This is a genomic window from Ancylomarina salipaludis (genome assembly GCF_004122035.1).
Classification (GTDB): domain Bacteria; phylum Bacteroidota; class Bacteroidia; order Bacteroidales; family Marinifilaceae; genus Ancylomarina; species Ancylomarina salipaludis.
Genome location: NZ_SAXA01000001.1, coordinates 403700 through 461370, shown reverse-complemented (window position 1 = coordinate 461370; position 57671 = coordinate 403700). Strand labels below are relative to the sequence as shown.

Annotated in this window: 42 protein-coding genes (2 of these 42 running past the window's edge); 13 read left to right on the top strand and 29 right to left on the bottom strand. The window is 35.9% G+C overall.

Annotation, left to right across the window (positions count from 1 at the left end; all coding sequences use genetic code 11):
• Positions 1-2722 carry the 5' portion of a type IX secretion system sortase PorU gene (gene porU, locus EO244_RS01915; protein ID WP_129252383.1) on the bottom strand. Its footprint begins 1067 nt before the window's first position, so the window shows 2722 of its 3789 coding nt (coding positions 1-2722); it begins with the start codon at positions 2720-2722; its stop codon lies beyond the left edge, outside the window.
• Between the two features lie 596 nt (positions 2723-3318).
• On the opposite strand from porU, the gene gldJ reads away from it, so the two are divergent.
• From gldJ to sugE, 3 genes are all read left to right on the top strand, one after another.
• On the top strand, positions 3319-4830 hold the full coding sequence (gene gldJ / locus EO244_RS01910) for a gliding motility lipoprotein GldJ (RefSeq protein ID WP_129252382.1): 1512 nt from the start codon (positions 3319-3321) through the stop codon (positions 4828-4830).
• Positions 4831-4929: 99 nt separating this feature from the next.
• Positions 4930-6219, top strand: coding sequence for a UDP-N-acetylmuramoyl-tripeptide--D-alanyl-D-alanine ligase (locus EO244_RS01905; protein WP_129252380.1), 1290 nt, complete (start codon positions 4930-4932; stop codon positions 6217-6219).
• Positions 6220-6222: 3 nt separating this feature from the next.
• Positions 6223-6546: a quaternary ammonium compound efflux SMR transporter SugE gene (gene sugE / locus EO244_RS01900; RefSeq protein WP_129252378.1), complete on the top strand. Its 324-nt coding sequence runs from the start codon at positions 6223-6225 to the stop codon at positions 6544-6546.
• A gap of 12 nt (positions 6547-6558) precedes the next feature.
• On the opposite strand, the gene EO244_RS01895 is transcribed toward sugE, so the two are convergent.
• The 6 genes from EO244_RS01895 to EO244_RS01870 form a co-directional block, all read right to left on the bottom strand.
• Positions 6559-7581 carry a glycosyltransferase family 2 protein gene (locus EO244_RS01895; protein WP_129252376.1) on the bottom strand — a complete coding sequence of 341 codons (1023 nt, stop codon included), beginning with the start codon at positions 7579-7581 and terminating at the stop codon, positions 6559-6561.
• Between the two features lie 49 nt (positions 7582-7630).
• A complete protein-coding gene (locus tag EO244_RS01890; RefSeq protein ID WP_129252374.1) occupies positions 7631-8512 on the bottom strand; it encodes a lysophospholipid acyltransferase family protein in 882 nt (293 codons plus the stop codon).
• Positions 8513-8542: 30 nt separating this feature from the next.
• Entirely contained in the window at positions 8543-9340 is a 798-nt protein-coding gene (locus tag EO244_RS01885) for an inositol monophosphatase family protein (RefSeq protein WP_129252372.1), read from the bottom strand.
• Between the two features lie 25 nt (positions 9341-9365).
• Positions 9366-10694 carry a tRNA (N(6)-L-threonylcarbamoyladenosine(37)-C(2))-methylthiotransferase MtaB gene (mtaB, locus tag EO244_RS01880; RefSeq protein ID WP_129252370.1) on the bottom strand — a complete coding sequence of 443 codons (1329 nt, stop codon included), beginning with the start codon at positions 10692-10694 and terminating at the stop codon, positions 9366-9368.
• A 227-nt stretch (positions 10695-10921) separates the two neighbouring features.
• Positions 10922-11824, bottom strand: a complete 903-nt coding sequence (locus EO244_RS01875) for a Ppx/GppA phosphatase family protein (RefSeq protein WP_129252368.1) — start codon at positions 11822-11824, stop codon at positions 10922-10924.
• Positions 11825-11925: 101 nt separating this feature from the next.
• The gene (locus EO244_RS01870; RefSeq protein WP_129252366.1) at positions 11926-13257 is read right to left on the bottom strand and encodes a PhoH family protein; all 1332 of its coding nucleotides are present in this window, start codon (positions 13255-13257) and stop codon (positions 11926-11928) included.
• 214 nt (positions 13258-13471) lie between these two features.
• Here EO244_RS01870 and EO244_RS01865 point away from each other — a divergent pair, with 214 nt between their 5' ends.
• The 3 genes from EO244_RS01865 to EO244_RS01855 all read left to right on the top strand — a co-directional run bounded on the left by EO244_RS01865 (position 13472) and on the right by EO244_RS01855 (position 16517).
• Positions 13472-14758: a bifunctional folylpolyglutamate synthase/dihydrofolate synthase gene (locus tag EO244_RS01865; protein ID WP_129252365.1), complete on the top strand. Its 1287-nt coding sequence runs from the start codon at positions 13472-13474 to the stop codon at positions 14756-14758.
• A 421-nt stretch (positions 14759-15179) separates the two neighbouring features.
• Positions 15180-15839: a redox-sensing transcriptional repressor Rex gene (locus EO244_RS01860; protein WP_129252363.1), complete on the top strand. Its 660-nt coding sequence runs from the start codon at positions 15180-15182 to the stop codon at positions 15837-15839.
• A gap of 105 nt (positions 15840-15944) precedes the next feature.
• A complete protein-coding gene (locus EO244_RS01855; protein WP_129252361.1) occupies positions 15945-16517 on the top strand; it encodes a pentapeptide repeat-containing protein in 573 nt (190 codons plus the stop codon).
• A 76-nt stretch (positions 16518-16593) separates the two neighbouring features.
• Here the strand turns inward: EO244_RS01855 and EO244_RS01850 are convergent, their stop codons facing one another.
• From EO244_RS01850 to EO244_RS01825, 6 genes are all read right to left on the bottom strand, one after another.
• Positions 16594-16818: a DUF3955 domain-containing protein gene (locus EO244_RS01850; protein WP_129252359.1), complete on the bottom strand. Its 225-nt coding sequence runs from the start codon at positions 16816-16818 to the stop codon at positions 16594-16596.
• Positions 16819-16904: 86 nt separating this feature from the next.
• Entirely contained in the window at positions 16905-18245 is a 1341-nt protein-coding gene (gene creD, locus EO244_RS01845; protein ID WP_129252357.1) for a cell envelope integrity protein CreD, read from the bottom strand.
• Positions 18246-18300: 55 nt separating this feature from the next.
• Positions 18301-18591, bottom strand: a complete 291-nt coding sequence (locus tag EO244_RS01840) for a winged helix-turn-helix domain-containing protein (protein ID WP_129252355.1) — start codon at positions 18589-18591, stop codon at positions 18301-18303.
• On the bottom strand, positions 18588-19205 hold the full coding sequence (locus EO244_RS01835; protein ID WP_129252354.1) for a hypothetical protein: 618 nt from the start codon (positions 19203-19205) through the stop codon (positions 18588-18590). The genes EO244_RS01840 and EO244_RS01835 overlap by 4 nt, the downstream gene beginning before the upstream one ends.
• Positions 19206-19297: 92 nt before the next feature.
• A complete protein-coding gene (locus tag EO244_RS01830; protein WP_129252352.1) occupies positions 19298-19945 on the bottom strand; it encodes an ion channel in 648 nt (215 codons plus the stop codon).
• Positions 19946-20217: 272 nt separating this feature from the next.
• Positions 20218-20466, bottom strand: coding sequence for a DNA-binding protein (locus EO244_RS01825; protein ID WP_129252350.1), 249 nt, complete (start codon positions 20464-20466; stop codon positions 20218-20220).
• Positions 20467-20862: 396 nt separating this feature from the next.
• On the opposite strand from EO244_RS01825, the gene EO244_RS01820 reads away from it, so the two are divergent.
• The 4 genes from EO244_RS01820 to EO244_RS01805 all read left to right on the top strand — a co-directional run bounded on the left by EO244_RS01820 (position 20863) and on the right by EO244_RS01805 (position 27190).
• Entirely contained in the window at positions 20863-22638 is a 1776-nt protein-coding gene (locus tag EO244_RS01820) for a chloride channel protein (RefSeq protein ID WP_241687925.1), read from the top strand.
• A 395-nt stretch (positions 22639-23033) separates the two neighbouring features.
• On the top strand, positions 23034-24767 hold the full coding sequence (locus EO244_RS01815) for a chloride channel protein (protein WP_241687924.1): 1734 nt from the start codon (positions 23034-23036) through the stop codon (positions 24765-24767).
• A gap of 145 nt (positions 24768-24912) precedes the next feature.
• Entirely contained in the window at positions 24913-25911 is a 999-nt protein-coding gene (gene hutG / locus EO244_RS01810; protein ID WP_129252344.1) for a formimidoylglutamase, read from the top strand.
• A gap of 259 nt (positions 25912-26170) precedes the next feature.
• The gene (locus EO244_RS01805) at positions 26171-27190 is read left to right on the top strand and encodes a LacI family DNA-binding transcriptional regulator (protein WP_129252342.1); all 1020 of its coding nucleotides are present in this window, start codon (positions 26171-26173) and stop codon (positions 27188-27190) included.
• 72 nt (positions 27191-27262) lie between these two features.
• Here the strand turns inward: EO244_RS01805 and rlmN are convergent, their stop codons facing one another.
• Both rlmN and EO244_RS01795 read right to left on the bottom strand, forming a co-directional pair.
• Positions 27263-28306, bottom strand: coding sequence for a 23S rRNA (adenine(2503)-C(2))-methyltransferase RlmN (rlmN, locus tag EO244_RS01800; RefSeq protein WP_129252337.1), 1044 nt, complete (start codon positions 28304-28306; stop codon positions 27263-27265).
• 78 nt (positions 28307-28384) lie between these two features.
• Complete coding sequence (locus EO244_RS01795; protein ID WP_129252335.1) at positions 28385-29056, bottom strand: ferredoxin--NADP reductase; 672 nt, start codon at positions 29054-29056, stop codon at positions 28385-28387.
• A 262-nt stretch (positions 29057-29318) separates the two neighbouring features.
• On the opposite strand from EO244_RS01795, the gene EO244_RS01790 reads away from it, so the two are divergent.
• Positions 29319-30302, top strand: a complete 984-nt coding sequence (locus EO244_RS01790; RefSeq protein WP_129252334.1) for a DUF4097 family beta strand repeat-containing protein — start codon at positions 29319-29321, stop codon at positions 30300-30302.
• 268 nt (positions 30303-30570) lie between these two features.
• Here EO244_RS01790 and EO244_RS01785 read toward each other — a convergent pair whose 3' ends face one another.
• Positions 30571-31461: an AraC family transcriptional regulator gene (locus EO244_RS01785; protein ID WP_129252332.1), complete on the bottom strand. Its 891-nt coding sequence runs from the start codon at positions 31459-31461 to the stop codon at positions 30571-30573.
• 157 nt (positions 31462-31618) lie between these two features.
• Here EO244_RS01785 and EO244_RS01780 point away from each other — a divergent pair, with 157 nt between their 5' ends.
• Together EO244_RS01780 and EO244_RS01775 are read left to right on the top strand one after the other, a co-directional pair.
• The gene (locus EO244_RS01780) at positions 31619-32851 is read left to right on the top strand and encodes a sugar MFS transporter (protein WP_129252330.1); all 1233 of its coding nucleotides are present in this window, start codon (positions 31619-31621) and stop codon (positions 32849-32851) included.
• Positions 32844-33812 (top strand): ROK family protein, encoded by a 969-nt coding sequence (locus tag EO244_RS01775; RefSeq protein ID WP_241687923.1) that lies wholly within the window; start codon positions 32844-32846, stop codon positions 33810-33812. Before EO244_RS01780 ends, EO244_RS01775 begins: the two co-directional genes overlap by 8 nt.
• Positions 33813-33885: 73 nt before the next feature.
• Here EO244_RS01775 and EO244_RS01770 read toward each other — a convergent pair whose 3' ends face one another.
• The 13 genes from EO244_RS01770 to EO244_RS01710 form a co-directional block, all read right to left on the bottom strand.
• Entirely contained in the window at positions 33886-34950 is a 1065-nt protein-coding gene (locus EO244_RS01770) for a lysylphosphatidylglycerol synthase transmembrane domain-containing protein (RefSeq protein ID WP_129252328.1), read from the bottom strand.
• A gap of 241 nt (positions 34951-35191) precedes the next feature.
• Positions 35192-36457, bottom strand: a complete 1266-nt coding sequence (locus EO244_RS01765; protein ID WP_129252326.1) for an adenylosuccinate synthase — start codon at positions 36455-36457, stop codon at positions 35192-35194.
• Positions 36458-36757: 300 nt separating this feature from the next.
• Positions 36758-37213, bottom strand: coding sequence for a Fur family transcriptional regulator (locus EO244_RS01760; protein WP_129252324.1), 456 nt, complete (start codon positions 37211-37213; stop codon positions 36758-36760).
• Between the two features lie 100 nt (positions 37214-37313).
• Positions 37314-39545 (bottom strand): RelA/SpoT family protein, encoded by a 2232-nt coding sequence (locus EO244_RS01755; RefSeq protein WP_129252322.1) that lies wholly within the window; start codon positions 39543-39545, stop codon positions 37314-37316.
• Between the two features lie 293 nt (positions 39546-39838).
• On the bottom strand, positions 39839-41131 hold the full coding sequence (locus EO244_RS01750) for a M16 family metallopeptidase (protein ID WP_129252320.1): 1293 nt from the start codon (positions 41129-41131) through the stop codon (positions 39839-39841).
• Complete coding sequence (locus EO244_RS01745; protein WP_129252318.1) at positions 41131-42372, bottom strand: M16 family metallopeptidase; 1242 nt, start codon at positions 42370-42372, stop codon at positions 41131-41133. The genes EO244_RS01750 and EO244_RS01745 overlap by 1 nt, the downstream gene beginning before the upstream one ends.
• 76 nt (positions 42373-42448) lie before the next feature.
• Positions 42449-43408 carry an NAD(P)H-dependent flavin oxidoreductase gene (locus EO244_RS01740; protein WP_206734442.1) on the bottom strand — a complete coding sequence of 320 codons (960 nt, stop codon included), beginning with the start codon at positions 43406-43408 and terminating at the stop codon, positions 42449-42451.
• A gap of 107 nt (positions 43409-43515) precedes the next feature.
• Positions 43516-44142 (bottom strand): YceI family protein, encoded by a 627-nt coding sequence (locus tag EO244_RS01735; protein WP_129252316.1) that lies wholly within the window; start codon positions 44140-44142, stop codon positions 43516-43518.
• Positions 44143-44298: 156 nt separating this feature from the next.
• Entirely contained in the window at positions 44299-44781 is a 483-nt protein-coding gene (locus tag EO244_RS01730) for a hypothetical protein (RefSeq protein ID WP_129252313.1), read from the bottom strand.
• A 96-nt stretch (positions 44782-44877) separates the two neighbouring features.
• On the bottom strand, positions 44878-45954 hold the full coding sequence (locus EO244_RS01725; RefSeq protein ID WP_129252311.1) for an endonuclease/exonuclease/phosphatase family protein: 1077 nt from the start codon (positions 45952-45954) through the stop codon (positions 44878-44880).
• Positions 45955-45975: 21 nt separating this feature from the next.
• Positions 45976-47343 carry a hypothetical protein gene (locus EO244_RS01720; protein WP_129252309.1) on the bottom strand — a complete coding sequence of 456 codons (1368 nt, stop codon included), beginning with the start codon at positions 47341-47343 and terminating at the stop codon, positions 45976-45978.
• A gap of 33 nt (positions 47344-47376) precedes the next feature.
• On the bottom strand, positions 47377-48426 hold the full coding sequence (locus EO244_RS01715) for a PorP/SprF family type IX secretion system membrane protein (RefSeq protein WP_129252307.1): 1050 nt from the start codon (positions 48424-48426) through the stop codon (positions 47377-47379).
• A gap of 39 nt (positions 48427-48465) precedes the next feature.
• Positions 48466-57671, bottom strand: partial view of a T9SS type B sorting domain-containing protein gene (locus EO244_RS01710; protein WP_129252304.1) — the 3' portion only. It continues 268 nt past the right edge of the window; the window shows 9206 of its 9474 coding nt (coding positions 269-9474); its start codon lies off the right edge, out of view; the stop codon is at positions 48466-48468.

Sequence of the window (57671 nt, the reverse complement as noted above, 5' to 3'; positions counted from 1 at the left end):
TGTTTTCTGTTGGATAGTTCAGTTTTAAGGCTGGATCTCCCAATAGGGTGAAGTTGCGTTTATTATTACTTGATCCGCTCGCATTTTTTGTAAGCCTCATGATATCGCCTAAGCGTAAGCTTTCATTTTGATTATTTGTTGAAAAAACGTAGTTGTAGAAATTCTGATTTAAATAGAAGTTGGGTGTTGAAAACACCAACCGAGTTGTTGTAAATAAGCCAATTCCGCCACCATTGTCTCTGAGAAGAATACTTTCACCAGCAGATCGTTTTTGATATTGATCAAATCGACTGAATTCACAGGTTGCAGTCATAAACAAAGGAAGGTATTTTTCGTTTTTCCAAGACTCAATGTCTTCAGTCATCATTATTTTTTCATGAGCTAAGCCATTTTCATTACCATGCCCGGTATAGTTAACAATTAAACAGCCTTTGTTGATATTATCTTCAATTTTTCTGTTGACCGCGGGGTAGCGATCGCCGGCAGGAGTTGTTTCCTGTTTGAAGGCATCTAAAAATATGCGATGGATCCTGTATTTAGGATTATTGTTTTCAAGCTGCATTGCCAATTTATTGGCATCACGCATATGGACATTATTATCTTCATCGTCACCAATAAAACAAACAGAAGTTTGCCAACTGCCTAAGTTTTCATTTTTGTTGTAGTTTAATATTTTAGATGTGACAATTCGGGCCTCTTCTGAAGAGTTTACAGGTAGACGACCAATGCCAATATCAACCAAACCTGTGGCACCTCCCTCATTATCGTCGAGTAAGCCAAAAAAATCATCGGTTACAAATGATTGTGTTGGCGATAAGGAATAGCTCGACTGGTAGGTTGGTATTTTGTTTGTGTTGCTGCTGCTTACTAATTTATTGTCGTAAGAACCGTCACCAAAAAGCAGAAGGTATTTGGGCATTTCATCTTCGCTTGTAGCTCTGTCATAAAACATTTTGACGAAATTTCGTATTGCAGCCGCATCAACTGTTCCTGATGAGAATTCATTATAGATACTTTCGGTACTGACTAGTGATACCTTTAGTTGATCCTGATTTTTGTGAAGTTCTGCCAGTTGGTTTGCATAGCTTAAAAAATCGGGATGACTGACAATTATAAGATCGCAGGCAGAGAGTCCGTGCAAGTTTTGATTTTGTACAACTCCAACATATTTAGGGCTGGGAAATTTTGAGTTGAGATCGAAAGCAATCAATTCCCTTAATTCATTCTGAGGTACATTAATAATAGCTGTACTTCCATTAAGCTCCCTTGCTATTTGTTTGACTTGTGATGCTTGTGTTACATCCCAAACCACAGTGTTCGGGTTGGCATTTTTAAGCTTAAAACTTGCAATATTGCTCGGGCCGATTGATCTTGTGTCGCGAAAAGCCAATTGTTCACCTTCAAAAATGAGTTGACACCTTGCATTCAATCTCATATAATCCAGCCAGCCGATTGAGGAGGCTGATCCTTTTTCGTATTTAATTTTGATGTTGAATTGATCTCCTTCTGCTTTAAAGTTATCAAAGCGTTCTCTGACTTGTGAAGCATAGGTTGCCGTATAGCTACCCGTGTTTACTGATGGGATATTAATTTCCCCGATTTGAGTTTCATTGGAGCTTAATATGAATTTTGTGTTTGAAGATGAACGTCCGGCAACATGTGTATTGATGCTGATGGTCTTATTCGTGTTTAGGTTCTGAAAATAGAATGGGATTGTATATGAGGTCGTGATATCGAAAATTTGTCCAAACCATAGTTGACCCGAACGGAGTAGGTTTTTATTGTCAAGATCGACAACTCTGTAAGCATCAAAATCGGTGACAGTAAGATTTGGATTTAGCTCATTATCGATTTTTGGAATCAGTGGAGATGCTGTCTTATCCGAAGTCAGGAAATAATGAGATGTGTTGCTGTAAAGATGATTTTGATGAATGAATTCTTTGGTTTCATTGTCATAGTTCCAAGAGCGAGGACCTTTGGCATAAAATAGAATGTAATCTCCTGAATTGAATACGCCATCGCTTCCTTTTGACATATAGATAGGATTTAGAATTAAGTCATCACTTTTTTCCGCATTGTTCATTTCAGGAAGCATACCTCCCCCTGAACCATATACTCTGACAGAAGCCGGATTCTCGATCCCCATATCAAGTAGCTGTTGATAGCTGATCTTATGGATGGCAGTTGTATCAACACTTATTTTAATCCATTTACCACTTGATAATATGGACGTGTTGGCGTAAAAGGCCTTACTTCCATTTTTAGTTCTTGTTTGGGAAGTTTGAGATGTTAGTTTAATCCTGAATTGCTTTAATTTTTCAAGTTGCCCGTTTGAGGGATTTCTTCTTATGGGAAGAAATTTGATTTGTAAATATTTTTGTTTCCGAATTCCGGCTTCATTTAATTGAAAATCAAAATCGGATGGTATTTGAGTTGGATTAATGAGTTTGATTTCCTCTTGAGATAAATTCTCAAAAACGGTTTCTTCAAGTATTACGGAATAATTTGTTTGATTCTGACCGATTTTGAAATTCTCAGAAAAAAAAGGAAGAAAGTTGACGCTTGCCTCTGTAGTTGCATTGTCGAAACTGAGTGTTTGGATTGATTCACCTTCCGAGGTGAATATTTCTGATATCGACCAATGTAGTTCAATTTTTTTTGTATCCTGAGGGAAACAATAAGTTGACGTAAATAATAGTATAAAAATAAGAAGCTTCCGCATTTTTGAATTTCAGATTGGATTTTGAAAGATTATGCCATTAAACAGACAGTAAATATATTTATAATTTAGATGAAGAAATAATAATATCATTTTTGAAACGGGATATCTTGAGAAAGCTTGTGTGAGATGTTTTGAATTGAGATAATTATAGATCATAAATTGGGATAAGTATTTAGGTAAAATGTGAGCTGATGTAGAAAATATCTAAAAAAGTAAAATTTGATACAATAAGTTCTATTTACTTTTAGTTATATTTGTTGGGTGAAGAGTGCCTTTTTTTTGATTAAACTATGGTTTTCTTTAACGATTGATAAAATTGAGTCAGTTTTAAACTTTCTTTTTTTCAATTGTTATTGATTTAAAAAATCGGTAAATTGGAACCACGCATGGATACATTGTTCAATAGATCTGTGTGTTGCAAACATTAATTTCATCAGATGAATAAAGTTTAGATGTCAAGTTTAAATCATCTTGCATTATTCAAATTGTTTGATGGTAGATATTTTAATTTAGAGTTGATCTTATAAATATTCAAGATTGTACTTAATCCCGTGATTATTAGGGGAAGTTTATAAGTAAATAGAAAATTTAATCATATGAAATCGAATTTATTACTTTCTGCGTTTGCAATTACTTTATTGCTGTTTTCATCTTGTTCTAAGGTGAAAAGTATAATTGGTAAGGAAGAGCGTTCGTCTGCTACTGGTTGGGCCTATAATGATCCTGAAAACGGTGGTTTTGAATACAAAAAAGGTTATTTGCAGAAAACAGGACCTGGTTTGATATTTATTGAAGGGGGAACTTTTGTAATGGGACGCAGTCAGGATGATGTTATGTACGAATGGAATAATATGCCACGTCGTGTCACAATACCTTCTTTCTATATCGATAAAACTGAAGTTAGAAATGTTGATTATAGAGAATATTTGCACTGGACCAAACGTGTGTTTGTGGATTACCCTGAAGTGTACAAAAAGGCCTTACCAGATACATTGGTATGGCGATCAGAGTTAGCTTACAACGAACCTTATGTGAATAATTATTTACGACATAAAGCGTATTCTGAATATCCTGTTGTGGGTGTTTCCTGGGAACAAGCTTCTGATTTTTGTGAGTGGCGTACTGATCGTGTCAACGAAAGAATTTTAATTGAGAAGGGGATTTTAAAAGAAAATCCGGATCAACGAAATGAGAATAACTTTAATACTCAAGCTTATTTGATGGGACAATACGAAGGTGTTGTTGGTACCAATTTAAAGGATTTAAATCCTGATAATGAAGAACGTCGTGTACGTTGGTCAGATGGTATTCTTTTACCAAAGTATCGTTTGCCATCCGAGGCAGAATGGGAATATGCTGCTTTAGCAACGATTGGAAATTCTACTGAAGAGCGTATTGGAGATAAGAGGATGTACCCATGGGATGGACATTGGGTTAGGAATGCGGATAAAAAGCACCGAGGTGAAATGATGGCCAATTTCTCAAGAGGGAATGGTGATTATATGGGATCAGCCGGTGCACTTAATGATGCAGGAGATGTGACCGTTCCGGTAGATTCATATTGGCCAAATGATTTTGGTTTGTATTGTATGGCTGGTAATGTGAATGAATGGGTTGCAGATATTTACCGTCCACTTTCATCTTATGATGTTGCTGAGTTTAATCCTTATAGAGGAAATGTCTTCAAAACGCCTTTATTGGATGAAGAAGGTAATATTGCTGAAAAAGATAGTTTAGGTCGTATTCGTTACCGTAATCAAAAAGATGAGGAATTGGTTAACCGCGTAAATTATAGAACAGCTGATAATAGAAATCATAGAGATGGTGATTTAGCATCCAGTGTTGTACCGGATACGGAATGGACAAATGGCGAACTTCGTACCAAAGGTTCATCTTTAATGTACGTGAATGCACAGGGAGCTAATAAAAACACTTATAATACACTAATCAATGATGAGTCTCGTGTATATAAGGGTGGTTCATGGAAAGATAGAGTGTATTGGTTGTCACCCGGAGCGCGTCGTTTCTTAGATCAGAAGAGTTCAAGAGATGATATTGGTTTCCGTTGTGCAATGACACATGTTGGATCTCCGGTAGAAGGTAAATAGATTTGATGTTATGATATAAGATTTACCCCATCGTGATTAACGATGGGGTTTTTTCTTGTATTTTTTTTAATTTCGCTAATTCAATTTCAAGCTCATTATATGAATATTTCAGAGATCTATACCCTGTTTCAAAAGTTTTCACATGTTGTTACTGACAGTAGAAATGTTGTTGCTGATTCCTTGTTTTTTGCCTTAAAGGGAGAGAATTTTAATGGGAATAAATTTGCCTTAAGCACACTTGAAAAGGGCTGTCGTTATGCGATAGTTGATGAGCAGGCATATGTAATTGATGATCGTTTCATTTTGGTCGATGATGTTCTGACTTGTTTGCAAAATCTGGCCAGAGAGCACCGCAGGAAGCTCGGAATTCCGATTTTAGCAATTACCGGAACCAACGGGAAAACAACAACCAAGGAATTGCTAAATGAAGTCTTGAAACAAAAGTTTAAGACTTCAGCCACACAGGGAAATTTCAATAATCATATTGGCGTGCCATTGACTTTGTTGGCTATGAACTCTGAAACTGAATTTGGGATTGTTGAAATGGGAGCCAATCATCCCGGAGAAATAAAAATGTTGTGTGAAATTGCTGAGCCCAACTATGGTCTAATCACAAATGTTGGTAAAGCGCATCTGGAAGGATTTGGTTCTTTTGAGGGGGTGAAAAAGACCAAAAAAGAATTGTACGATTATTTGGCACAAAATGGGGGAGAAGTATTTGTAAATTGTGATAATGAGCACCTGATGGGGATGCTGAATGAACAAAAAGCAATTCTGTATGGCAATTCTGAAGAGGCTTTTTCCAAGGCTCGTTTTCTTCAGGCAGAACCCAAACTCATTATAGAACTTCGGTCACCAATAGGTAAATTGTATATTAAAACACAGCTTATTGGCGCGTATAATTTTGAAAATGTCCTTGCAGCAGTTACATTGGGTCGATATTTTAAAATCGATGAGATAAATATTAAAGAGGCATTGGAATCTTATACTCCAAGTAATAATCGGTCTCAGCTATTAAAAACAGAGAACAATGTTTTATTCCTGGATGCGTATAATGCCAACCCAACGAGTATGCGTGCTGCTATCGAGAATTTTGCATCGATGAAAATGAAGAATAAATTTCTCATTTTGGGCGATATGCTGGAGTTGGGAGACGAGTCGGAAAAAGAACATCTCAATGTTTTAGCTTTATTGAAAGAGAAGGAATTATCGGATACGCTATTGGTGGGAAATATTTTTGCAAGTCTGGCTTCTGATTACAAATACAAAGCTTTTAAAGGTGTAGAAGACTTGTTGGAATATCTGGAAAAATCGGATTTAAAGAATAAGTATATTTTAATAAAAGGCTCAAGAGGGATTAAGCTTGAGAAAACGATAGAGAAATTGTAGAGTATGAATTTAGCTTGGGTTTATTTGTTGATTGCCGGATTTTTTGAAGCGGCTTGGGCCATAGGATTAAAATATACACAAGGATTTACTCGTTTGTGGCCGAGTGTATTTACCGTTATTGCAATGGGAATCAGCCTTTATTTCCTTGGCATGGCACTTAAGAATTTGCCTGTGGGGACAGCTTATGCTGTTTGGACAGGTATCGGAGCTTTTGCCACAGCAATATTGGGTATTATATTGTTTGGCGAGAGTGTACACTTTGCTCGTATCTTCTTTTTATTTCTACTATTGGTCGCAATAATCGGATTGAAATTTACGGCAAAATAAGGAGGCCTCGTGCTAGAACCTTAAATCGGAAAATTTCTTTTTATTCTGAATAAAATAGTCAGCAATGATGCTGCCTGTATAGATTTCGTGGTGAAATTCTTTTGTAACCAGAGGATTTAGTTTACGCCTTTTTTCACGCATCTTACTTAGGTTTTTGTAAAAAGAGTAGTGAGCCTTTAACAAAGCCATCAGGTTGTCGAATTCAAGACTAAGTAGAAATTTTACACCTGCTACACCATCTAAAATCATTCTTAGCAATAGAGTTGTGATGAGTTTTTCAGAAGGTAAATTTTTATAGAGCATAAAAAGATTGTTTCTGAAATTCAAATGTAATTTGCGTGAACTGTGATTGGGTAGTGTGGCTCCGCCAACATGATAAACCACACTCTCAGGATGGCAGACAATGCGGAAACCTCGGTTCTTTATTCTCCAGCAAAGGTCAATTTCTTCCATATGTGCAAAGAAATCAGCATCGAGTCCCCCTAGTTTTTTATACACTTCAGATCGGATGAAAAGTGCGGCACCGCTGGCCCACATCACATCGGTGAGTTGATCGTATTGTCCTGAATCAGTTTCAATGCTGTCCAATACACGTCCTCTGCAAAAAGGATAACCCAGATGATCAATATAGCCTCCTGAAGCACCGGCATATTCAAAGTCTGTCTTTTTATTGAAGGCTTTAATTTTGGGTTGGGCAGCTACAATATCAGTTTCTCTCTCGAATAAGTTATAGATAGGATCAAGCCAGTTTTCACTCACTTCAACATCAGAGTTTAGAAGAACGAAATAGTCATGGTTGAGTTGATCTAAGCCCTTGTTGTAACCATCGGCAAATCCATAGTTTTTATCCAGAATTATGGTTTTAAGCTCAGGATATTCTTTTTTAATAAAGTCAATTGAATCGTCAGTAGAATCGTTGTCAATAACCACAACTTCGGCCCATTCCCGATTCGAAAATTTGGTGACAGAAGGCAGAAATTGTTCTAATAATTTCTTTCCGTTCCAGTTTAGGATAACCACTGCAATTTTATTCATGATTTTGTTTTGGACTTGTTGTTAATAGTGAGCTAAAAATAAGCAAAGATTAGGATTGGGCTTTTCTGTTGTGTTTCCAACGTTTATGTGACCATAACCAGTAGGATGGCTTTTCTTTTATAATATTTTCAAGCAAACGCGTATGTAATTCTGTAATTTCGTTCTCTTCAGTTTTATTTGGTTTATCAGTAATTGGAATGAATTCGTATTCGTAATACCCACGTTTAATCTTAGTCATTTTGACATAAACTACGGCTTGATCCAGTTTTTTCGCAATACGCTCAGTTCCTTGTAGAATGGGCGTGTCCTGATTCAGAAAATTGGTCCAATAATGCAGGTTTCTTCTGTTTGGAGTTTGATCGCCAATAAACGCAGTAATGGTAAAATGCCCCTGGTTTTTATGCTTAATCATGGTGCGTAGTGTGTCATTTTTGGCTAAGGTTTGAGCTCCAAAACGTTCTCTGATTTTGATGAACATCTTATCAAATACTTTGTTGTGCAAGGGTTTGTATATGGTTAGGAAATCTCCTGTATTGTACACAGCAAATGAGGTTAACCACTCCCAGTTGCCATAATGTCCTAAAACGGCAACCACACTTTGGCCTTGCTCTTTGTATTGATTGAAAAAGTCGGGTTGTTTGCAAACACAACGCTTTAGCATCTCATCCTGACTGATATTCCAGAGTTTGATTGTTTCAACAAAGGAATCACAAAAATGGTGGTAGAATTCTTTTCTGATTTTTCGGATCTCCTCAGACGTTTTTTCAGGGAAAGAATTTTTAAGGTTCTGATTGACCACTTTTTTTCGATAAGCTATGACTCTGTAGGTAATGAAAAAAACAAAATCAGAAAGAAGATACAATACCCGCAATGGGAGAAAGCTCAAGAAACGACAAAAGGCATAAGCCAAATATGAAAAAAACGGAGTCATAGATAAATAAATATAGATGAATTGTGAGCCTTATTTTAGCATGAACTTCTGAACACAATTTTTGAATTCAAGAAAGTTATGCGGATTCGTCGCAATTATTTCTTGTCCAAAAATATAATTGTTTTGGCCTTTAAAATCACAAACTTTACCTCCTGCCTGTTGAACTAGAAAGGCTCCTGCCGCTACATCCCAAGCCTGAAGGCCATATTCATAGAACGCATCAAAACGACCACAGGCGACATAGGCCAGATCAGTTGCTGCTGATCCGGGACGGCGAATGCCCTGAGAGTTTATGCACAGAAACTTGAGTAAATCGATATAGGTATCCAATTGATCGAAATCCCGGTATGGAAAGCCGGTTCCCACAAGGCTTGATTCTATAGAAGTTGCTTTTGAAACCTGAATGATTTCCCCATTCAAATAGGCTGGAGCCCCTTCCCAGGAGTAGAAACATTCGTCAAGGCTTATTTCGTATACCACGCCGAGAACGATTTGATCGTCTTTTTTTAGAGCAATACTAATTGCAAAGGGTGAAAACCCATGTATGTAGTTTGTGGTGCCGTCCAAGGGATCAATAATCCAGTTGTAATGCTCTCCGGTAAGCGTTTCAGTGCCTTCTTCAGCAATAAAACCCGCATCAGGAATCAAAGGTTTTAATGCTTCGATAATTCTGCTTTCAGAACTCTTATCTACAAAAGTTACAAAATCATGTTTGCCTTTATTTTCAACGTCATCCGTCTTGATTTTTGATTGTTGTTCTTTTATAAAAGCGCCAACTTCAATGGCAATTTCCTGAGTTTGTTTACAAACTGATTCGAGATTTATCATTTGATGTAGGACTATGTGTTAGGATTTAAGCAAGTCTAAATTTAAAACTTTTTTCATCGATAAGTTTAACTTTTACATTGCCATTATCATTTATTTCCAATAAATGAACTTCAGCAATCCTGTTGCTCAGATTTTGGTTGTATTCAATCTCAACTTTAATATAATTTTCAGTAAACCCATACATCATTCCATTGCTATTGTGATCTTCGAACAGAACTTTTGCATTGCTCCCTAAAAAGCTTTGATAAAATGCTCTTAATTTCTTCTCGGATAAAATTTGAAGCATCTTGGCTCTTTTCTTTTTGTCTTCAGGGCTAACTGTTTCTTTAATTTCGAGAGCTTTTGTTCCTTGTCGCTCAGAATATGGAAAAACGTGTAACTGAGAGATTGGTATCTCGTTGATGAAATTGTAAGCATCAATAAAATCCTCTTCTCTTTCGCCCCGGCTACCTGCAATAACATCAACCCCAATAAAAGCATCAGGAGTCAGTTCTTTTATTTTAGTAATACGCTGAGCAAAAAGTTCACGATTGTATCGGCGTTTCATCAGTTTCAGCACATGGTTAGATCCGGCCTGTAAGGGAATATGAAAATGATTGACAAACTTTTTCGATTGGGCTACAAATTCAATGATTTCATTACTAAGCAGGTTTGGCTCGATGGATGAAATACGATAGCGTTCGATACCATTTACTTTTTCAAGTGCCTGAATCAAATCGTAGAAAGTTTCATTCGTACTTTGCCCAAAATCACCAATGTTCACACCTGTCAGAATGATTTCTTTAGCCCCTTGTACTGCTACTTTTTCTGCTTCCAATATTGTGTCTGCTATGCTCATATTACGGCTGCCACCTCGTGCAAACGGGATGGTGCAGTATGTGCAGAAGTAATTGCATCCATCTTGAATTTTTAAGAAGCAACGTGTTCGGTCTCCCATTGAGTAGGAGGCTTGAAAATCTTTCACCGATTCCACTTCGCAGGGGTGCATTTCACCTGTTCCTTTTTTCTCAAGATGGTCGATGTATTTATGGATATTAAATTTTTCATTGGTTCCCAAAACCAAGTCAACACCGGGAATTTGTGAAATTTCCTGGGGCTTGAGTTGAGCGTAACAGCCAATCACAACAACAAAAGCATTGGGATTTGTCTTGATGATTTTTTTTATGGCTTGTCGACATTTTTTGTCTGCCTGATCGGTAACTGAACAGGTGTTGATGACATAAATATCAGCTTTTTCAGTTGTCTTAACTGTTTCGAAACCCATTTCTTTGAATGAGCGACCGATGGTCGAAGTTTCTGAAAAATTTAATTTGCAACCTAATGTGTAAAAAGCGACTTTCTTCCCTTGCAACATGTTTTCTTCTCCTTTGCTGATAAATTTAGATGTGAGTCTTAAAGTACGAAGTCCAATAAAAGGGAATTGGAATTGCGTTTTTTGACTCGGGCGATTGTCTTAATTCCTGTTTAATTATATTGATAGTCAGGAAATAAGAGTCGATTTTATAAATAAAATGAACTACCTCAAAATATGAAATAGTTCATTGTTTATGAATCTGTTGCAAAATTAGAAAAAAGAATTTACTATGCCATAACTTTTGGGTCAGAGTACTCTTGGTAGAGTTGATGTATAATACCATCGGAAACTCCAATCTTTGGAATTTGGATCACATTTGAGTTGGCCCATTCCATAATGCTGAGGAAAATAGTTGCGGCAGGAATAATAACATCAGCCCGATCGGGATTCATATCGTAATTGATCATCAAATCGTCGTAAGTCATGCTACTGAATAAGGAGTGAATTTCCTGAAGTTCATGATAGCTAAGAACACGTTCATTTCTGGGACTGGCATATTTGAAAAGCTTGTTGATATTACCTCCCGAACCAATCAGTTCGATATTATCTTTTGCTGAACAAATATCAAGTAAGCATTCTTTTATGCGAATAAATTCGTTAAGAGGAACACAGTTCTTTAAAATCTTAATGGTTCCCACATCAAAAGAGCATGAGAAATGGGCAACTCCGGCAGAAAAAAGAGTTATTTCGGTACTGCCACCACCAACATCAACGTAAAGGTAATTTTTTGCAGGATCGATAATTGAAGAAAGATTGTTGGAAAAAATGATACTGGCTTCTTCTTTTCCGGATATTAAATCAATATCGATATCGGCTTCTTTTTTTATTTTTTGAATGAGTTGCATGCCGTTACTGGCTTCTCTCATTGCTGAGGTTGCACAGGCACGATAAGCAACCACCTCATGAACATTCATTAGTTTTCGGAATGCAATCATGGCTTCAATCATCTTCTGTTCTTTCTCGGGAGAAATATTTTTGTGCATAAACGTATCGGCCCCTAAACGAATAGGCACCCTAATGAGTGAAGATTTTTTTAGGTATGACTCACCATTCTTCTCAATAACATTCGTGAATAACAATCGGATGGCATTGGAGCCAATATCTATGGCAGCAAATTTTAAAATCTTCATAAGGCTAAATCTTAAAAAACAGTTTAAAACCAGAGCTTTAAACTGTTTCGGTTTGCCTAATTAATTTAAAGGTTTTTTTTAAATTATCCAATATTAATTTGTTAGAGCAATTTACTGGCTAATTCTGCCAGAAAGCTACGTTCACCTTTTATCAAATTAATATGTGCAAAAATCTCCTGATCTTTCATTTTATCTGAGAGGTAGGCAAGTCCATTTGATTTTTTATCCAGATAGGGCGAATCAATTTGTTCAATATCACCCGTGAATATCATTTTAGTTCCTTCTCCTGCTCTTGTAATAATTGTTTTGATTTCGTGAGGAGTCAGGTTTTGAGCTTCATCTACAATAAAGAATGCATTGGTTAAGCTTCGGCCTCTGATGTACGCAAGGGGTGTAATTTGAAGTTTTTCCTCTTTTAATAATTCGTCAATATACAGGTATTGTTTGCTATGTGCGTTAAATTTTTTCTTAATCACAGCTAAATTGTCGAATAGAGGCTGCATGTAAGGACTGATTTTTTCTTTCGCATCACCTGGAAGATAGCCCAGATCTTTATTGGACAGAGCAACAATCGGACGGGCTAAATAGATCTGATCAAAATGTTCAGCCTGTTGGAGGGCTGCTGCTAAAGCCAATAAGGTTTTTCCTGTTCCTGCTGTTCCTGTTAAAGCGACTAAGTTGATAGCGGGATCAAGCAGAGCATCAATTGAAAATGTTTGTTCAGCATTACGAGGATAAATGCCATAGGCACTTGGTTTTTCAACTCGGGTGATTTTTTGATCAACAGGATTGAAATGAGCCAATGCACTGGAATTGTTATTTTTAAGAATAAAGTAACGGTGACCAGCTAATTCGTAGTCCAGATTAAGATCTTCTTCTTTAAGCCCTTCTTCAGTTTGATAAAGTTCTGCAATTTTTTCGGAAGAAAAATCATTCAGGGTTTGTATCCCCAAACTCATCATATTGTCAATATCTTTAACCTGATCATTTTTAAAATCTTCGGACAAAATACCTAAAGATTTAGCTTTCATTCTCAGATTGATATCTTTGGAGACAAGTATGGTTGTTCGAGTGGGATTTTCATTTTTAATGAACTCTGCAATGGCTAATATTCTGTGATCCGGAATGTTTTCGTGGAAAGAAACTTTCATTTTGTCTGAGAATTCTTTTCCTGTTTCAATAAATAGTCGACCTCGTCCATTCCCCAGTGCAACACCGTCACTAAATAGGAGATCACCAGAGAGTTTATCTAATTCGCGTGTAAACTCTCGAGCATGAAAATTAATTAAATCGTTTCCTCTTTTAAATTTATCCAATTCTTCGAGGACCGTAATGGGAATAAGAACGTCATGTTCATCGAATTTAAAAATTGAATTAAAATCGTGAAGAATAACGTTGGTGTCTAATATGAAAATTTTTTTTTCAGTGGTCATAAGCGAGGTATTAGAGGGTTAGTATATCGACCAATCGTTTCATATCAAAACGAAGATTTTTGAAACGAATGCATCGTTTAGTGTACTGATATTTATCGAAAATATCTTGTTAAGTATTAGTAATGAAATTAACAAAAATGCAATGAAAATCAAGTTGAGATCTTATTTTTTAGTATTTTTTTTTTTGCTTTGCAGAGCAAAAAAAAGGTGAATTATGAACTATCAGGAAACTATCAGTTACTTATTCAATCAGTTACCTATGTTTCAGCGAACAGGGAAGGCTGCTTATAAGGCGAATTTAGATACAACATTGGCTCTGGATGCGTATTTTGAACACCCGCATCAGCATTTTAAATGTATTCATGTAGCGGGGACAAATGGGAAAGGTTCTGTATCGCATTCTTTAGCTTCAGTTTTACAGTCGGCAGGTTATAAAGTCGGTTTGTACACCTCGCCACATTTGCGTGATTTTCGGGAACGCGTGAAGATTAATGGGGAGATGATTTCAGAACAGGCGGTTGTTGAATTCGTGGCTTCTCATAAAAAAAAGTTCGAAGAACTATCACCTTCTTTTTTTGAGATGACTGTTGCTTTGGCATTCGATTATTTTGCCAAAGAGAAAGTTGATATTGCTGTTGTTGAAGTTGGCTTGGGAGGTCGGTTGGACTCGACTAATATAATCAATCCTTTGTTGAGTGTCATTACGAATATTAGTTTTGATCATACCAGTTTATTGGGGAATACGATTTCGGTTATTGCCGGTGAGAAAGCGGGAATTATTAAACAGAATACCCCAGTTATTATTGGTGAGAAACATCACGAGTCACAAACCGTTTTTATTGATAAAGCAAAACAGCAGTCAGCTCCAATTCTATTTGCCGAAGATGAATTTGAATTGCTGAATACGGAATTAAAAAAGAATTATCGTCTGTTAAGTTTTAAAGATTTAAAGTCAGGTGAAACAATTTCTTTAGAGTCGGATCTGCTTGGAATTTATCAGGTTAAGAATATCAGAACTGCTCTTGTTGCTCTTAAGATGATGAATAAGATGGGTTTCAACCTATCAGATGAGATCATAAAAGTCGGAATTTCGAAGATCGTTGCACAAACTTCGCTTATGGGGCGTTGGCAGCATTTAGGGGATAAGCCTGGAATTATTTGTGACACAGGGCATAATGTTGCAGGGATTATCGAAATATTGAAGCAGCTTGATTCTCTGAAATTTGAAAAATTGCATATGGTAATTGGTATGGTGGACGATAAGGACATCGATGAAGTCTTAAATTTATTGCCAAAAGATGCAAATTACTATTTTACCAAAGCATCTATTCCCAGAGCTCTAAACGAGAATATATTAAAAGATAAAGCTGATAAATTTCAGTTAATAGGGAAGGCTTATACGAATGTTGCGGATGCACTTATTGCTGCCAAATCAGAGGCAGACAGTGATGATTTAATTTTTGTTGGAGGAAGTACTTTTGTTGTTGCAGAAGTTGTTTGACTTTGAGCAGATGGAATCTTTTCGCGCTTAGTAATTGGCTTCTAGATTATTGAAAATAAATATAAATAGCGTGAGTTACTTTTTTTTGTAGCCCAGACATTTAAAAATGAATAAATATATAATAGTCTATATATCTGATGATTTCATTGTGTTTGGTCGTTAATTTTTATGAGTTTGATATTAAATTCTAATTTGTACTGAGACTAAATTAATGTTGATTTTTTTCTTTAATAAAAAAACACTTATTTTTGCTTTGTGAGGTAGTTTTTTTTAACAGATTATCTTGTCCTCATACAATTAGTATTTTTCTACTTTAATGCGACCCCTTTTTGTTAATGAATTATTCGCATTAAATTTTTACAGATTGTTCATAATCTGTTGAATGTTATCTCTAACCTAAGAATGTATTAAAGGAATAGCTATGGTTCAAAGTTCTAAAAAAGTAATATCTGTAGTTCCAGAGCCTTCTTTACGAAGAATGCCTGCCTATTTATCCTTTTCAGAGGGATTGTTGAAAAAAGGTCAAGAGTTTGTTTCTTCGACTCAGATTGCCAATTATATGAATATTGATCCAACTCAGGTAACTAAAGATCTGTCTTATACTTCGATTGTAGGTAAAACCCGGGTTGGTTATGAAGTAAAGGCAATGGTTGATATTTTATCTAATTTTCTTGGTTTTACGGTTCTGGATCAGGCATTTCTTGTTGGGGCTGGTTCTTTAGGGTCAGCACTTTTGCTTGACGATGGATTGGAAAATTTTGGATTGGATATTGTTGCGGCATTTGATGTTAACCCTGCTATTATTGGGAAAAAATTTAATGATATTGAAGTTTTTCATATCGATCAGTTTCGTGATTTAGCGCAAGAGATGAAAGCTATTATTGGTATTATTACCGTACCTGCTGAATATGCTCAATCGGTTGCTGACCTGATGGCAGCATGGGGGGTTAAGGCCATTTGGAATTTTACTCCTGCCAGAATTAAAGTGCCGGATGATATTGTTGTACAGAATACATCGCTTTATGCCAATTTGGCAATCATCTTCAATAAAATTCATCACGACAGAGAAAAGGAAATCTAATAAATAGATATTATAAATATTTAAGAGGCAATTCGCATGTAGCGTTTTGCCTCTTTTTGTATTAATTTCGTTTGAAAGTTTGGGATAATATCAAATATTAATAGAATGGCAGATCGATTTATAGAAAGTCAGGTTTTTGAGAAGGTAGATTTTGGAAAAGATGGACTCGAAGGAGGCGAGTACGAAGATTGTCATTTTAAAGCTTGTGTCTTCTCAGGGATACAGCTGTCTAATCTTAGTTTTGTTGATTGTTATTTTGAAGATTGTGATTTGAGTTTAGCTAAAATAAACGAAACGGCTTTTAGAGATGTTAAGTTCTCTAACTGTAAATTGTTGGGGCTGAATTTTAACGATTGCAACCCGTTTTTACTCTCGTTCTGTTTTGAATCCTGTAATCTGAATTTAGCATCATTTTATAAATTGAAGTTAAAGGCGATACAGTTTAGAAGTTGTAGCATGAACGAGGTTGATTTTGTGGAAACGAATTTGGTTGGAGCCGTATTCGACAATTGTGATTTGAATGGTGCGATGTTTGAAAATACGAATCTTGAAAAGGCAGATTTTAGAACGTCCAGAGCCTATTCGATTGATCCGGAGATGAATCAAATTAAGAAAGCGAAATTTTCCATGCCGGATGTGATTGGCTTGCTTGGAAAATATGATATAAAAATAACTTAAAAAGTTGCCCCGATTCAAAATTGAATCGGGGTATCTTGTTTATTTTGTATCAATAGTTATAAGTAGCGTTTTTTGATTATTGTGAAGACAATTCGCCCTTGGTCGTTTTCTTGTTCTTTAAATTGATAAAGAGACTTATGATGAGCAAAATGATTCCTAGTATAGCAAAAAAGAAACTTAATGGTGTCGAAAAGCTTTCATGCATTACACCTTCATTATCAACATAAGTAGATAAGTTGGCCTGTATTCTCAAAGCTATTCCCAAAGCAAAAACTATTATTCCTATCCAAAATATTTTCATTCTCGTTTTTTATTTATTAGTACTGTGATGTTAATTGTGTGTTATTAAAATGCTAAAGAATATGTTCCGGTCATACAAATTAGGATTTATTTTGGGTCGATATTGATTTCGTACCAATTTATGTTGCGCGTAAAATACATTGTAGCTGCCAGAATTAAGGTGAGACCAATACTTCCCATCAATAGGGCATAATCCGCCAATTGGAGCGTTACAAATAAAAACCCATAGATACTTGCTAGGGTTGCCATAAGCAACAGGCTTAATTTTTTTGATTTAAGAATAGTGAGCGAGTACAGACTAATCATTCCCACAATTGAAATACTCGAAATAATATAGGCTGTATTGAAATTTGAATGTTCCGAAATTGAAATTAATAAGACGTAAAAAATACATAAAGCCAAGCCAACCAGAATATATTGGAAAGGATGAATCTTACGCCTGTTAATGATTTCTACAAGGAAAAATATCAGAAATGTGAGAGCTATACACATTACGGCATATTTTGAGGATCTGACAGATTTTTTGTAGTCATCAAGAGGAAGAATTAGGTTAACACCAAAATTTGATTGTCCGATTTTATCGGCATGTTTATTACCTATCCAGGATTGTGGGAAATTTCGGTTCAGTTGTAAAACTTTCCAATCGGCTTCAAATCCTGTATCAGTCACGTTTCGGTGATCAGGAAGGAAATTACCATTGAAACTTGGGAATGGCCAGTCAGATTTGATTTTAACATTGGTTGTACTTCCCAATGGGATGAAATTTAGATTCTGGCTGCCCTGCAGGTTTAGTGAAAAAGAAAAATTGATGCTTTTATTGATGTCTGTTTCAATATTGGGCAGTTTGACCGTGATACCGGAATAAATAAGTTCAGATATCCTGGAACCGGGTTCAACCTTCAAATCTTTCTTATCCCAGTTTAATATGACTTGATCTTCAATCCCTCTCAAATCTGAAATTCCAATGGTTAGAAAAGCCTGATCGTATTTGATTTCCTTTAAATTATTTTTATCTATTTCTTTATTCAGAAGAAATGTTCCACTCAAAGCTAATTTGGATTTGTAAACGACGATTTCGTAAATTCCTCGTTTAAGTTTTTCAGGTGAAATATTGCCATTAATATCAAGTTCTTCGGGTAAAATATGCAGGTATTTTGTTGTCTCGTAGGTTTTGTCTTCGTCTTTATATTCATAGATTAAAGGGATGCTGACAATAGGACCATTGATTTGTTGACTACCTGCCCATTTGTTGCTGACTTCGACTATTGCCTGATTACTAAGTGATTCCCTTTCGTGTATTATTGATTGAATCATTGTAGAAGGAATCAGTAATAATAACATGAGAATTGTAATGACAAAAAGTTTGAGACTGATTGAATTTTTTAGCCAGGAGTTAATTCTGTCGATGGGAGATGTTTCTTTGTTCATTTTATTTAGTTTTTAAAAGAACTTTGAATTACAAAGTAGATGATTAAAAAAAATATTAACTAAGCAATTGTTCGATTGCTTTAATGTGTTTTGAAAAAGCAATTTTACCCTCTTCACACACAGAGTATTTTGTATTGGGTTTACGACCAATAAATTCTTTACTAAACTTAATGTAACCACTTTTCTCAAGAGATTTTAAATGGCTGGCAAGATTCCCGTCAGTTACATCTAAAAGACTTTTAAGGGTGTTGAAATCCAGGTAATCATTGACAATAAGTGCTGACATGATTCCCAAGCGGATTTTGTTCTCGAAAGCTTTATTTAAGTTTTTTAGTATTTCTTTCACGATCCGTATTTAATATGCATAATGATACCATAGACGATGTGTATGATTCCAAAACCGATTGTCCAAATAATTAGGCCATAACCAATAAAGTAGATGCCTAATAGACCTAATAAAATTTCAACTATACCAAGGCTTCTGACTTCTTCAAGTGTATATTTACTCGCGTTAACTAGGGCTAAGCCATAAAAAATGAGTGTCAGTGGGGCAATAATTCCAATAAATCCTTTAAATAATAGAATAAGACATAAAATGCCGCCTGTAACCAATGGAATAAACAGGTTGATAAGAAGGTTTTTTGTTTGTAAGTCCCATAGCTTTTGTTTATTTCTCTTAGCCTTTCGAGTTGTAAAAAATATCCCCGCAGCAATAGACAACAAAAGTGTTGTTGAAGCAATAATCAAAAGAGTGAACAGGTGTTCATCACTAAGTATTGCTTGTCTGTACTCTAAATAATTTTGATTTGCATAAATCGTTTGATAGGCTGATAAAGCGCCAAGAATTGCTAAAATGCCTGCGGTTATACCTGATAGCCCGCTTAAAGATATAAACCGTGATGAGCGATTCATCATTTGTTTGATATCCCTTAAATCTTCAATATATTTTTGCTTATTCATAAAAGTACTTTGAATTACAAAGTAAAATTAATAAGAATATGTTTAGGATCCTAACATGGGTTAAAAAAAATAAGAAATGGTATTGGTCTGTCCTAATTTTTGTGTTGGTTATTGATAAATTTACCAATAATAAATGCCATGATTATGGCGACATAAAACTGTCCTGTAATTGCAGAAAAAATACTTACAGATTTGGCAATTTGACTTTGTGGGATGATATCACCAAAACCAATTGTAGTCATACAGACAAATGAATAATAAACGATATCACCAATATTAACAAGACCAATATCTTTTGTGAATGTGATGGCCTGGTGGTTGTTCCAGAGGATAGTTGAATTTATAAAACTAATTATAACACCAATCAGCAGGTAACCATTAATGGTTTCAATAATGAGGTTTCGATCAATATCTTTCTTTCTGATAATTTGGCCAATCATGGTAATAACAGCTACAGAAAAGATGAGGATTGAAAATGAAAATGCAAAGTATTTAATGGATTGCTCATCAGTAAAATACATCAGCCATATAGAGCAAACAGCACAAAGGATTGCGAGTTGTGCCCATTTTTTCTTTTCCCCTATGATTGATGATATTGAGAGAAGAATTAGGGAATAAAAACCAGCATAAATCAGATCTTTATATGAGCTCGTAACGATCACAGGCAATACAAAGATGTAGAGGATTATACTGATTAATAAATATGTTCCTTTGGGTATTTTGCTTAATATTTTTTTCATACTTGGCTTTTGATGGATAACTATGCTATTTCTTTTGATATTAAAATTTAACTGTTTGTTTTGAATAGCTGATATTAAATATACAATTCTATATCTTATTCAGACTAATACAGAATTTTAAATACGAGAATTGTACAAATTTATTTTTTGCCTTTCAGGTTTGGAATTGGGACTTATCATTTTGGTTAATATTCGATTATAAACAAAACTCCTCACCATTTAGTGGCGAGGAGTAGGAATATTTTTTGAAAAATAATAGGGTTCTGTGAATTTTAGCATTCTCCAAGTATTCGATATGCGCAATCTAAAATTGTTGTGTCGTCTAATTCAACAACGCCACCATTAGGGCCTTGTTCAACATGAACGCCAATACTCTTACCTTCTCTGTAATTAGCACCTCCAAAATAATTTCGGACAGTTTCTACATTAAGATTTAATTCTTCCGAGATTTTTCTCATGCTGCCTTCCGGCAAACGATCCTTGATTTTTCTAAGGTCATTAAAAGTGATTGTCTTAGTCATATGCATTAAGTTTTATTTAATTAAGGATTAAAATTCTCTTAGCTCTTTAAATTTAGCGAAAGTATTTTTTAATTAAAAGTTATCAAGGCATAATTCTAGATCCCAATTGGTTCGATAAGTTTGGCTTTTAACATAGCATTTTTAGACTTGCTTTTATTTTTGGAGGTTTTCGGCTTATAAGCCGGAGTTAAATTAATATTAAAAAAAATGTCATTAAGTCTGATCAGGTATTTAAACTGAAGCTAGATTACTTTTTTTTAATTCGGATCTGTTAATTTTCTGTAAAGCTGTTTGTATCTTAGTTGCGTTGTGCTTTAATCTAATATCTGTTTTTGGTGTTGGAATTATTGTTTAAACTTTTATTAAAGGACTAATTTTATAGATAGCCTAGTTATTGTGAAGAAAAAATCTTTGTTAGCCCGTTTTCTTATTTGGCGATTGAAGCATGTGAGCGATCGTCAATTTATATCTGCTTTAGGAATTCTTATTGGATTCACTTCGGGTTTGGGAGCCGTTGTAATAAAAAATTCGGTTCATTTTATCAGCTCTTTATTGCAAGGCACTTCTGATTTGGCTTTTGCAAATTATCTGTATATGATTTATCCTACTGTAGGTATTTCAGTTGCTGTTTTGTTTATAAAATACATTATAAAGCGTCCTGTTAGGCATGGTATTCCAAATGTGCTTTATAGTATATCAAAGACCAATGGGCAGATCAATAGTCATAATATGTTTTCGTCTGTTGTGACGTCAGCCTTTACAGTTGGTTTTGGAGGTTCTGTTGGATTGGAGGGACCAACAGTTGCTACTGGGGCTGCCTTAGGCTCAAATATTGGTCGAATGTTTCATCTGAACTATAAACATACCACCCTTCTTCTAGCCTGTGCCTGTACTGGTGCTATGGCAGCCATTTTTAAAGCCCCTATTGCAGCTATTGTATTTGCGATGGAGGTTGTTATGTTGGATTTAACCATGTGGTCGCTTGTTCCTCTTTTACTTGCTTCTTCAACTGCGGTTATCACTTCATACTTTTTTTTGGGGATGCATGTGCTTTATCCATTCGAGGTACAAACGGGTTTTGATATGAAGGACCTGCCTTATTATATCGTTTTGGGAATTTTTACAGGTTTGCTTGCAACCTATTTTACTAAGATGTACATGTATATTCAAAGTCTTTTTGATATGCTTAGTAAATCATATCTGAAATTATTGATCGGAGGCCTGTCTTTAGGTTTAATAATTTTCTTTTTCCCTTCACTTTATGGGGAGGGGTATCATGGGATAAATGCAAGTCTTTCTGGCGATTATTCTTACCTCTTTAATAATTCATTATTCTATTCTTTTAGAGAAAATTTTTGGATTCTTATAATCCTATTAGCCTTAGTTATTATCTTTAAGGTAATTGCTGCTTCAATCACCTTTGGTGCTGGAGGTGTTGGTGGAATTTTTGCTCCGACCTTATTTATGGGAGTGAACGCTGGTGTTTTGTTTGCTAAATTGACTCATCATCTGGGATTGAGAAATATTGAAGTTAACAACTTCGGACTTATAGGAATGGCAGGTATGATAGCAGGCGTGTTGCATGCTCCGCTTACAGGGCTCTTTTTAATAGCAGATATTTCGGGAGGCTACCAGTTGTTTGTTCCTTTGATGATTACAGCAACGGTATCATATGCAACTGTTAAGAGTTTCGAACCTCATTCAGTTTATACCGTTCAGTTGGCACGCCGAAAAGAACTTATGACACACGATAAGGATAAAAACGTTCTTTCATTAATGCGCGTAACACGTTTGATTGAAAAGAATTTTAGTACGATCAATTCTGAAGCCAGTTTAGGTGATTTGGTTAAAGTTATAGCTAAATCGCAACGAAATTTATTTATCGTTGTAGATAAAGATAATAACTTTGAAGGGATTGTGAAGCTTGACGACATACGTGAAATCATGTTTCAACCTGAGAAATATGATGTGATGTTTGTTCGGGATTTGATGATAATGCCTAGTGTTGTGATTCAGCACGACGAATCAATGGCTGATGTTGCCCGCAAATACCAATATTCAGATAAGTTTAATTTGGTTGTTTTGCAGGATGGCAAATATCTGGGCTGTGTTTCAAGAGCACAGATATTTTCGACTTATCGTCGTATGCTCAAACATTTCTCAGAGGATTAATAAGGGAGAGATGTTTGAATTTAACCTAAAAAAATGACTTTGAGGGAATAGTTTTTTATTGGGATTTGAATTCAATAATATTTTTTGAAAAAAAAACATTTTTTGGCTACCCCCTCAATATTATTCCACTACATTTGCACTCGATTTTGTAAAAATAATTTCAAGAATTTTTAGTCAATTCTAAAGATTGTCAGTATAATACATAGCCAAACTGAGATTTTTAAGTCTTTTTTATGTATTGAATGGATTAAGGTTAGCCTGACTCAAAAAGCCATCCGACCAAGAAAGAGAGTAATAAAGTTTTCAGAATATTAAAAGGTTAGATTTACCCTTAGAAAATAACAGTTAGAGTCATGAAGAACAAGAGTTTGTTGTCCCGATTTTTAATTTGGAGAATGAAAAATATTAAAGAAAGACAATTTGTTCTAATTCTTAGTTTTATTGTTGGTATCATAAGTGGTTTAGCAGCTTTGTTACTAAAAACAACCATCCATCAGACTCATCATTTCCTGACACATAACCTGCATGTCGATTCAGTTAATCTTCTGTATTTGGCTTACCCAACAGTTGGTATCCTATTAACTGTGTTGTTTGTGAAATTCTTTGTCAAAGATAATATTGGTCATGGTGTCACCCGTATACTTTATGCAATTTCTCAAAAAAACAGCCAGATCAAATCACACAACAATTATTCGTCGATTATTGCGAGTACGCTGACCATTGGTTTTGGTGGATCTGTAGGGGCTGAGGCGCCGATTGTTCTGACTGGTGCGTCTATTGGTTCAAACCTGGGGCGGATGTTTCATCTCAATTATAAAACCATTACTCTGATGGTGGGCTGTGGAGTTGCCGGAGCTATTGGTGGAATTTTTAAAGCACCTATGGCGGGTATGGTTTTTACCCTTGAGGTATTGATGCTCGATCTGACGATGGCATCTTTAATACCCCTATTGATTTCATCGATTACTGGGGCGAGTATTGCCTACTTTTTTATGGGGAAAGGAGTTTTGCTTTCTTACACATTAAACGACTCTTTTGTTCTTTCTACATTCCCTTATTATATTTTATTAGGGGTGTTTACAGGAATGGTTTCATTATATTTTACACGAGTGGGAATGTATTTGGAATCTCAGCTTGAACGCATAAAAAATCGCTATCAGAAATTAATTTTGGGTGGTTTAGCTTTAGGCATAATGATTTTTCTTTTTCCACCACTTTATGGTGAAGGTTATACGACAATTCAGGCATTGATTAATGGGAATATTGATGGCTTGGTAAACAACTCGATTTTCTATTTTTTAAGGGATCATTATTGGTTATTATTGGGTTATGTTGTTCTAATTTTAGCTTTTAAGGTGATTGCAGCTACCGTTACCACAGGTAGTGGCGGGGTTGGTGGTATTTTTGCACCATCTCTTTTCCTGGGTGGTCTTTCGGGCTTTTTTGTAGCTAGATTTTTAAATGGTTTCAATTTTGTGAAACTGTCTGAAAGTAACTTTACTCTAATTGGTATGGCGGGTGTAATGGCCGGGGTTATGCATGCGCCTTTGACTGCAATTTTCCTTATTGTTGAGATTACAGGAGGATATACTTTGTTTGTACCCATTATGGTGACGGCCACTATAGCTTATTTGACAATCATGTATTTTGAGCCCCATTCAATTTACACCAAACGATTAGCAAAACGCGGGGAGCTGATTACCCACAATAAGGATAAAGCCGTTTTAACTTTAATGAAATTGGGAAAAGTAATTGAAACTGATCTTCAAAAAATTGATCCTGATGCGAGTCTTGGCGAATTGGTAAAACTGATTTCTCATTCACACCGTAATATCTTCCCTGTTGTTGATGATGAGGAAAAGCTTTTGGGTATTGTATTGCTTGATGATATTCGTCACATCATGTTCAACCCCGAAATGTATGATGAAACCTATGTCCGTAACCTGATGACGATGCCTCCGGCAGTTCTTGAGGCTAATGCGCCTATGGATAGAGTTATGAGACGATTCGAAGAAACCGGGGCTTGGAATTTACCTGTAATCATGGATGGTAAATATTTGGGTTTTGTGTCTAAATCGAAGATATTCAATGTTTACAGACGCGTTTTAGTTCATTTCTCAGATGAATAAATAGGATTTGTAGATTGCTAATGATTTTTTGCTTGGAATTTGATGTTTTAAGTTGATAATTTGTACCATTGTGAAGGAAAAAACAAGCTCCAATTATGAACTTGTTGGGTATAGATTTTATAAGACAATATTTAATATCAGAAGTATGAATTCCAATCAATATAAGTGTATTTCAAAGGATTTTTGGAAAGGGCGAATTGATCATCACGAAGATTACGACGCTTTTCGTTGGCATCAGATAATAACACCAATTAATTTATTGGAGGAATTTGAGGTAGAAGCTAATGGTTTTGGTCTATTGGGTTTCTGCTGCGACAAGGGTGTTGAACAAAATTTGGGACGTGTTGGAACCTCAAAGGGGCCTAGAAGTATACGAAAAGAACTCGCGAATTTGCCTTGCAGTTTTCCATCCACAACTAAGATTTACGATTGTGGCAATATTGTACGCACTGATCAAAAGCTTGAGGAATTGCAAGATGCTTTGGCTGAGGCTGTTTGTTTGATCCTAAAGAAAGGTTTATTTCCTATTGTTTTAGGTGGTGGACACGAGATTGCCTATGGGCATTACAGAGGAATCGAACGATTTTTGGATGAGACGAATCAGCAAAGTTTAGGGATTTTTAATTTGGATGCGCATTTCGATATGCGTCCATACGAAAATGGCAGTAGTTCCGGAACGATGTTTTCCCAAATTGCAGATGATTGCCAGCGTAAGAATAAAGCTTTTAATTATATGGTTGCTGGTATTCAGCAATATGGTAACACAGTCAGCCTGTTTAAAAAAGCGGATTCCTTAAATGTTAAATATATTATGGCTAAGGATATTACATCTGCCAACATGTTTAATATTGGTCAGGATTTGATGCGTTATGCCAAAAAGCAAGAAAATATCTACTTTACGCTTTGTTCTGATGTGATTTCATCAGCTTATGCACCTGGAGTGAGTGCTCCTCAGCCTTTTGGTTTGCATCCCGAAAAAATCTTAACTTTAATAAAGATGATGATTCGGTCAGGAAAAGTGCTTAGTTTTGATATAGCTGAAATCGCTCCTCGTTTCGATGAAGATAATCGCAGTTCAAAATTAGCTGCAATTATCATATTTGCTGTTATCAATTCGATAATTGAGGAAAAAGAATTAAATTAAGAATTTCAGATTATCTTTTTGGTTTTTGAATTGATGTTATTCAAAACCTCAATCTATTTATTGAAACTATCTGAATTATTTTATCTTTGTGATACTGCAAATTACAATTGGTATTGTAATTTCTGTATTCAAAAATTAATACGACTATTAATTTTCTTTTATATTCACTCTGTTGATCTTCTTAGTTCTAAATTAGAATGGAGTTTAATTTAAGACTCTTTAGTAGAATTTAACGGAAAATAGTTTAAAAATGATGTCTATGGCAAACCGACCCGTAACGATTAAAGATATTGCTGAGAAACTCAGTATATCTGTTTCTACAGTCTCAAGAGCTTTAAAGAACAATCCGGAAATTAGCTTACAAACACGTGAAGCGGTTCAAAAGCTTGCTAAGGAATTGAACTATAGACCCAATCCGTTGGCTGTTGCTCTTAAAACTCAAAAGTCGAATACAATTGGTGTCGTTGTTCCTCAGATTGTGAGTTCGTTTTATGCTTCGGTAGTTAAAGGAATTGAACAAGTTGCTGATGAGCATGGTTATCAGGTTTTTGTGAGTTCATCAAATGAGAAGCTTGAAAAAGAAAAGAAAAATGTTGATGGATTTTTGAACATGAGAATGGATGGAATTATTCTGTCTTTATCTCGTGCAACCAATACTTACGATCATATTCATAAGATTAAGGATATGGGGGTGCCCATCGTGCTTTTCGATAGAACTTCAAAAGAGCTGGATGTGTCGAAAGTTGTGGCTGATGATGCGGCTGCTGCTCACGCTGCAGTGACTCACCTGTTGGAAGGCGGAGCCAAGCGTGTCGCTTTTCTGACCGGCCCGGAGTACATGTTGTTTGGTCGAAATAGAATGAGAGGGTACAAGCTTGCTCTTTCGGATAAAAATATTGATTTGGATGAGACTTTGATTTCTCGCTGTGATTTTACTGTTGATTCGGCCAAAAGTGCGACAATGGAATTATTATCCAGAAGTAATCGCCCGGATGCTTTCTTTGCAATTAATGATGAGCTGGCTATTGGTGCTATAATGGCAGCTAAAGAGCTTGGATTTAAGATTCCGGAAGAAGTTGCTGTTGTTGGGTTCTCAAACAGCCGTCGTTCTCGTTATATGGAGCCTTCAATCTCGACAATGGATCAGAATCCGAAAGAAGTAGGGCGAGAAGCTGCCAATCTGCTTTTCGAACAAATGGAGAATAAACCTGATAGCGATAAAGTGAAAGAAGCAGTTGTACATGCTGACTTAATTGTGAGAGCTTCATCTGAAAAGTAAAAGCTCAGAATATAGTATAAAAAAAATCCTGCTGTTAAGGCAGGATTTTTTTTGTATGATATTTTCGATTGCTTAGAAATCTTTATTTTGTTGTTTCACCAATTCCTTAGTTGATAAGAGACCGCAGGCAGCAAAGATATCCAGCCCACGTGAACGACGGATGGTTGTGGTGATGCCTTTCTTATTAAGCAAGTTTTTAAATTCTTCAACTGTTGATTCATCAGAGCCAAGAAGCGGTGAGTTTGGAATAGGGTGGAATCGAATTAAGTTCATTCGGCATTTAATACCATCTAGAATTTTACACAATTCTTTAACGTGCGCAGGCGTGTCGTTAATTCCCTTAAACATGATGTACTCGAAAGAAACTCTTCGTTGACGACCGAAATCAAATTCACGAATCATCTTCAAAACATCTTTTACCGGGTATACATTTTGAATTGGCATTAGTTTTTTTCTCTCATCGTCGAAAGGTGTGTGCAGACTCACGGCTAAATGACACTCACTTTCGTTCAAAAAGGTCTTCATTCCTGGAATAATTCCGATGGTTGAAACGGTAATTCTACGCGGACTCATAGCCATACCATAATCCGAGGTAAGAATTTCAAGTGACTTCATAACTTCAGGCACATTGTCCAGAGGTTCACCCATTCCCATGTAAACAATATTTGTAAGCTGATGTCTTTCGGGTAGACTACGAACCTGATTGATGATATCAGCGGCTTTAAGTTGTCCCTGAAAACCTTGTTTGCCTGTCATACAGAATAGACAACCCATTTTACATCCCACTTGAGATGAAACGCAAAGCGTTGCTCTGTCATCATCAGGGATATAAGCTGTTTCGATAAACTGACCTTCATGATTGGTTGGGTAAAGGTATTTTTTAGTCCCATCTACCGAACATTGTTCTTTGATCGTGGCTGTTAAACCGATATCGAAATTTTCTTTTAGGAGCGTTCTGGCTTTCAACGACAAGTTTAACATTTCGTCAATACTTGTAATATCTTTTTTATAAAGCCAATCGGCAATTTGTTTGGCAGTAAACTTTGGAAGTTTTAAATCTAAAACAACTTGAGTTAATTCCTCCAATGTTTTTCCTAATAGTATTTCTTTAGCCATCTGCTTATAATAATTTTTTGTTAATTCCTGGTGGTCATCAACATATGTGTTCTGTTTTTTTGATTATTAAAACCGGAACTAAAAATAGATTTCAGCAACGATTTTATTATAAGCGACTCCTTTGTCAATAAGTAAATCTCTTACCTCAACAACCATTTCAGGACTACCGCACAAAAAATACCTGCAATCCTCAGGAAAAGTCTCTATATCCTGCAAATATCGGGTTAATCTTCCATTATACAAACCCTCAGCACTTTCTTGAGAGCAACAACGAATGTAGTTAGCCTTAAGAATTGGGCGGAATTCTTTTTCAAAAAAGAATGAATGGGCAAATCGACCACCGTGAATTAAAGTTTTGTTGGTTTTTAGTCCCGATCGAAACATGGATGCAAATGGGGCAATCCCCGTCCCGGATGCAATCCACCAGGCGGGACTGTCATCATCAATAAAATCACCATCAGGTTTTGTCATATAAATGGTTGAACCAAATTTATGTTCGCTCAGTCTGGGCGTTAGCCATCCGTCGTCTTTTACATTGTATAAGATTTGTATAACGTCGTCTTTTGTGTTACTGGCAATGGTATAGAGGCGAGGAGCAACATTTTTGTCGGTAGTGATACCGATATATTGTCCTGGTTTAAAATTAATATTTCGTCTGATTTTAAGTACGAAAACTCCGGGTGCAATTTCGGTATTAGAAACCACAGAGCTTTCCGTCAAAATTTGTTCTGAATTACTATCTGTTTGCATTTGTTTATTTGATTTCAGAATTGAAAAATGTCTTATTTATTCCTGACAAAGATAATATAATTTAGAAGATGTCTAAATAGCTTTGAGGAATTTATTAAAGAATACTCTGGTTATGAGGCGTTAGATATAAGGCGAATAGTTTTCGATAAATTTAATTGAATCGGGATGTAACTATATGTTTAGTATTGTCGTCATATATAGGTACACACGTTTTTAATGCTGATTGAACTATCAAGTCTAATATAAATTTAAAATAAAAGTTATGCAGATTAGGAAATTGAATTTTAAGTACATCATTGTTCTTGCAGGGCTTTTGGTTCTGCCATTTTGTAGTGTTGCTCAAACCATATATGCAAAAGCTGATGCTAAATATGATGGAATTAAACGAATTGAAATTGAAGGCCGTTTCACAGATGTCAATATCATTGGTGAGGATAGAGATGATGTTCAGTTTAAAGGTTTGATTCAAGGAAAGATAAGGGGCAGTAAGGATTTTGAAATTAAGCATCGTCAGGATGGTTCTACTTTAAAAGTTTGGGTTGAGACGCCTGGTTTTATTAGCGGCCGTTTCGACGCTTATTTGAATTTTAAAGTTCCTTATTCAACGGATATAGAGATTATAAATTCATCAGGTGACGTGTATGTTGAAGATATTATATCGGATAAGATGAGACTAAAAGCGAGTTCGGGAGACATTGAGCTTAAAAATATTGAAACCAATCTCACTTCAACAACAAGTTCAGGGGATTTGAAAATTGACTATTTAAAAGGTAGTATATCAGCAGTATCAACTTCTGGTGATCAGAATTTTTCTCATATTCAGGCCGATATCTCAACTAGTGCAACATCCGGCGATATGTCTTTTATCGATGTAAAAGGAAATTTAAGTACTAAAACAACATCTGGTGATTTGAAATTTGAAGACATTAATGGGGCACTAAGTAATGTTTCAAGTTCGGGAAATTTTACCATCAAAAATGCCAAAACAGTACTCGATTTAATGGCAACTTCCGGTGATATAAGAGGAGAGGGGATAGAATTACTTGCAGATTCAAAATTCACCTCTACCTCGGGTGATATTACAATGGATTTTGAAAATGAGATGGATGCTTTAAGTTTTGATTTGAGAGCTTCATCAGGAGATTTACATGCAGGACAAAGATCAGCCGAGAGAAAACTCTATGCAAAGCATGGTGAAATTTGGGTATACGGCCATTCGACATCAGGAGATCAAAGCTATCATTAATTTTTTGATGTGTTCGATTATGAACAGCATTGTGACGTAGCCGAACACTTTGATAGCTTAGATCTTAAAATAAACTTGGTCTTATGTGTTGTAATTGAATAGTTTGTGTCATTTGGTCTGGTTATTGGTTAAAATAGGCAAAACCATAGATCATAAAGAGACTGAGTTCTCCATGACTTTGGGAGTGGTGTCCCAAATGATGGTTTTAATAGTATAATTAATTGGTTTTCTTTGAAAGTGGCTGTCAGCTTTATGTTGGTAGCCACTTCTATTTATAAAACCGATACATACTATTTTTTTTTGCCTGCAATCTGGCAGTTTGAGGTGTTAGTCCAGTATAGTTTTTAAATTGCTTGTTAAAATATGAGGGGCTGTTAAAACCACATTCGTATGCGATTTGAGCTATTGTTAATTTTCCGTCTACCAATAGCTTTTGTGCGTAATTAATCCTCATTTCATTTAGAAATTCTGAGAAGGTTTTGTTTGTTTTCGTTTTAATAAAACGGCAAAAGGCGGTTTTGCTTAGGTTGGCAACCTTCGCTGCAGATTCTAAATCGATGGTTTCCTGAAAATGCTTGCTTACATATTCATAAACATTGTAGAGCTTCTGATTGGATGAATGCTTGAAGCTTTCAACAAATGCTTCACTTGCTAAATAAATTTCATTCTTATCCTCTGAAAGGAGATTTAGGATCTGTAATAAGAGTATGATTCTAACTGCGCCTTTGGCTTCGTGTAAATCATTCAGGATCGAAACGATTTTTGTTTTGGTAGTGCCCTGAACCCGAAAGCCTCTGGAACTTTTCTCAAGGAAGAGGTTGATTTTATCTAATTCAGGTAGGCCTAATAAGTTGTTTCCAAATATTTCTTTTTTAAAATGGATGACTCTGGCTTTAGCTTTGAGATTAGGATCTTTTTGATAATAAGATTCTTCATTTGTCATAACGTGAGGCACATTGGGCCCCAGGAAAATCATATCCTCATCGGTAAATTTATCAATGCAATCTCCAACTATTAGGGTGCCTTTGCTCTTTTCAATATAGATGAGCTCAAATTCAGGATGGTAATGCCATGGCACAACAATATGAGGCAAAATATCAATTTTACTTCGGAATGAATAGGTCGTTTTTAAAGGAATCTCTTCTAAAAATAGCGCCATCTCTTAATAATTAATATTGATAACAAATAATTATTACTTTATGTCAGTAATTATTAATAGAATGCAAATATAGTGTTATTTAATGGTAAAATAGTACCATAGTTCTAGTTGTAAATATTGAAGCTTTGTTGCAAGTAAAAATCTAAAACAAGACATTATGGTATCTATAAGTGCAGCGATCAAAGGATCGAAAAGCGAAAAGGGTGAAAAGGCTATGAATTTGAGGGGGGCATTGGCTTTGTTGACGAGCCTGTTTTTTATGTGGGGATTTTTAACCTGTATGAATGATATTTTAATTCCACATTTGAAGGGTTTATTCGATTTGAATTTTACTCAGGCCATGTTGGTTCAATTCACTTTTTTTGGTGCTTATTTTTTAATGTCGTTACCTGCTGGGCGTATCATTGGTAAAATTGGCTACAAGTACGGAATCGTTTTAGGTCTTTCTGTGGCAGGTTTGGGAGCTCTCTTATTTTATCCGGCAGCTTCGTTTTTATCCTATGGCTTCTTTCTATTTGCGTTCTTTGTTTTGGCTACCGGAATAGTGATTTTGCAGGTGGCAGCGAACCCTTTTGTTGCTGAATTGGGAAGTCCTGAAACTGCATCAAGCCGTTTGAATTTGACACAAGGTTTTAACAGTTTAGGAACAACAGTGGCTCCCATGTTTGGAGCCTGGTTAATATTAGATAATAATAGTGATGATTTGATAAACCGTGCTTCTGCTGTTCAAATGCCTTATATTGGTTTGGCTGTGGCATTGGGATTGATTGCATTGGTTTTTGCTTTTGTGAAATTGCCAAAAATTATAAATGCAGAGGAGCAGAAAGCAGAAGGGTCAGCTTGGAATCATAAACATTTAGTTTTAGGAGCAGTTGCTATATTTATGTATGTAGGAGCTGAGGTTTCTATCGGAAGTGCTTTGGTAAGCTATTTGGGACATGATGCTTTAAATTTGTTTGGTGAAGCTCAAGCTGCAAGCTATGTCTCTATTTTTTGGGGAGGCGCTATGCTTGGACGGTTTATTGGATCTGCTATTATGCATAAAGTGGCAGCAAATAAATTACTGGCTTTTAATACCATTATGGTGGTGTTTTTGGTTGTAACCAGTATGTTAACACATGGACAGCTTGCTTTATGGAGTATTGTTTTAGTTGGATTGTTTAATTCTATCATGTTTCCTACTATCTTTACGCTTGCAATTGATGGATTGGGTCAGCATACAAGTCAGGGATCCGGAATTCTTTGTTTAGCCATTGTTGGTGGGGCTATTGTTCCATTGCTAATGGGTGTTTTAGCAGATAATTTTGGCCTTCAAAATTCATTTATTATTACTGTTCTTTGTTACGCATATATCTTCTATTATGCTGTAAAGGGATTTAAACATGATTAAGCATATTCGAATGAAAGAAGTCGCATTAGGAATTGATATTGGAGGGACCAACACGGTTTTTGGTTTTATTGATAAGGAAGGAATTTGTATTTCTGAAGGAACACTTCCTACGCAAAAACATGCCGATGTAGAAGATTATCTGGATGAATTATTTAGTTCAATAAATTCTGTCCGGAATGATTTGCCTTATCAAATCGATATAAAAGGAATCGGAATTGGTGCGCCTAATGCAAGTTATTATACAGGAACAATTGAAGATGCTGCTAATTTGCGCTGGAAAGGGAGTATTCCATTTGTTGAGCTGATAAAAAAACGTTTGGATGTTCCGGTTTATATTACCAATGATGCCAATGCTGCTGCAATGGGTGAAAAAGTATTTGGTGCAGCTCGGGATATGAATCATTTTATGGTGATTACCTTAGGAACCGGATTGGGGAGCGGAATTTTTGCCAATGGTGATATCCTTCATGGTCATGATGGTTTTGCAGGTGAAGTTGGGCATATGATTGTACGTAAAAGTGGTCGTGAGTGTGGCTGTGGTAGAAAAGGTTGTTTGGAAACCTATGTTTCAGCCACTGGGGTGAAAAGATCAGTTTATAAATTATTGGCCAGACATAATGGTGACAGTGAGTTGAGAGATGTTCCTTTCAACCAGCTTACTGCGAAAATGGTGGCAGAAGCAGCAAATAGAGGCGATTCAGTAGCAATGGAAACTTTCACCTACACAGCAACTATTTTGGGTGAGGTTTTGGCCAATGTGGTTGCAGTTACAAGTCCTGAAGCTATTTTTCTGTTTGGTGGATTGACGAAAGCAGGTGATATATTATTTGATCCGGTTCGTGAAACTTTGGAGAAAAATTTGTTATCGATTTATAAAAATAAAATAAGAGTTTTGCCTTCCGGCTTGAGTGATAATGCCGCGGTTTTGGGTTGTGCAGCTTTGGTTTGGAATAAGATGTAGACTAAGATTTGGCAAAGCCGGTAGATTCTACCTGATATATAGAATGCTTCAATTTATTTGGAGCATTTTTTATTTAAAAATTCTCTTTAATCCACTTTGGCAGCATGTATGCGCCAATAAAGAGGTAGGGGTAGTAAGATATTAATCGCCAGATTAAGGCTAAGGTAATACTCAGTCCTGCTTCAGGGATGAAGTCCCCCAGATATTTTGTGAATACCCACTCTGAAAAACCACTTCCACCAGGTGTGGGACTTATAAGCATCATGATCCACATCAAAAGCTGACGAGCAAAAATCATGAGATGATCAAGTGAGCTATATTTGCAGCACCAAAAGGCAAGCAATATCGAATTCACTACCCAGTACCGGGCAGTCCACGAACAGAATGTTGCAAAAAATGCCTTAAGCCAGAAGATGTAATTTTTGTTTTTTAGATCTTTTGAACTTTCAATAATATCAGTTCCTGCTTGATTAGCTCCCTGTTTCCATCTTCTGAGGATCGGTAATTTAAATATCCAAAGTAACAGCCATTTTAAGCCTCGTGGATTTTTAAATAGTCCATAACTCAGTACAATTAGATAGGCTAGTTTTAAGAGGTAAGCCCCTAAAATTAAAAATAAAAGAGAAGATGCTAAGGAGGATGTGTTTTCTGCATTAAGTAGAAAAAGTTGTTGCCAATCAAGAACAAGTAGTATCAAAGGCAACATGATAATGAAATAAAGCTCATCCAGAAAGGATGTGGCCATCACGACTGCAGAACTTTTGCCTAGATTTAAACCTTCTTTATTCAGATATAGGATCGCAAATGAGGTGCCCCCAATGGCTGATGGTGTGATTGCTGAAGTAAATTCCCAAAGCATAATGATTCGGAAGGTTTTTCGCCATGAAAATTCGTTCTCTGTTAATATTCTTAATCTGGCCATATACCCAAAATCCCGGAGTGCCATCATCAGAAAGGCAATGAATAAACCGATAAGGGTAATCCATGAAAATTCAATTAAATCAAATGTTCCGGGTTCGAAATCCTTTACAAGCAAATAAATGACTGCAACAAAACCAATCAGAATTGGCCAAATTACACGCTGCGGGCTTATAGCTTTGAGAAGTGTCTTGGGGTTTGTCGAATTATTTTGCTCCATCGGACTAATTCATTCTTCAATTATAAAATTTGGTAATCAAACTTAATCAATATAAATAAAATGTCTAAGAGACTTTGTCTTAAATATTAAGTTTTTGCTATGAAAATAGTCAAGTTGACAGAATTAATCATTATTAAATCATTGTAAAAAAAAATCCTCTGCAACTTCGAATTGAAGTTACTGAGGATTTGATATAATTTGATACGAGTTTAATTCGAGATTTTAATCGAATAAACGAGTCTTATTTTCTTTCAATTGTTTGTGATCGATTAGGTCCAACTGATACAACTGTAATAGGTACACCTGTTGCTTTTTCAATGAAATCAACATAGGCTTTAAAGTTTTCAGGAAATTCATCTTCGCTTGACATAGAAGTCATATCTGTTTTCCAACCTTTAAATTCAGTGTAAACAGGTTCAATAGCGTCAGTCATTTCATAAGGCACATAGTCGATTTCTTTACCGTCAAGTTTGTAACCAGTACAAATTTTAATTGTATCAAAACCATCCAGAACATCAGATTTCATCATGGTTAATTGAGTTACTCCATTAATCATGATAGAGTAATTAAGTGACACAAGATCTAACCAGCCACAACGTCTTTCACGACCTGTAGTCGAACCGAATTCATGTCCTTTATCTCTTAATTCTTTTCCATCAGCATCAAACAGTTCTGTAGGGAAAGGTCCCATACCTACGCGAGTACAATAGGCTTTAAAGATTCCAATAACTTCACCAATTCTGTTTGGAGCAATACCTAAACCAGTACAAGCACCCGCACAAACGGTGTTTGATGAAGTAACAAATGGATAAGAACCGAAATCAATATCCAATAGGGTACCCTGAGCACCTTCAGCCAGAATTGATTTGCCATTTTTAAGGCTATCGTTTAAGAATTGTTCGCTATCGATTAGTTGGAATTCCTGAAGTAATTTAATGCCTTCAAACCATTCTGCTTCGTATTCTGACAAATCGTATTCGAAAGAATAGTATTTATCCAACATGTCAGCATGCTTTTGAACCAAAGCCTTATATTTTTCGTCGAAGTTTGAAAGAATATCACCTACTCTTAAACCGTTACGACCTGTTTTATCCATATAGGTTGGACCAATACCTTTTAGAGTTGATCCAATTTTTGATTTCCCTTTTGCAGCTTCTGAGGCAGCATCTAAAATACGATGTGAAGGTAAAATTAGGTGAGCCTTTTTCGAGATGAACAGGTTTTTACTCAAATCAATGCCAATGGCTTTGATTCCTTCGATTTCTTTTTTAAAAATAACAGGATCAATTACAACACCATTACCAATCACATTTAGTTTATCGTCACGGAAAATTCCTGATGGAATCGTATGTAAAACGTGCTTGATTTGATTAAACTCAAGAGTATGACCAGCATTGGGCCCTCCTTGGAATCGAGTTATAATATCGTACTTTGGAGTAAGTACATCTACAATTTTGCCTTTTCCTTCATCTCCCCATTGGAGGCCTAAAAGTACGTCAACTTTCATAGGGTAATAATTTGATCTGATTTATCGAATTAACTATGATTTTAGCTCTATAAAGAAGCTTGGAATCGGGTTATTTATCGACAAATAATTTGAATAAAACGGTTGATTACAACCCAGCTGATACATGCCGATTTTTGGAAAGTATTAGCTGAGAATTTTTGTTTGATGTTAACAGCTAATTGTTAACGGTCAAAGGTAATAAATATTTTAGATTAGACCGTGTGTTGTTGAAAAATCACCGTGGGGAATAAAAAAAGTCCTTATAAATAAGGACTTTAAAATATATAGGGTGTTGATATCTTAATTGGCTTTTTTTCTACAATCCTGACAAGTTCCGTAAATATATAGTGAATGATGTGAAACTAAAAAGTCCATATCGTCAGACACGTTATTTCTAACATCTTCCAGTCGGGTATCACAAAATTCAAGAACTTTACCACATTTGGTACAAATTAAGTGATCGTGTTTATTACTATCATATGCCTTCTCGAATTGAGCAATGTTTTTTCCAAATTGATGCTTAATTACAAGCTTACAATCTAAAAGAAGATCGATAGTATTGTAAAGAGTAGCTCTGCTTACACGATAATTTTTATTCTTCATAAAAATATAAAGCGACTCAATATCAAAATGACCTTCACGGGAATATATTTCGTCAAGTATGGCATATCTTTCAGGTGTTTTTCTGTGGCCCTTCTTTTGAAGGTAATCAGTAAACATCTTTTTTACAATTTCTTTTGTGTCTTCGCTAATCATACTTTTAAAGCTATATTACTATCTAATCTAATTTTAAATAACGGGACTAAAATAGTGTTTTTTTTTGATTACTTGCAAAACTAGAAGCAAAAAAAATGCATTAACTGTATTCTTCTATATTTTCAATTCGTCTGACGTTGTCGAGACCTTTAATTTTGATTAGCTTTTTCATTAGATTGTTTAAGTCCTCTGTATTATGTACATAGAGGTGTATTAATCCTTCAAAAACACCATCGTGACTTTCAAAATGTACGGATCGCATGTTGACATGATGATCTTTTGAAATAATTGAGGTGATATCGTTAACGATTCCGATCTTATCGATACCATTGAGTTCGATAATGGCTAGAAAAGACATCAAACGATGACTGGTCCAGTTTGCTTCGAGGATTCGATCTCCTTGACTTGACATCAGTTTTAGTGCATTGGGGCATTTTCGTTTGTGAATGGTAACATTGTTAACCATATCAACATAACCCACTACGTCATCACCCGGAATTGGTTTACAACATGTTGCAATTTTGTATTTTTCCTCGGACATGGTTTCTTCCAAAAGGAAGGGTTTCTTCTTATCAATCTCGGGTTTGCTTTCAGTTACCTCGGATGTAATTTTTTTGTCATCACTACCAAAAAGCTGAAGCTTCCAGTATTTAATAAATTTATTTTTTGATTTCTTTTTGACAATTCGTTCTATTTCGTCAAGCTTCAGTTGCGACGAGCCGATGTTTAAGAAAAGTGTTTCTTTATTTGTAAACTGATAGTGTTCCATCAGTTTTTTTGTTGCCTTTGAGTTTAAAACAAGTCCAATACTTTGGAGATGTTCTTCCAGCTTTTTATTACCTGCACGAATGAGACGTTTTCGATCATCCTTAAATTCGGCTTTAATTTTCGATTTGGCTTTAGCCGTTACCACATATTCCAGCCACTCAGCCTTTGGTTTTTGTTTCTCCGAAGTTAAGATTTCGACCTGATCGCCACTTCGAAGAACGTAATTGAGTGGGACTAATTTGTGATTGACTTTTGCACCAATGCATTGATTACCAATGTCTGTGTGGATTTCGTAAGCAAAATCTAAAGCACTGGCATGTTTGGGTAAGGTTTTGATTAAACCTTTTGGGGTAAAGACCTGGATCTCCTGAGAAAATAAATTCAAACGAAATTCATCGAGAAAGGCCAGAGCATCCGATTCCGGATTTTCCAGAATTTCACGGACATCTTTTAGCCATTTATCCAATTCAGATTCACTATCGGTGTTGTATCTGGAATGAGCGATAAAGCCACGTTCAGCAATTTCGTTCATTCTATTGGAGCAAATCTGAATTTCAACCCATTTCCCAAGTGGGCCCATAGCTGTCATATGCAGAGCTTCATAACCATTGGCTTTGGGTGTACTCATCCAATCACGGATACGTTCAGGTTTGGGTTTGTAAATATCTGTAATCAAAGAATAAATATTCCAGCATTGGTTTTTTTCAGGGACACCTTCTTGGGGTTTAAATATCACTCTGATGGCTGGAAGGTCGTAGATATCTTGTAGTTTGATTTTGTGATTCTCAATCTTATTCCAGATTGAAAATATTGAACGCGGTCGATTGATAATTGTACAAACGATATGATTATCATCCAGACGTTCTTTTATAGGCTGGATAATTTGTTCTAAAACCAGTTCTTGTTCTGCCTCTTTGTTTTTAATCTTTTCGGCAATACTTTTATAATCTTCAGGATGCTCGTACATCAAACTTAAATCCTCAAGCTCTGTTTTAATTTTGTATAGCCCCAATCGGTGAGCCAGAGGAGCAAAAAGAAATAGGGTTTCACCTGCAATTTTCATTTGCTTACGCAGTGGCATGGAGCTTAGTGTACGCATATTGTGCAGGCGGTCTGCAATTTTGAGGATAATAACACGAATATCATCAGAAAGAGTCAATAACATCTTTCTGAAATTCTCAGCTTGCATTGAGGTTTGCTGATTAAAAGCTCCGGATATTTTTGTGAGTCCATCAACAATTGCTGCGACTTTGTCTCCAAAATGATGAGCAATATCTTCAACCGTGTAATCCGTATCTTCAACGACATCGTGTAATAAGGCTGATACAATAGATTTTGTTCCCAGACCAATTTCTTTAGCTGCAATTTCAGCTACTTCAATGGGGTGAATAATATAAGGTTCTCCTGATTTTCGACGTACGCCTCTATGTGCATCCCAGGCAAAATGGAATGCCTTATCTATCATAGCCTTTGTTTCTGGCGTGTTGCTTCTTTTGCAACTTGCCAAAAGCTTTTGATAGCTTGCCAGTATTAATTCTTTATCTTGTTGGGTTTCAACAGTCATATGGTACTAATTTATATTATATCGCAATACAAACCGGAAAAAACTATTAAGATAATTTGAGATAGAAATTGACCTTAGAAAAAAGCCTGTTTTCGATTTGTTTGTTGTAAGTGACTTATAAAATTAATTAAAACTCCCGATTTACCTGCTTGTTTAGCCAATTTATTTAGCTCCAATTCTTTTAGTATGGATAAAATACTAATTTTTTTTCGAAGGTAAGAGTTTCGAATTTCTTGAAAACAAAAAAGAGCAATTAGCTTTTGCTAATTGCCCTGAGTGATATGTCTTGTAATTTAGGCTTTGTTTTCGCCAACAATAACCTCGTAAAGATCTTCTTTTTGGAAATAAGTGTTTGCTAATTCCATTATTTTCTGAGATGTTGTCGCTTTGATATCCTGAAGAAATCTTTCGTAATATGAATTGTCGAATCCGAAAAGAAGATTCCCTCTTAAGCTTTCAGATAATGCGAAGGGGCTATCAAAGCTGCGAAGCATTTCGCCTGCAAAAAAGTTTTTTACAAGATTTAGTTCATCTTCAGGAACGAGTTCTTCTTTTAAACGGTCAATTTCCTTATAGATTTCAGAGATAGCAGCTTCGCATACATCCGTCCCTACTTCTGTTATAATAGCAAAATGCCCCGATTCCAAATGTGAAAGTAAAACAGAATTAATTCCATAAGTATAGCCTTTGTCTTCACGGATATTTTGCATTAAACGAGAACCGAAATAGCCACCAAGAACTAGATTGAGTAGCATGATTCCTGCAAAATCAGGATGTGTTTTATTAAAGAGAGGGCGCCCAATCCGGATGGATGACTGAACGGCATCTTTTTTTAATACAAAGCTTTTCTTTTCGTTTGAACTTATAAGTTTATGTTCAGGTTCAATACCCGAAGTCTTTGTTTGCCATGCTGAAGCCCCGAACCGACTTTCGATTTTGGGTAATACCGTCTCATCCATTTTTCCGGAAACGATAATACGGCAATTGTCAGATGTATAAAAGTTCTTGTAAAACTCCTTGATGTCATCCAATTTGACTTCATCAAATACCTTTGCTTCAAATACGTTGGCATATGGATGCGTTGCTCCGTAGATCAGCGCATTGAATTTTTCCTTAGCTAAGGCGTTAGTTTTTTCTCTATTTACTAAAAAGTCTTGTTTCTTATTGCTGAGAATGGTTTTGAATTCTTTCTCAGGAAAAGTAGGGTACTTTATAATTTGTTCAAGTAAATCAAGCGTCTCATCCAGATATTTGTTTAAAGTGTACAAACACACACTGGCATCGTGCTGGCTGTTATTATAGGTAATATAAGCCCCATAAAAATCGAATTTTTCAGCAAGTTCAGCTGCTGAATATTTTTCAGTGCCTTCATTGAGCATCGAATTGCAGGTGCCGGAAATGAGTGGCGATTTCTGATACCAAAGTCCCGCATTAAAAATCATTTCAATTTTCAGAACGTCCTGACTTCCTCCGGCAATAATATGGACAGGAATCTGGTTGCTCAAAACTTCTTGTTTTGATTTGGGAATATCTACATGCTCAATTGTTTTAAAATGAGGTGGTAGGCTGCGATTCAATTTCTCCATTATTGTTTTTTTGCGTGATAATAAAGTGTGGAACAATTTTCTTTGATCAGAATTTTTTGAGCCATTTCCTGTAAATCAGCAGTGCTGACTTTATTGTATTTTTCAACTTCAAGATTAATATCTTCAGCTTGACCAGTGATTTCGTGCTGAGCAATATTCATGGCTTTATTTAGAAAACTGATCTCCGAGAACACGAGAGATGATTCAATCTTATTTTTCACTTTTTGCAGTTCATATTCATTGGCTTTGGTCGCTGAAACTTCATCGAGAACGTCCCAGATAGCTTTTTCTGCATCCATCATATTAACTCCTTGGGTAAGTTTCCCGCTGATAACGAATAATCCAGGCTCAAAATCACCAGTTAAATAAGCATCTATGCTTGAGAAAAGGTTCTTTTCTTTGATAAGAGTTTGAAATATTCGTGAGGATTGACCATTGGATAAAATATCGGAAAGCAGATCCACTTTGTAAAAATCCTCATGATTTCTGCTACACATATGAAAAGCCATGTAGATGGCATCATAAGGCACTTCTCTTTCAAGATGAAGAGACCGAAATTCGGTTTGTTTGGGTTCTGTTGGCAAATTTCGGGGCGTAATCTCTCTACGTTCTATAGGACCAAACCACTTTTCAGCAAGCCGTTTTACCTCTTCGGTTTCAACATGGCCAGATACCACTAATACGGCATTGTTTGGGGCATAGTGATGAAAGAAAAAATCCTTCACATCTTGCAATTGTGCATCAGCAATATGCTCAATACATTTCCCAATTGTAGACCACTGGTAGGGGTGTTTCTTATAGGCAAGGGGGCGAAGATGCAGCCAAACATCACCATAGGGTTGATTGAAATAATGCTGTTTAAATTCCTCAATCACGACGGCTTTTTGAACGTCCAGACTCTTCTCAGTAAAAGCCAAGCTCAGCATTCTGTCTGACTCCAGCCAAAAACCGGTTTCCAGATTTTCTTTAGGAACCGTCAGGTAGTAGTTTGTTACATCATTACTTGTCCATGCATTATTATCACCTCCAACTTGCTGAAGCGGTTCATCATAATTGGGGATATTTATTGAGCCTCCAAACATGAGGTGCTCAAAAAGATGAGCAAAACCGGTCTGTTCCGGATTTTCATCCTTAGCCCCAATATTATATAGGATATTAACAGCAGCTAAAGGTGTCGAGGTATCGCGATGTACGATTACCTTAAGTCCATTATCGAGTGTAAACTTATCGAATTCAATCATTTTTTCACTTTAATTTGGAAACATCGTTTTGTTTTCGTGATGAAAACATCTGCATGCCAGCCTTTTTTTGATTCTTTTAGAATTGGTATTTGGATTGTTCTGATTGAAGAATAGCAAGTTCTTGTTTGTATTCAGTCATCATTTCTGCCATGATTTCTGCAACAGGCTGAATTGATTTTACCATTGAGCCAACTTGACCAATTTCCAGTTCTCCTTCCTCAAGATCACCTTCGAATATACCTTTTTTAGAACGGCCTTTACCGAGTAATTCTTTCATTTCTTCAGCAGAGGCACCGCGGCATTCAGCTTCATAAACCTGATCGAAAAACTTATTTTTAATCATTCGGGTAGGTGCTAATTTTTTAAGAGAAAGCTTGGTGCCTCCCTCGTCTAACTTGACAATTGCTTCTTTGAAATTGATGTGAGATGATGATTCTGTTGATGCAGCAAAGCGAGTTCCAATTTGAACGCCATCAGCTCCCAAACCAAGAGCGGCTAATATACTTTTTCCACAACCAATACCGCCGGCTGCAATTAAAGGTAAGCTTGTCGCTTTTCTTACGTTGGGAATTAAGGCAAGTGTTGTTGTTTCTTCACGGCCATTATGTCCTCCAGCTTCAAAACCTTCTGCAACAATAGCATCAACACCGGCCTCTTCGCATTTTTTTGCAAAAAAAGCACTTGAAACCACATGAACTACAGTAATGCCATGTCCTTTTAAAAATGGCGTCCATTTTTTAGGGCTTCCAGCTGATGTAAATACGATTTTGATACCTTCTTTTACGATAATATCCATGATTTTATCCGTTTCAGGATAAAGTAAAGGCACATTGACCCCAAAAGGTTTGTTACAAGCTGCTTTTGCTTTTTGGATATGTTCTTGAAACGTGTCCGGGTGCATAGAGCCTGCCCCGATTAAACCCAGACCTCCTGCGTTACTGACTGCAGTTGCAAGTTTCCATCCTGAACACCATACCATTCCGCCTTGAATGATCGGTTTTTCGATGCCAAAAAGTTGAGTGATTTTATTTATCATGATTATTTGTTACTGAGTGTGTGCAAAAAAAGACACTAGAAAAACAAACTTCTTGTGTCTTATTATATGTCGGCAAAATTAGGAAAAAACTTGGGATATGACTGATATTAAGGATTAAGATTAGAACTTAGCATCTCCGGACTGATTTTTTCTTTTGAGGTAAAATCAATAGAATAGGCGATTTTAATTTCATTAGCGGTAGAAATTGCTCCGAAAAAAGCCGTAGGAGGTTTAATTTTAAAATCAGACATTTTTAAATCGATATAACCTGTAATATTCATTTTTCTATTTCCCAATATGTTCCCCTTTATAGGCAGCTTAACATCCTTTGACTGACCTGAGATAATTAGTGTACCAATAGCGATAGCATTAAAATTGGTTGGTTTACTATTTCGAATAGTAATTCTTTTCAATAAAAAAGTAATATATGGGAACTGTGATAAGTTCATAGCCTTATGGGCTTTCTTTTCCATAGCACTTTCCTTACTTTTAAACTGATTCCCTTCAATTTTAAACTCAACATTCTTCAGGTTTTTAAGGGAGTTATTGGGTATTTCATAGTCTGAAGTTTCGGTTTGGAATTCGACATACATTTCCCAATCATGAATATTCGAAGTTCCAAATACACGAATGGAACTGGTTTCAGGAACAAGGTGAATGCTGTTTTGAGCAATAGTAGAGTTGCTGAGAACAATAAGAAATAGGCTAAATAAATGTATTAACCTGAAGAGCATAAGTGGAAATATTTGTGAATATTATTGTCTGAGGGATCAATTTAAGCAATATTTTTCTTTTGAAGCTATTTTCATTCATATTGAATTTAATAGCAAAAAAAATCCTCTACCTGATTAAAAAAATCAAGAGAGGATATTCTTGAATAAAGTTATGTTTTATTTCTTTTTGAGTTCAATCAATCGTTTCACATCCAGGCCTTTGCTTTTTCCAATAACTTTTATAAAATCTAATATTTCTCTATTGAAACGGAAAGCCAGATGTCTTAATTTAAATGGTAATTGACTATCGTCGTGTTTTGTGAAAAGGAAATAATTGGGTTTGTATTCTATCTGTTTGATTTCGTTCCAAAATATGATTTGTTCTTTATTGAATACACCTCTTTTTACACTAATTCGTTCTTCATCAATTAAAATAAAGGCTTTCCCGAAGATTTTTGCAAAGGGGACTCCTCTACCTTCTAAAATGAATAATGAGCCTAATAAAAACAAGCCAATTAAATAAAATAGATCAAAGTCACTGAAATCCTCTTCTATATAAAATTTAGATCCAATCCATAAAATAATAAGGACGAAATGTAAGACCCCTAAAATTGTTTTAGTTGTCGATTTCTGAACCAATAAATCTTTTTCAAATTTCATATAATGTTATTTTATAGCTGAAGATAATAATTATTGTTTATTTGTAGAATTTTGAGGGACAAGTTTTTGTTTAAGGATGAAATTATTTGTGTTTAATTATTGAGATTGTTCGCCATTTTCTAAATGTCGCCACAAATCAAGATAAACGGGCAGGTGATCGCTGAAGCCACCATGATATTTGTATCCAATATAGGTTCTGAATGGTTGTATGCCTTTATATGTTTTATCATCTTCAAGCAAGAATGGAGGAGCAAAAAGGTGCATATCGCTAGGTTGTGCATTTAAAATTCCATTACCATTCATCAATGCTCCAGAAATAATGAATTGATCGAGCATGCCCCAAACATCTTGATATTTGTGTGAAGCGATAGAACTGTTATCTTCCAGAAATGAAGCTAAATTGTATAATTCATTATTTTTAAATTGGAGCTTTGGTTTATTTGCTCTTAAGGTTGTAGTGATCGATTTATTGTTAGGGTAATCGTTGAAATCACCCATAATAATGATTTTAGCTTTTGAATTTATGTTGAATATTGAATCGACTTTATTTCGCAATAGCTTGGCGGCAGCAATTCGTTTATGTTCCGATTCCAATTGTCCTCCCCATCGTGATGGCCAATGATTGACAAATAAATGTAGGGTGTCGTCGGTATGTGTAGTGCCTTTGACGTATAAAATATCGCGCGTAGAAGAATGAGAGGCCCCGTCGTAAATTAATCTCAAAAATGCGGTATCGATGGGGAAGAAGCTAGCCGGTTGGAATAAAAGGGCCACATCTATTCCTCTGTGATCCGGAGATTCTTTATGAATGATTTGATACCTGGCTTTATTTAATGGTGTTGAATAGATAATTCCCTTTAAGACATTTTTGTTCTCAATTTCACATAAACCAACAATATCAGGAACTTGCCAACCACCTGCAGCTATAATGACCTTGGCTATTTTTGTGCATTTGTCCTGATATTTATTCCAAGTCCAATATTTTTGCCCTTGGGGTAGGAATTCAGCATCGTTTTTTAAGCTATCATCTTTTGTATCAAATAGGTTCTCAACATTGTAAAATAAAATTCTATAGTCTGATCGTAAATCATCAAGTTTTCCCCCAGACTTCGATTGAGAAAAGGAACTCTGATGGAAAAATAAGACCAGTATTAAAAAGGTAATATTCTTCATGCTTACTCCTATGAAATAATTTTAATCTGTTGTTTCTACATATTCATAAGTTCCGATATCCGGAGTTGTGTCAGAGATTCGCGAATTACCATTAAAGTCGATGGGGTAAATGTTGGCAATATCGAGTTTAGCCTTGTCGATAAGAATAGATTCAGCGTTTAGGTTGTAATTGTGATTATTTTTATCGACAAAATGAGGATCGGTATTAAAAATACAGTTTTCAAATCGATTTGAAAATATATTTTGTTTCTCAGAATTGAGTTTAATAAGTGTGTTTTTAAATTGAAATGTATTCGTTTGGCCACATTCAAATTCATTAGTCTTGCTTCCCCAAATAATACTATTGTAAATTTTTAATGCATTATCGTTTTCTTCGTTTGCTAAAAAGCTTATGCATGGGGTTGCTCTTTGTGAAAGAAACCAGTTATTTATGAAGTTACAGTGGGAGAATTCAAAATCACCTTTACCTTCAAGAAGCACTGCTTGTTCGCCGCAATTTGAAACGATAACATCGTGCATTTTTAGGTTGAAGTTGTTTGTTTTAATCCCTGTAGTCGTGAAATTGAGGAATTGTGAGTATTCAATTTCCAGACTATTGCTGTTTGTTTCTGATTGAGCGCTGATGCCTTTTATTGCATTTTCTAATTTTAAATGCGAAATGAAATTGTTTTTGCTTTCATCATAGAAGAAAAGGCCTTCCCACTGTCCGGGAACATTTTTGTATAATTCTTCGCGGCGATGGGAACCGAAGAATACCGGGGCTTCAAAACTCCCATCAATATTTAAGGTCCCATGGATGTGGATGCCGGCTCCTTTTTGGAAAAAGACCTTTGTTCCGGCTTGTATTGTCAGTATTTGGTCTTGCTTTAAATATAAATTATTATCGATGAAATAAGGTCTGTTTTGTGTCCATTCCTGAGTTTGAAGTTCATTATTATCAAAACGAATAACATCTTGTGCCCAACTTTTAAGCAGAAATTTTTGCACTTTGGAGTTGTATGTTAATAGGATGTAATCTTCGACTAGGCGCGGAGCATCCTGATCATTATCCGGGACATTTAATTCAACAAAAATATAGAGACTGTCTTTGGCAGGAATATAAACTTGCCTAGCCGTATTTCCATCTACACCATTAATATTTAATCGGTAACCTTCATTATTGTTTTCAAGTGTAATTTCATCAAGATAGATGGCTTTTGAAGAGGGGTTGTAAATTTTTAATTGCTTGGTTGTTGATTGCAGCCCGGAGAAAATGGTATCGAATGTTAAGCTGTCATTTGAGAAGTTTAATAGAAAATCCGGATCGTGATTAAATTCTTCCTTATTGTCGCAAGCAACAATAAGGAAAACAAATGAAAGAATTATTAATGAAGATAAGAGTCGTTTCATTTTATTGAAATTTAAACAAATAAATGATTTTTGCTAAAAGAACATAAAGCTATTCGTTTTCTTTTGTCTGATCTTTCGACGCGTTTTAGCCGCTTCATTTCTATTTCGTCTCATTAAGTCATGAATCATCGATTTTGGAACATCTAAATTGACACCAAAAGTAATTTCATGCGTTCCATTACTATTTTGAGCAAGTAAATTATTTGAATAATAGTCATATGAATACCCCAAATAATATTTGGCAAAATTGACTCCCAACATACCTACAAATTGCTCATTGCTTCTGTATGATAGGGCGAGCCAAAAACTTCGAACATATAATTTTGCTGTTAAGTCGATATAATTCTGAGAATCTAATGTTCTGCGGACAATAACTGAGGGTTCTAAAGCAACCTGATTATTGATGTTGAAGGTATAGCCTGCAGTGAAATAATAATGTCTCAACATGATATCGTTGTTGAAACCAGAATCCCCCATCTTAACGGAAGATTCAAATAAGTGTGCTATTGAAAATCCAACAAAGTAATCGTTGTTGTAGAGATAAACTCCAAAATTAGCATCAGGAATGTATGATACGATGTCACCTCCTGTGTATAGAGGATCACCAACTGGTATGTAATTGCCATCAAATTTATATTGATAAAAGATACCACCTAATCCAAACGATAAACGTGTTCCTCTTTTTCCATAATATTGACGATTAAATTCCAAATGATAGGCATATGATAATTCAAAACCTGTACGGGATATTGCGCCATACTTGTCGTTGAAGACATAAGCTCCCATTCCCAATCCCCTTTGAGTACTTCTACGTGCCAACGGATTACCAACTGCGTCGCAGGTTGTACATCTTTCTCCAAAATTACGGTGAATACTTAATGCCTGGGTTTCAGGAGCACCATTTATACCTGCCCATTGCTGACGTATGGTTAGGCGAACTGGCGTGTAAATACGTGAACCAGCCATGGCTGGATTAAATAAAAATCCATTTTCAACATATTGACTATACAAAGGAAGCTGCTGTGCCTTTGCTGAAATATGTAGTGTAAATATGAAGATTAAACTTATAAAAATATTTCTCATTATAATATGTAAGAGGCTAATGGGTCGATTAATTTATTTTTAACGTGCTATGGTTACTGTTCCTGTTAATGGTTTTGAATCATCAGCTTCAATGGCATAATAATATGAACCAATTGGCAAGTGTGAATTCTTGTTTGTTCCTGTCCAAGGGTTTCCTTTATATTCATTTCCTGTGCCTGAGAACGTATAAACTGTGGCTCCAAGTCGATCATAGATGACAATTTTAAGTCGTTGAATATATTCAATTCTTAGGATATCCCAATAATCATTATATCCATCATGGTTAGGTGTAAATGCTTTAGGGATTTCAATCATCCTGTCATATAAATATTCTAAATTAATAATTGTATCTACCGAACACGAATTTTGGTCGGAGAGAGTTAATTTATATTTTCCCCTGTCTAAATTATTAATTTCTAAATTGGGTTCTGATAAATTAGACCATATATCTGCACCCGTTTCTATTTCCCAAGTCGCGGTATAGTTAGGTATTCCACCCAAAGCTTTTGAGAAAATTGCACCATCATTAGCACCCTCAACTGTTGGTCGGTTTGCCTCAGCTTTTAGAAGTAATTCTTCAGGTTCCTGGATTACGACGCTTGCTGTATCCTGACAATTATGCTGATCAGTCACGATTAGTTCGTATTTTTTAGGGCGTAAATTATTGATGTTTTCTGTGGTTTCACCATTCGACCAGTTGAAGCTATAAGGAATCGTTCCTCCATTTACAGTTGCAGAGGCGTCTCCATTATTTAGCCCGTAACATCTCACATCATTAAAGGTATTTATTTCTGCAATAAGTGAGTCTGGTTGAGTTAAAATAACAGTGTCCCTAAATTCGCAATTTTTATTGTCGATTACAGTGCAAGAATAGGTTCCAATTCTTAAACCGGAAATATCTTGAGTTATAGCTCCTGTGTTCCAGCTTATTGTGTAAGGAATAGCTCCGGAAGTAATATCCAGTTTCACTTCGCCATTCTTATCTCCGTAGCACAAGGGTTCCGTTATGCTTGATACACCTGAAAAGACCTCGGGTGCTTTAACTTCGAATAGATATTTTTCAGATATACAATTTCTTGAATCGGTTACTGTTACATTGTATAAACCAGGACTTAAATTCTTTTGATCTTCATTATTTAGATTATTAGGAGCAATATCACCTTCCCATATATAATTATAATTTGGTGTTCCGCCTTTAGGGTAAATATTGATAGAACCATCTGTTTTTCCATAACAGGATATGTTATGGATACCATACTCAACCTCTACAAGATCGGGTTCTGTAACTTCTTGTTTAAAAGTTATAACTTCATTTGTGGTGTTATCTGTAACCGTTAATGTGTAATTACCGGCTTTTAAGTTTTCTATTTTAGATGTTTGAGATGTATTTAAAAGAACTGTTTTTTTATAGTGATTGTCTGCTTCCCATGACAAAGTGTAATCGCCACTGCCATCTTCAACAATAATCTCTATTGAACCTTCCTCACCACCGTGACATATCGGACTTGTTTTTGAAACTAAAGAAACGACCATTTTTTCTTGTTCATAGATTCGGGTTTCAGTAACTGCTCTACATTCATTGGCATCAAGAACTTCAACGACATAAACCCCTTGTTCAAGAAAGTCAACGGTGTAAATACCTGTTTGGTTGTTCAGTGACTTTTTAGAATATTCATTTGGGCCTGAAATAAAGATGGTGTACGGAGGTGTTCCTCCAGTTGCCGTAGCTGTAATTGTTCCATCACGCAAGCCCATATCTGTAATATCAGTATGTGTTTGGCTTATAGCAACTGCATCTGGTTGGCTAATAGTTAGTGTGTTTGAAAGGAAACAACCTCTGGTATCAGTTATTTTATAATCGTAATCGCCTTCAGCCAAATCGTAAATTTTATCTGAATGAGAGAATAAGCCTCTGTCACCTGTCCAAAAGATAGAATAAGGTTTTGTTCCACCAGTGATATCCAACTCAATGCTTCCGTTGGGTTCATTAAAACAAGCGACATTATTAAGAATTGAAGATGCGTCTAATGGAGCAGGTTCTAAAATTATAGTTTGATCGGTTGCACTTTGTCCTGCCGATTGAACCGTTAAGGTATAAGTACCCGGGATAAGTGCAGAAATCGATTTGCTGTTAGCTGTAAATCCTGATGGTCCAGACCATGAGTATGAATAGCTGCCGTCACCTCCAATTGCTGTTGCATTTAAAGCCCCGTCATTATACCCAATGCAGGATACATCTTCCTGATCGATAATTTGAGCAATTAAAAGATTGCCTTCAGGTAGCATAATGTCTTTGGTGATGCTACCACATGAACTTTCATCGGTTATTGTTACTGTGTAAAGTCCTCCTTCAAGGTTTTCAAAAAGAGCTTTGTCTTCATCGAAGAAACTTGGGCTAAAATTAGAATATCCATTGGGGCCTGATACGGTATATGTATATGGAATAGTTCCCCCTAGAATTTCTAATCTGAAACGACCATCATTAGCTCCTGGGGCAGTGACTTCTTCTTCAATAACCAGACCTAATTGAAGAGGAGTGCTTTTTACAAGGCTAATAGTTTCTTCAAGGGTACATTCTTTTTTGTCCTTAAGTAAAAGAGTATAGTCTCCAAAATCTAAGCCTGTATTGTTTTTAGTATAAGATCTAAAATCGTTTGGCCCGGACCACGAGAAGGTGTAATCGTTATTTCCTCCATAAGGGACAATATTTATAATTCCATCTTTTAAATCATTACAGGTTGGAGAAATATTATCAGCAACAATAAATCCCATTTCCATAGGCTCTTTAATTGTTATGTCTTGCAATTTGACACAGGCATTTTTGTCTGTTACTTTTAAAGCGTATGTGTTGGCTGCTAAATCATTAAATTGCCCGCTTGTGTTTGTTGTTGCATCTATGGTGTATGTGTAAGGTGCTGTTCCCTTATCAGCTTCAACAAAAATCTCACCTGAAGATTCTCCAAAGCAATTGGCATCTTTAACTATAGTGTTACTTAGAATAATTTCTTCTGGTTCCAACAATTCGAACGGAGTTGTGTAAACACAATTATTGGCGTCTGTCACTTCGATTGTATAAGTTGCTCCTTCCAGATCGGTAATAATTGCATCTGTAGAATTGAAACCATTACTGCCAGTCCAGTTGACGTTATATGGGGCAACACCTCCCTTGATTTGAGGATCAATAGAACCATTTTTATCACCGGCACACAAAATATCAGTTGAAGCAAAATCAAATGTAATTTCTTCCGGAGAAAGAATCTCAACGCTTTCCTCATCTGATTTACAGTTGTTGCCATCTTGTACGTGAATGATATATTCTTCGGCTGAAAGTCCTGTGTTATGTGCAGCCCCAAGATTACCATCCAGGTAATAGGTCAAAGTTCCGGTACCGCCTGAAGCATCTATATCAATTTCTCCATCGGTAATATTAAAGCATTTTAAATCTTTTTTGGTTATATTATTGATAAACATTTCGTAGGCATTAAAAATGTCTACAGAGTTTGTTTGGTCACAACCTTTATCATCTTTAACCTGAACAAAATATTTACCCGGAGCCAATTTTGACGCATAACTTTCATTTGTTCCTAATGGTGATGATGCATCTACAGTTTTTCCAGTTTCATCTTCCCAATAGAAAGTAAAAGGGGCATTCCCATTTTGTGCTACAGCTTTAATAAAACCATCTGAATTTCCATAACACTGAACGTTGGTTGTAGTGAATTCAATGACAATATCTGAAGTTGTATTCATGACTACTTCTATGGTCGAGTAAAGTAAACATGGATCTCCATTGGGGTTGTTATAATTGATTTCAACTCGATAGAATCCACTTTTATTCACAACAATTGTGGCAGATGTTTCTCCAGCTTCATCAATGTATGGGGCTGAACCATCGGGGCTGTATGCCCATTGGAATGTGGTTCTGTCGTTTATAGGAAAATATGTAACATGATTGAGACTTGCTGTACTGCTACACCATTCCTGACGAACAGGCAATGTTTCTTTAAATGAGGGGGCTTCTTCACTATCGTCATCTTTAGCCGTTGCAACCCATCCAACACTACTGCCACCAACATTAAGATATTTTCCAACAACCCAATGATTGTTGCTATCAGTCATTTTAATGTTTTCCAAAGATGCATGGTAAATGGTCAGTTCTTTGCTTGAATTTATGAAAGCTTGCTCTCCATCTTTACTCGATTTTAAATAAACATATGAACAGTTAACACCTTCCATTATTAATTCATTAGTCAGGTTGATCGTTCTTCCTGCTTGAATTGAATTTTCGCCATATCCTAATGTGAACTCTAGATTTGAAATGGTATGATCCCCAAAAATCTGGCCTTGCTGGCGGAATATAACCGTTTTAAACTCACCTTTACCTGTTTCAAATCCATTCCCATTTACGTCAATTTCACCATACCCATCGAATATGGCATCTCCAAATTTGACATCGTTTGAGCTCTCGCAATAAATTCCTCCTTTTTTAGGAAAGTATAGTTCTGAGTTTACTGCCGTAAATTCTAAAGGGGAACCGATAAAAATCATACTCCAGGATTTAAATTTCTCTGCATTAACAGTCACAATTGATCCTGAAATATTTAATTTTCTACTGGCAAGAGGAGAAGAATTTAAAGACGAAAAACTAGATAGAGACATCTTATTTCCTTTGGTATCAAAGGCACCATTTTCTAAGAATAGATCTCCGGAAGTAGATAAGTTGTTTTGAAGGATCCAAGATTGATCTTTTCCATCGAAGTAAATATCCCCATCTAAGGCTTTTCCCGCAAAATCGATTGGTTTATCAGCCGTTAAGCCATCTCCCTTGAATTTTAAATCGCCAGACATTTCAAGAGTCATATTTTCACTAAAATCGAGAGAACCATGAACATCCAACTGATTTTGAACCGTAAAAATTGAAGAAGGATCAACGTCATCAGTCCAGGTTATATTGTGACATCGGGCATCGGAGTTAATAAGTACGGTTTTACTACCCAAAAATGATTTGTCATCAAAAAAGACATTGTCAAGTTCAGTAGGGACACAACCTTCAGATGTGCCACCAGAAGTTTTACTCCAGTTTAGGTGGTTAGACCATTCATCATTTAAACCATTACCAACCCAGTATAAATCAATAGCTGCTACCGGGTTTACTGTCCAGTTTGTAACGTTGGTATTTTCTATTGAATTGTTTGCAATATAGGCTACACTTGAACCGACACCATTAATATCAGTGAGTACAGTAAAGTTGACATTGACGCTGTTTTTTACTTCAAGGTTTGCTTGTTTACCACTTTTGCTAGCTCGAATATCGATAGGGAAATTACATGAGCCCAGAGCCGTAAATTCTTCAATAGGAAACGTGACATTAGATTCAAATTCAAAAGTGTTGGGTTGTGTTCCTTTGTTAAGGGTTAGTTTACCGATATTCAAAGTCCCATTTAATTCACCCCCTTGTTCGTAGGTTAAATCATTAATTCGGGTTACAAGATTTTCAGATCTTAGACTGCCCTTGTTATTAAAGCGAATTGCGTTAAAAGTGACATTACTCGTAAATGCACCACCAATGAAGAATGCTTTTTCACTCTCAATGATTACTTCACTACCGTCAGCTAAAAGCGTTAGGGTTTGTCGGGCATTAATATCAGCTGCATCGATATTTACTGAAAAACTATTCTCGTATCCAAGGATGGTGAATTTTGAATTTCTAATATCTAAGGTTCTTTTTCTACCAGAGAAGGTTAAGTCTGATGATTCAAAATAGTTACATGAAACATCAAATCCAGCAGAAATAAAATCTCCATTGTCCAGAAATAGATTCCCGTCAATATCTAAATTATTGGCTAATGTCCATTCGCCACCTATACCATCGAATGTGACATTGTTGGGGAAACTGAAGTCATGAAGAATAAGAGTGTTGCCTTTTTCGGTTGATCGAAAGTAGAAATCAACATCAGGTATGTTAACCGTAAGATTTTCGTTAAGTATAAATGAACCATACATATAAACGCTTGATATAGCTATAGTTCCCATTTGGAAGATAGGAGATGTGCCTTCTGATCCTCTCCAATCCATAGTTCGACATCGGATATCACCACTACCAGTGGAAACAACTTGATTTTTGCCAGAGAATGAATTAATGTCAAAATAAACATTATCCAAGGCTGTAGGTACACAAGCTCCAGGAGAACCTCCTGATGTTTCTGACCAGTGGGCAGGATCATCCCACGTACCTGAACCTCCAACCCAGAATAAGTTTCTGGTTGTTGGTGTTGTTGCAAATATCCAACCGTCATTATGACCTAGGTCTATTGAATTATTAGCTGTAAATGTTGCAGGCGGGGTTGCAAATACGTCTATTAAATTGACTTGATTTACACTTATCGGATTCCCATTTTTACTGTTGAAAGTTGTTTCAGATCCAGCTGATAAACTCGAAATATCAATGGTTCCTTCACAGGTTCCAATGGCAGTTATGTCACCAATATTATAAATTTCACCCTGCGTAAACTTGTAGGTTTTTCCTTGGTTTAAGATTAGGTTGTCTACATTAAAGCCGCCATAAAGGAAGTTAGCATTTGATTTAACATCGATTTGATTAAACGAAACGTTTTTCCCACGAATTGCGAACAGAGCAGTTCCTGTTTCCTGATCAAAGGTAACCTTATTAAATGCTACTGCGTCTGTACCAGTTGTAACTTCAACCCGTCCATTTTCACCCACTATGATTTCTGAAGTTCCCGATATGAAATTTAGATTCTCTGGTGATAAAAAGATACCGTTTAGATGCAGTATAGAAGCATCTAATTGTAGTGTTCTGTCATCACTAAAGTTTGAATAAAGTTCATTACAGCTTATATCAAAATTGTTAGAAATAAGTTTGCCTCGTTTTAGTTGGATATCTCCGGAAGTTTCAAAATTACTATCAATCGTCCATGTTCCTGCTAACCATAAACTGTTTTCCTGAATAGTCCCTTCAAAAATAACATTGTTGGACAGTGAAACTTGATCTAATTTTATATTAACATCATTTTCAGATTTGAAGTAGATTATACCATCGTAAGTGAATGATCCTGCTGGAAGAGATGAGAAATCAAGACTTCCATAAATATACAGATCACTATTACCATCGAATTTTAATGAGGAGGCATTAGACCATGTCATATTATTGCATTCCGGAATTCGGGTGCCATTTACAGTAATTGTGCTGCTTCCGCCAGGCGTAAGATTACCCGCGTCGAAGAAAACATTATCCAGTCGCGTTGGAACACATTCCGGATCCCAGTTTTTAGGATTAAACCAGTCAGAGTCTTCGGTTCCTTTCCAGATAAAATCATCACTTCCTCCTTTAGGTATAATATTCCAACCGGTGTAGTTTGATATACCAAAAGAATTAGCTGCATTCAGACCACCTGAAAGGGTTACACCTCCTGTTACTTCAAGGTCGGTAATCTGGACATTGGTGATTCTATCAGAATTGACATCTGATATAATTGTAGAAACACCTCCATTACCAGTTAAGTAAATAAATTCGGAGCAGGATCCTTCTGCAATGAAACCATCTTTATTTAAAATCTTTTGTTGGCTACCTGTTTCAAAAAGATAGGTTTTCCCAGCCGATAAAATGAACGTGTCAAAATTATGATCTCCTGATATATTAGCCCCTGCCAGAAATTGCAATTCTTTAAAATTAACGGTTGCACTGCTTTCATTGGTTAGATTGGCTTTTTCTCTTGGATCATTAAAATGAACCCTGTTATAAGTTATAGTCGAAATGTGATTGTTGTAAAATCCGGCAGTTTGTTGAATTAATTCAATTAAGTAATCATTGTTAGGGATAGTAAAATGACTGCCTTCAACATCCCATGTTTTTAGAAAGTTACCATTTAGTCTAAGTGTGGAGATTCCCAGATCTAAGCTGCGATTTAAATCACCAATAGATAAGAATTGATTTAGGTCTAAGTTGTTGTTATTTGAAATAATATTACCTGATTCCAAATATAAAGCATGATCCGGAATCTTAAGTTCAGTTAGCAGTTGCCAGGTTCCGTTTCCTGAAAAATAAACATCAGCTTTAAAACTGTTGATTATAGAGATGGTATGATTGGCATCGCCTTCAAAGTGGCAATTCCCGACTAGATTCCAAATGGCATTGCCGGCATCTAAAGATCCGAATATACTAAGTGATGATGACCCCGATAGGGTGACGGCATTTGAAAGGCTTAAGTCTTTACATTCTGAATCGGCATCAATTTCTACATTAAAACTGCCATTAATTGTGGCATTGTCAATTCGAGAGGGCACGCAATTCCCGTCCCAGTTAGTGGGTGTATTCCATTTATTATCGGTACCACCAATCCAGTTGTAGTTTTGGGGAAGAGGCGAAGTGATTTTCCAGTCCGTGTTTCCACCTAAATTGAATGAGCTTGTTGCATTGAAAGGAGCTGCGGTTCCTGAGGCAACCATATTTTTAACTTTAAGGAAATCTAATGATGTTGAATTCGCAATAATAGTTCCATTTCCATCAACACCAGAAATACTAATGTGTTGACTACAGCTTCCTTCTGCCGTAAATAAATTTTGAATGGTTTGATCTGCACCACTATAAATCAGGTAATTATTTCCTTTGGTGAAAATCAGATTCTGAAATTGATTCGATCCTTTTAAATTACCTCCGGCTAGAAATTCGAGTTGGTTAAAGTTGACTTTTAAGGCATCATTGTAAACTCCAGCTCCGTTTTTTTGAAATTCAACATCATATAAGTTGATTGTTGAATTACCGGATATGTCGAGACTTGCATTAGTTCCTGTTATTGTAATTTTTGAATTTCCGGGATTAAGGTTTAAATTGTCAGAATTAATTTTAAGAACGGAAGCTCCTGACTCGCTTAGTGTTATGTTTGAGTTGTTTAAGTTCCAAGTTCTGGATATTGGATTATCTGCTATAATTTGGGCACAGGTTATATCCGCTTCAAAACTTAAATTTCCTTGTTCAAAATAGATGATATGATTTTGTACGTGGAGAGGTGTTTTTATAATCCAGCCTCCATTTTTGGTGAAGTAAATATCATTGTTGTAAGTGTGGCCTGCAAAGTCGATTTCATTATTGGGTGTGGACGCACTAAAATATAATGGCTTTAGTAGATCTAAAAGCATATTGGAACTTAGCTTTAATCCACCGTATATGGTTAAGAAGTGAGCCGGATCATTATCCGCTTTAAGTGTTGGCAAATTAGTTACATTCG

Bases quoted from the DNA above. Each gene is read 5' to 3' on its own strand.
- gldJ (WP_129252382.1), top strand. From the start codon at position 3,319: ATGAAATCGAATTTATTACTTTCTGCGTTTGCAATTACTTTATTGCTG.
- EO244_RS01905 (WP_129252380.1), top strand. From the start codon at position 4,930: ATGAATATTTCAGAGATCTATACCCTGTTTCAAAAGTTTTCACATGTT.
- sugE (WP_129252378.1), top strand. From the start codon at position 6,223: ATGAATTTAGCTTGGGTTTATTTGTTGATTGCCGGATTTTTTGAAGCG.
- EO244_RS01895 (WP_129252376.1), bottom strand. From the start codon at position 7,581: ATGAATAAAATTGCAGTGGTTATCCTAAACTGGAACGGAAAGAAATTA.
- EO244_RS01890 (WP_129252374.1), bottom strand. From the start codon at position 8,512: ATGACTCCGTTTTTTTCATATTTGGCTTATGCCTTTTGTCGTTTCTTG.
- EO244_RS01885 (WP_129252372.1), bottom strand. From the start codon at position 9,340: ATGATAAATCTCGAATCAGTTTGTAAACAAACTCAGGAAATTGCCATT.
- mtaB (WP_129252370.1), bottom strand. From the start codon at position 10,694: ATGTTGCAAGGGAAGAAAGTCGCTTTTTACACATTAGGTTGCAAATTA.
- EO244_RS01875 (WP_129252368.1), bottom strand. From the start codon at position 11,824: ATGAAGATTTTAAAATTTGCTGCCATAGATATTGGCTCCAATGCCATC.
- EO244_RS01870 (WP_129252366.1), bottom strand. From the start codon at position 13,257: ATGACCACTGAAAAAAAAATTTTCATATTAGACACCAACGTTATTCTT.
- EO244_RS01865 (WP_129252365.1), top strand. From the start codon at position 13,472: ATGAACTATCAGGAAACTATCAGTTACTTATTCAATCAGTTACCTATG.
- EO244_RS01860 (WP_129252363.1), top strand. From the start codon at position 15,180: ATGGTTCAAAGTTCTAAAAAAGTAATATCTGTAGTTCCAGAGCCTTCT.
- EO244_RS01855 (WP_129252361.1), top strand. From the start codon at position 15,945: ATGGCAGATCGATTTATAGAAAGTCAGGTTTTTGAGAAGGTAGATTTT.
- EO244_RS01850 (WP_129252359.1), bottom strand. From the start codon at position 16,818: ATGAAAATATTTTGGATAGGAATAATAGTTTTTGCTTTGGGAATAGCT.
- creD (WP_129252357.1), bottom strand. From the start codon at position 18,245: ATGAACAAAGAAACATCTCCCATCGACAGAATTAACTCCTGGCTAAAA.
- EO244_RS01835 (WP_129252354.1), bottom strand. From the start codon at position 19,205: ATGAATAAGCAAAAATATATTGAAGATTTAAGGGATATCAAACAAATG.
- EO244_RS01830 (WP_129252352.1), bottom strand. From the start codon at position 19,945: ATGAAAAAAATATTAAGCAAAATACCCAAAGGAACATATTTATTAATC.
- EO244_RS01825 (WP_129252350.1), bottom strand. From the start codon at position 20,466: ATGACTAAGACAATCACTTTTAATGACCTTAGAAAAATCAAGGATCGT.
- EO244_RS01815 (WP_241687924.1), top strand. From the start codon at position 23,034: ATGAAAAATATTAAAGAAAGACAATTTGTTCTAATTCTTAGTTTTATT.
- hutG (WP_129252344.1), top strand. From the start codon at position 24,913: ATGAATTCCAATCAATATAAGTGTATTTCAAAGGATTTTTGGAAAGGG.
- EO244_RS01805 (WP_129252342.1), top strand. From the start codon at position 26,171: ATGGCAAACCGACCCGTAACGATTAAAGATATTGCTGAGAAACTCAGT.
- rlmN (WP_129252337.1), bottom strand. From the start codon at position 28,306: ATGGCTAAAGAAATACTATTAGGAAAAACATTGGAGGAATTAACTCAA.
- EO244_RS01795 (WP_129252335.1), bottom strand. From the start codon at position 29,056: ATGCAAACAGATAGTAATTCAGAACAAATTTTGACGGAAAGCTCTGTG.
- EO244_RS01790 (WP_129252334.1), top strand. From the start codon at position 29,319: ATGCAGATTAGGAAATTGAATTTTAAGTACATCATTGTTCTTGCAGGG.
- EO244_RS01785 (WP_129252332.1), bottom strand. From the start codon at position 31,461: ATGGCGCTATTTTTAGAAGAGATTCCTTTAAAAACGACCTATTCATTC.
- EO244_RS01780 (WP_129252330.1), top strand. From the start codon at position 31,619: ATGGTATCTATAAGTGCAGCGATCAAAGGATCGAAAAGCGAAAAGGGT.
- EO244_RS01775 (WP_241687923.1), top strand. From the start codon at position 32,844: ATGATTAAGCATATTCGAATGAAAGAAGTCGCATTAGGAATTGATATT.
- EO244_RS01770 (WP_129252328.1), bottom strand. From the start codon at position 34,950: ATGGAGCAAAATAATTCGACAAACCCCAAGACACTTCTCAAAGCTATA.
- EO244_RS01765 (WP_129252326.1), bottom strand. From the start codon at position 36,457: ATGAAAGTTGACGTACTTTTAGGCCTCCAATGGGGAGATGAAGGAAAA.
- EO244_RS01760 (WP_129252324.1), bottom strand. From the start codon at position 37,213: ATGATTAGCGAAGACACAAAAGAAATTGTAAAAAAGATGTTTACTGAT.
- EO244_RS01755 (WP_129252322.1), bottom strand. From the start codon at position 39,545: ATGACTGTTGAAACCCAACAAGATAAAGAATTAATACTGGCAAGCTAT.
- EO244_RS01750 (WP_129252320.1), bottom strand. From the start codon at position 41,131: ATGGAGAAATTGAATCGCAGCCTACCACCTCATTTTAAAACAATTGAG.
- EO244_RS01745 (WP_129252318.1), bottom strand. From the start codon at position 42,372: ATGATTGAATTCGATAAGTTTACACTCGATAATGGACTTAAGGTAATC.
- EO244_RS01740 (WP_206734442.1), bottom strand. From the start codon at position 43,408: ATGATAAATAAAATCACTCAACTTTTTGGCATCGAAAAACCGATCATT.
- EO244_RS01735 (WP_129252316.1), bottom strand. From the start codon at position 44,142: ATGCTCTTCAGGTTAATACATTTATTTAGCCTATTTCTTATTGTTCTC.
- EO244_RS01730 (WP_129252313.1), bottom strand. From the start codon at position 44,781: ATGAAATTTGAAAAAGATTTATTGGTTCAGAAATCGACAACTAAAACA.
- EO244_RS01725 (WP_129252311.1), bottom strand. From the start codon at position 45,954: ATGAAGAATATTACCTTTTTAATACTGGTCTTATTTTTCCATCAGAGT.
- EO244_RS01720 (WP_129252309.1), bottom strand. From the start codon at position 47,343: ATGAAACGACTCTTATCTTCATTAATAATTCTTTCATTTGTTTTCCTT.
- EO244_RS01715 (WP_129252307.1), bottom strand. From the start codon at position 48,426: ATGAGAAATATTTTTATAAGTTTAATCTTCATATTTACACTACATATT.